The following is a 57,671-nucleotide window of genomic DNA, read 5'->3' as shown; positions in this document are numbered from 1 at the left end:
TGTTGTCTTTGTTTCAAATGAGTCTCAGAATAGGATCGGATTTTTAAGGTACCAGCCTTAAATAGTGATTGGTTGATGCTGTAATTGCTACAACAAATCAAAACGACCGCGAGCGTTGCTATTGCCCATAAGATGGTCTTACTGGCTAATTTTTTATAACTTTCGACAAATTGGTAAGATAGGTAGCCCATGAGTAATGTCGCTCCAACCATTCCCAAAATTACAGTAAGGTTTTTTAGTTCCAATCCAATATAACCAGCGATCACATATATCGGCCAGTGCCATAGATAAATCGAATAAGATGTTTTACCGATAAACTGAGCAACCGGATTATGTAACAATTTCCAATCGTTTTCATTGCAAACGATGATCATATATGTTGCAACAACGGGAATCAACGTAAATATGCCTGGCCAGGTCATTTTTGTACTGATAACGAACAAACATCCAAAATTCACTCCGTATCCGCAAACAGCCAAAGCCTTGCGATATTTGAAGTTGTTGAAACACCTTTCACTAAAATAGGCCAACCCGCCAAACAACATCTCCCAGGCACGACAGTGTAACAAGTAAAATGCAGAAGTCGAGTCTTGTTTGCCTATCAGGAGCATTGTCACTAAACTGAGTAGAGTTAATAAAGCTGTAGGAAGGAAATAACCAGATTTTGTTTTCCTGATTTTGGTAAGAAAAATAAAAAATAAGGGATATACCATGTAAAACTGCCATTCAGCGGACAAAGACCAGGTATGTAACAGTACATTATCATCTGAGGCTTTCGCGAAATAATCCGATGTCTGCCAGTATAGCACATTCGAAACAAAAGCAAGACTTGCCGCTGCGTTTTTTTGGAGAACACGATAATCTGACGGAAAATAAAAAAACGCACATATTGAAGATAAGATGAATATCATTACAATTAGCGGTGGAATTATACGCTTCAGGCGTTTTCCATAAAAATCACGCAGGCTGAAATTATCTTTCGAAATACCACCTACAATGATCTTCGTCATCAGGTAGCCCGAGATGACGAAAAAAATATCTACGCCGGCAAACCCCCCATTAAATCCCTTAACCTTATAATGAAAAAGTAATACTCCAATAATTGCGATTGCACGAAGAATATTAATATCGTACCTGAATTTTTTAGCTGCTTCTGTGACTTGCGACATGGAATATAATTTGAATAGTTATAAAGCGAATTTTCGAAATATTTAAATACCTATAAAGTAAACGGTCATTTCCAAATTAGATACTTCTGAATCTTGAGCATTAGTTTTATTTATTTTTACAGAACGAATCCGGCCAATTGATACCCGATCTTCTGTACTGTATAAAAATTTTACAAGATTGTAATATGGCCCCTGTAACACTATAAGATTTATTTTGAGATGGTTATAAAAACCATTGAGATTGGGTTCAGGAACCCCCGTCAGTCTCACATCATTTTTTTCCGCGAGAATTGATAGGTTAGTAACCAGGTTTGCCTTGAATCTAGCGGTATCAACGCGATACTGATCCAGAATTTTTTCAAGGTTACTGTACTTACGTCCTGTCAAACCCGGCTGGTCAGACAGGTTATCCATACCTTCTACCTGTTCTGTCAGTTGACGGTTGATTTGCCAACTATTCAAGGTTTCTTTGAAAGCCAGTTGATAACTGACCAGTAGCAACACCAGACTACCGGCAATCAATTGATAGGTTTTATTTGTAAAAATTTGGTTCACCTTAATAATTTATGATTATCTGGAATTGGCCTTGTCCGTTTTCCGGGTCTACCTTATAAGTTTCAAGTTCAGCTTTCTTTACCCATTTCAAAGTAGTTATCAAAGCCAGCCACTCATTTACGTTGATCACCCTATCGGCATTTCCGCGGACGACTATCTGATGATCGGCAAAGAAGGTGCTTTTTAGCTCCCTTGTTTTCTTTTGATCTACCGGGTTGATCTCGATAGCGTTCAATACCACACCCGATGGCAACAAGGCACACAGCTGATCGATCATACCGCTTTTTAAACGCGGCCCGTTCCAGCCAACCTCCCGAAGCAGGTTTTCCTGTTCCCTGATCTTGTTTTGCTGTAACTTAACATCGCCGGAGTTTTGTTGCAAAAGCCTTACCTGTTCTTCCAGTTGTTGATTCTCGCTATTGAGCTGACTAAAGATCATAAAATTCGCAAGAAGTAAAACAAAGAATATCGACAGAATTATCATGCCCTGTGCCTTAACCTTTTTGGTTTGCAGGTAACGCTCCCGGGTATCGGCAATGCTATCGATATCTACGCCTATGAGTGACAGTCTATCGTGTAATGCCAACTGAAAAGCCGCGGCATACGGCAATAGCAAGCGTTCGTCAAGCTTTTCCGTTTCGATCTTTAAAGGTGTTGCGGCTTGTTGATCTTCCTCATAACGATAGGCCGTCCAAAGTTCTTTACCTTCAAGCATCACCTGATGCCCATCGAAGATAAGCGGGCCGCCATAATGGTTCAACTGCGGCAACACCTGATCCATAACAAATGCACCCAAACTGACCGACAACAGCTTTAACCCACCTAACCTTAACTGACCGATGACCTGCTCGATATCCTTTTTGCGGCTGAGCGACACAAACACCCGGCTACCTGAGCGGAAATCCTGACGATAATAATCAGCCGCTGCCGCGCCCGGCAGTATAGCCGAAAGATCAGGGGCTGTATCTTCAGAAACTTGCTCGACAACCTTGGTCAGGATACCTTTGCCGCTGATGTTCAACGCTAAAACCGTCCCTTTGGGCAATTCATCCTGTAAGGACTTAACAGACGTTAAGGACGGCCATTTTTTCTCGATCTCCAAGGCACTTCCTTTGATCCTGATCCGGCAAGCGGAAAGTTTCAGGGAACCGTCGGGCTGGATATGCATTTGCAAACCGACGACACTGTCTAAACGATACAATCTGTCCAGCATCGTATTAACGCATTATGGTGGACTTGATGAATAATACCGTCACCACACGAGCGTTGGTTTTTGACCTGCTGCTGAACAACCATTTCAGCACGGGTATGCGTGACAGGAATGGTACTCCTGAACCACTTTCCGATTGTTCTGTACGTTCGATACCGCCCAGCACGATCATATCTTCATTATTCACCCGAAGGCTGGTTTCGTATTTACTCAGTGATCTTGGCGGAGGGGAACCATCACGGGGTATGGACAGGAAATCTGATATATCTACATTGATACCCAAAGTTACCTGGTCATCGCCCGCGACTACCGGTTTTATCTTTATAGAAAGATCGGCCTTTGATTCCTTAAACTCATTAAAAAAAACGGATTGCGTGGATGTAGTTGTAGGGTAAAGATTCTGTGTTACGTTTTTATAATACTGAACGCTACCCACGCTCAAGGTCGCTGTATGGCCATTCAATGCCGAAAGCTTGGGCACCGAACGCACATCCACATTTTCGTTGGCTTCCAAGGCGCTCAGGCGAACGTAGAAATCCGGCGTAACACGCCCCAAGTTAGTGGAAGTAATACGGCCTACGCTTTTCAGAAAGCTGTTTACGGCTTTGGAACCGAAGGTATAATCGAGCCCAGGCAAAACGGTGCCGCCCGTTTTTACGCTGTCAGATACTCCGGCGGTGATACCAGTGGTGATCGTGCGTGTTTTGCGGATGTCTACCATCGTTACCTCGATGAGCACCACGGGGACCAGTACATCCAGTTGTTTGATGAATGCCTCGGCCTCGGCGATTTGGGCAGCCGAACCGGATAACAGCAGGGCGTTTTGTTCCCTGAACTCTTTCAAGCCCAGGCCACGCTTCCAGTCTTCAGGGATCATGGCCATCACGGTATCGATAGACCTATGCTGAAGCTGTATTACTTTAAAGGTACGCAAACCCTCCATCTGCCTGTCGCCGATCAGATAAATATTGTTATCGGTATGAAAAGTATAATTGGTACCGCGGAAAAGGATATTCAGAAAATCATCAAAGGCGACATCCTTTACATGTAAAGTAATGCTGCCTTTAATATCCGAATAAAGGGAATAATTAATATCCATTTCATGCGAAGCCTGACGCACCATATCGGCTATGCTTGCGCCCGTAGCATCAGCAGAGATCAATTTACGACCGTTAACCACCCGGCTGTATAAACCCGCGTTACCTCCGGGATTGGGTGTAACGGGTTTAAAAGCCCTGCGGACACCCGTTTGTTTATCGTTATTGATGAACAGTTCTTCACTTTCATTCAACGATTGAAGCAAATAAAAACCATCGCTGGTTTTGGTCATTTTCAACTCGTTGGTAAAGGCCATTTTTTCAAGAGCCGTTTCAAATACCGCGCTGCTGATAAAGGCGGTAACCCGTTTGGTTTGCAACGAAACCGGAACCACCACATTCTTTCCGGATACCTGCGTAATCCTTTTGGCCACGGCTGGCAGGCTATCACTCTGCAGTTCCATAGAAAGGGTATTATTCAGCTGATTATAGCTCACGTTAATATCTTTTATTTTTGGCCCTGCCAGCAAGGCCGGATCTACATACGGACTAACAGAAATGATGGAACCGAGAACCTTGATATCCAGGTTATATTTTTGAGCGAGAAAGACCAGAATATTGGTAGCCGTTACATCACTGAAGCGATCATATATCGTGAAGTTTAATTTAGGGTCGATGCTCATATTCAGGTTATTTGAGCGGGATAGTCCGGTCAGGTATTCCTGAAGCGATACGCCGGTAACCGACAGATGTACCTTTTGCCGCAAACCTTTAACATTTTCGGATAAAGTGGTCAGGTTTTCCTGCAATTGCGCTATCCGGTCTGTTTGCTGGGCAAACAAGCGCAGTGGCATCAACAGTGAGCAGATCAATAAGATTCGTAAAAGTTTAGGCATTTAAAACAGATCAATAATTAAATAACAGGGGATAAATTTCATCCAGGGAGGTAGCCCCGGTTTTAAATAAGTTAAAGGCGTTCTCTGCCAGGGTTTGCACCCCGCGTTCACGCAACAGTTCTTCAATATACAAATTTCCTTTTTTTATTTCGACCGCCAGTTCCTGATCTACGGGTATCACTTCGTAAACAGCCTTACGGCCTTTGTAACCTGTGTAAAAACAATGGTCGCATCCCGAAGCCACATAATGCATATGCACTTCGCTATAAGGTTTGAACTGCCTTGGATATAGCTGCGGATCAAAGGCGATTTCCTTTTTACAATCCGGACAAAGCAAACGTACCAGGCGTTGTGCCGCCGTTGTATTCAACGTACTGGCCACCAAAAACGGCGGGATGTTCATATCTATCAAACGGGATATAGTACCCCAGGCGGAGTTAGTGTGGATGGTTGACAACACCAGGTGACCGGTCAACGCCGCACGGATGGCCATATTGGCTGTTTCCGTATCACGGATCTCCCCTACCATGATCACATCCGGGTCCTGACGGAGGAATGTCCGCAACGCCGAGGCGAAGGTCAGCCCGATTGACTCCTTTAACTGTACCTGGTTGATGCCCTCAAGTGTATACTCGATCGGGTCTTCTATGGTCAGGATATTACGGGTTTCTTTATTCAGCAGCTTCAGGGTAGCATACAAGGTAGTGGTCTTTCCCGAACCGGTAGGCCCGCTCATCAGGATGATACCGTTTGGCCGGCGTACGCCCTGCAAATAATTATTCAGATCGAACTCCGAAAACCCAAGCGTATTCAGATCGATTGAAGTGGCATCGTTACTCAGCAAACGCAGTACCACCTTTTCGCCATGGAGGGTAGGCAGTACTGATACACGGATATCGAACTGCTGGGTGCCATGCTTAAAGTTGATCCTTCCATCCTGGGGTAATCGCTTCTCGGCAATGTCCAGATTAGCGGTGATCTTGATCTTGTTCACCAAGGCCGGGTAATCATCCCGCTTAAGCAGGTAACGTTCCACCATCATGCCATCTATACGGATACGTACCCGGCATTTCTGCTCATATACTTCGATATGGATATCACTACTTTTCAGCGATTTCGCTTCGCTGATGAGCTTCAGTAAAAAATCATTCTCCTGTTCGGCAGCCAAAAGCGTCTGGCTTCCTCTGTTCAGCTGATTCTCCCGCATGTAGTGCCGCGAAAGCATACGGGCCACCTGACCGGCAGGCAAAGGCTGCAACCTGACAGGCTGATCAAGTATCATTTCCAGTTCATCAACCATTTCTTCGCCTGCGCCGTTATCTTCGCAATACAGCCACAGGGCGCCATCCGCGTATCCTTTGGGGAGTATACGGTAATGCCAGGCCTGCTCCTTGCTGAGCAAATGCACCTGGTCTGCGGTTAGTATCAGTTCTTCCGTTGCCATCATCCTGCTATTAAACTGATCAGCCAGTCATCCTGGGTTAATGAAACACCGGGCAGCCACCAGTCGGCTAATAATAAGGGCATCATGATCAGCGCTTGCAACCCGGCTAAGGGAATACGTACGTTATTCGATGCATCTTTCCGTTGTTGCCAAATGATCCAAACGATGATGGATAGCAACAAACTACCTACATAAAAACCGATGAAGTTAAGGATGGATAAGTAGCAGGCACTGCAAATCAAAAACAATACGTCCCCCCATCCGAGGTAACCTTTTAGGATATTGGTCCACTTACGATTGCGTATTGAAAAATACAGGCTTAATGCGACTATCTGGAGCAATAAAAATAACAGCCCCTTTATGGAATCCCCGGCGATGCTTGCCCACTTCTCGCCGTTGAATACTCTTAAAACCACAAACATCATTGCCAATACCGGGAAACACCATAGATAGATCAGCCTGCTGCGGGCATCCTGCAGAAACACATATCCCAACATCATCAATAAACATATCTGCAATAAGGTGATCATATCCGTTTTAATCAGGGGTAACTTCACGCATATTCTTGTCCTGGTCTATCTCCCATACGTTATAAGTACCATTACCATTAAAATCGACGACGGCAGTAGCGCGCGCGGTGAAAGCATTGTTTGATGCACTGGTAATCTCGATGCGATAGTTGGCTTTGCCGTCCTTACCATCGGTACTCAGTTTTTCCTGCAAAAAACCAATAGCGTTCAGATCGTCCGCATAACGGGAGTGTTCGTAGAAGTAATTTTTTTGCAGCGATTGCACAAAACCCAATTGGGTTTTCGCTTCCATACTCTTGGCTTTGGTAATAAGCGGCAATAAATTCGGCAGGGCTAATAATACGAGAATGCCGATGATAACCAGCACCACCAATACCTCCTGGAGGGTATACGCTGTGACTTTAGTGTTTAGGTGTTTTTTAAAAAATTTCATTACAAAAAGTGTCACTAAAGTAAAAATTTTTTACCTTAGATGCTAAATGTATTTTAACTTTTTTCGCCTGAGCCTTATACTATTACTCATTTCCGGATTGTATTCCTGCAATGAGTTCATTGAGCCATCCATAGAAAAGCGGCAGTTAAATCTGCGTGCCCCGGCCAACAATTACCAGACTAATAATTACACCGTCGGATTCTGGTGGGACGAGGTAGAAGATGCCCTCACCTATCGCCTGCAAATTGTCCGGCCGAGTTTTGATTCCACCGCCGCCTTAGTTGCCGACACCGTGATCAACCGCAATACCTTCAACATGACTTTAGACCCGGGAAATTACCAGTGGCAGGTTCGTGCGGAAAATGGCAGTTCAACCACCGCCTTCACGCCGCCCCGTAACCTGATCATTCTACCGGGTAGCCTGGAGGAACAAACCGTAACATTATTAAGTCCCGGTAATAACACGCTTACCAACGCAAGCGCCATCAATTTACAATGGAACCTGCTTTATGGTGCTTCGACCTATCGCTTACAAATTGATACGGCAAGTTTTTCGGGCAGCGCCTATGTTTATGACCAGGTTATTCCATCCGGTCAGTTTCGTTTTTCTTTTCCAAAGGATCAAACTTATCAATGGCGCGTACGCGGGCAAAATGATGATGGTTCGGAGCTTTCTAAATGGTCGGCCATATATAACCTAAGCAATGACCGTACGCCACCCGGCGCGGTTACCGCGACTTTACCCGATAATAACGCGCAGGTACAAATGCCTGTCACTTTTAGCTGGGCCAGCCGTAATGATGCTGCCAGGTACCGCTTCTATCTATATCGCAATAATGGCAGCACTTTATACAGCAATACTTTTCCGGTTGAACAGACAGCAACCAGCTATACCTTTAACGCGGGTACCGCCGGTGAGCGTGTTTACTGGAAAGTGACCGCGGTAGATGCCGCCGGAAATGAGGGTGCAGCCAGTGAGCTCAGAAACGTGTTATTACAGTAATTGTTATGTTGAAAGGAAAGTCAGCCACTTACCTGTTGATAGCCGCCGTAGCCACCGTCTGGGGATTGATCCTCTATCGCGTGTTCGGGGCAATGGATGATGATCAGCCTGTAGCTCATCGCGTAGAAAATACCCATAAGGCTCCGCTGGATGATTACAGCGTGCAGCGCGATACAGCAAAGCTGTTGCTTAATTATCGTGATCCGTTTGGTAAAAGCACAAGCGCAAAACCAGTAGACAGCGTAACTTTACGTCACAAAGTAAACATTGCAGCCGATGAGCCACAAGTGGTGAAACCTGCTGTAACCTGGCCTTCGCTTACCTATGGCGGATACATACAAAACCCGGAAACCAGACGGTTGATCGCCCTGCTCTACATCAATGGCCGTAACGTCATGCTGGCGGAAGGTGAAAGTGCGGAAGGCGTATTACTCGTCAAAAACCTGCGCGATAGTGTACGTGTACGCTATCAGGGGAAAACCCGGTCTTTTCAACAACAAAACGCCACTCCATGAAAAAGCTTTTATATATTCTCTTATTCCTGTTCTCATCAGTAGCTCAGGCGCAGATTGTGCCTACCGATGCCTTTCAAAAGATCAGGCTGACCCAGGGCGATAAAACTTTGCTGGCCGAAATTAAACCGACAGGCAGCATCCCCAAAGTCAAACCCGGTTTATGGTACCATTGGTACAGTGCCGGACAGATCAATACCACCCAAGGCGGCTTTAGCGGCAAACCGCTTAATGGCGACTACAAAGAATGGTATCTGAACAAAAACCTGAAAGAACAGGGGCAGTTTGAACGGGGCCTGAAAACAGGATTGTGGAAAAGTTGGCGGGATGATGGCACGCTGGCAGCTACCTACACCTGGCGAAACGGTTTGCGGAACGGAAATTTCATCGTATATGATGAAAAGGGATTACCACTAACTTATGGAAATTATCATAACGATCTGCTGGATGGCAAAATTAGCAACCGGGTTACGGCTGATTCGTCCGAAGTGACCCGTTATAAAGCAGGCAAAGTGGTACTGCCTAAACAAGACTCTTCTTCTTTTTTGCGCAGGATAAATATCTTCAAACATAAAAAAAGCAGGAAGGATAGCACGGCAACGAACAAAGTACAATCTTGAGAAAAGTTTCCGCATCGGCATTGTACATGGTGATCGTGATCGCGCTGGTGATCGGGGTTATATGTGCCGCGCTGGTTGCTGTGGCTTCGTTTTACCGCTTACAGCACCAAAAATCATTCCGGTTCGAGCGCCTGCAACATAATCTGCATTCGGGGATGGAACGATTACTGGCCAATACCGATTCTACCTTATCTGAAGGTAAAAGCATTGACCTTTATAATGATGAACAAGACAGTTTACTGATCCAAAAATATCCATGGGGTATGTATGATGTAGGTATTGTTAAGGCTTACAAATTGCAGGATACTATATGCTCCATATTTACCATTGCCCGAACGGTGGACTCCGCGAAATGGTGCGCACTTTATCTTGCCGATGAAGACCGGCCTTTGGGTGTTACCGGCAAAACCCTGATCGAGGGAGATGCCTGGCTTCCGGCAGCAGATGTAAAAAGCACCTATGTTGACGGTAAGCAATACGAAGGCCCAAAGAACATTATCTCCGGCAAAACATCGCGCAGCAAAGCAATTTTACCTGAGTTGGATAAGCAAAAGATACAGCAGATCAGGGATCAATTCGGTCGGTTAAATACACCATATAACGGAACAGAGATCAACGGAATAATGACGGTTCCTTATGATCAAAATGAAAAGCGCATCAACATCTCAAAGAGATTATTGACGCTTACCAAGGGCAACATCGGTGGACATGTGGTGATATGCAGTGATAGTACAGTTATTATTGATAGTACCATGCAGCTGCATAATGTATTGATATTCGCTAAGACTATCGAGGTTAAGAACGGTTTTAAGGGGAGCTGCCAGTTGTTCGCTACCGATAGCATCGCTATCGGCAAGCGTTGTCGCTTCGACTACCCTTCTGCCGCGGGCATAGTCCGGCCGGATCTATATAAAGTGCAGGTACCTGTTCAGATCAGGCTGGGTAACGGAACGGTATTTAACGGTTCGCTGTTCACATACGAAAAACAACCCGATGTATTGAAGCCTGTTATCGAGCTGGGGGATGGTGCACAGGTATCAGGTCAGATATACACCCCCGGCTACGTAAGGCTTTCTGAAAAAGGGAACAAGATATATGGAAGCGTTTTTTGCAACCGCTTTTTGTACCGTACAGCTTTTTCCACCTTTGAGAATTATCTGATCAACGCCACCATCAGCAGTAAAAAACTTTCGCCTTATTACCTTACCGGCAACCTGCTGCCCGTAAGCGACACCAAACAACAGGTATTACAATGGCTGGAAAGAAGATAAAGCTGAATACCCGGGTGTCCGGCTCATCGCTGATGGAAGTATTAGTGGCCATGATCCTGCTGCTGATCGTGTTCGGTATAGCCATGATGATATTCGCGAACATTGCCCGCACTTCGGTCAATACACTGGAACTACAGGCACGGTCATTTGCTGAAAAAGAGTTGGAGCATGTTAAAATCGAGCGATCATTCACGCCCGAACAGACTGAAACAGACTCTATGACCATTAACCGGGAGGTCAGTTTTCTGCCGAAACAGCCGGGAATGGTGGAGGTAAATATTCGGGTTACAGATCGGCAGCAAAAACAACTTGCCGAAATCAAAGAACAGATCAGGGCTGATGAAACACATTAAACTCCTGGCTTATACCATTTTAGAAATGGTGATCGCTATGCTGATCACGGCCATTGTTATTGGTATGGCCTGGAGTGTTTTCTCTATAGTGATGCGCGCGTTCGGTGCATTTGAAAAGAAGCATGAGCATACCGAAGAACTCGTAAGGCTCAATACCCTATTGAATCGGGATTTTCACAAGGCCGATATCATTCTGCGGGACAGCGGTGGTATCCGGTTGCTTACTGACAGCGCGACTGTTCGTTACGAGCTTGATTCGTCATTCGTACTGAGGCATAGCAGAATTATTGATACTTTTAATATTACCTTGACCGAGCCAATCTACACATTGGAAGGTCAGGCCATTAGTGAGAAAACTGATGGAGATGACGAAGACAAAAGAATTGACCATTTCGGGTTAACACTACACGCCGATGGCCGTAGTATTTTATATTTTTACGATAAACCATACAGTTCGCAAGATCTGTTTAACAGAGTAACAGATGCCAACCATTGATATTAAACGCTTTGAAAAGAAAGCAGTAAAAACGGCTGAAAAAAAGAGCGGCAATGAGGGTTTCCGTTCGTTGCTGAACCGGGAGATCAGTTTTGGTGGTTCGGGATTGCCGGACAAGAAAAAAGAATCACTGTACCTCGAGCTGAGCTCGTTGCTGGAAGCCGGTATCGACCTGAAAAGCAGTTTCGATCTGGTTACCGCCGATCAGGAAAAGGAAAAAGACCGCCTGCTGTTTACCACTATTCAGAAGGATGTAGTAGGTGGCGCTACATTTTCTGACGCGCTGTCGCGTTCCGGGCGATTCTCGCTCTATGAGATCTATAGCTTACAGATAGGTGAGGAAACGGGTAAACTGATCGAAGTATTGAAAGATCTGGCCAGTTATTATCAGAACAAGATCAAGCAGCGCCGCAAAGTGATCTCGGCCCTAACCTACCCTTGTATCGTTATGGCTACTTCATTCGGCGCCATATTTTTTATGCTGCGCTTTGTGGTGCCTATGTTTGGCGATATATTTAAACGTTTTGGAGGCCAACTGCCCTGGATAACCCGGCAAACCATCGCGCTATCTAACCTGATGGGCAGTATATTGTTGCCAGGTGTGTTTTTAATACTCGGGCTGGCGGTGATCATTTACAGAGTTCGAAAGGAAACAATCTTCCGCCGTATTTCTACCGGTATTACCTTACGCTTACCTATCGTTGGCCCTATTGTACAGAAGATATACCTGGCACGTTTTTGCAATGCCATGCGCCTGCTTATTGTAGCTCGCCTGCCCTTACTTCGGGCTATAACCCTGAGTCGGCAGATGATTGGCTACTATCCTATAGAGGCCTCATTAACTAAAGTTGAAGCAGATGTATTGAACGGTTTACCTCTCCACACCAGCATGCAGCCTTTCCCCATTTATCCGGATAAAATGATCCAGCTGATCAAGGTTGGTGAGGAAACCAATCAGTTAGAATTGTTCTTCGGTCGGGTGGCTGATCAGTATATTGAAGAAGTTGAATATAAAACTTCAACTCTAAGCAGCACCATGGAACCTTTGATCATCGTTTTTTTAGGATTGGTTGTGGGGCTGATCGTAGTTTCAATGTATTTGCCATTGTTTCAGATGAGTAATGGATTTCAGTAATGTTCACTGCAGCTCTCTTTTTAAAGGTTCTATAACTTTAAATACTCCCGCGTAATATGGGGTTAAGACTGGATTTTATCATAACTTCTATTGTAGATAAACACGCCTGTCAGTAATAGGAACGTAATTACAAACAGCGCAGCTGAGTAGTTTTGAGCAAGGTCGTAATTCATCTGCTCAACGGCATCATAAACAGCTACCGAGGCAACCCGCGTAACGCCAGGAATGTTGCCGCCTATCATCAGCACTACGCCAAACTCGCCAAGCGTATGGGCAAAGGTGAGTACCGTTGCCGTAAGCAGGGCCGGTTTTATATTAGGCAGCAGCACATACCTAAAGGTTTGCCATTCGGATTTACCCAGCGTGTACGATGCCTGCGCCAACGACGGCGGTAACTGCTGCAACGCCGACCTTAACGGCCCGGCCATAAAGGGCAGGCTGTAAATTACCGATGCCAGCACCAGCCCGGGGAACGAGAATACCAGCTGCACATCAAAAACATTATGCAGCCATTTGCCCAATCCCTGTTGCGGACTAAAAGCCAGCAACAAATAAAAACCCAATACCGATGGTGGTAACACAAGCGGCATAGTGATCAGTACCTCGGCAAACATGCGCAATATGGTGCGTTTTTTGGACAGCCACCAGGCCAACGGCAAGCCTATCAGTGACAATACAAACGTGGTTACAACAGCCAGTTTTAGAGATAACAATAATGGCGACATATCCGCTATAATAAAACTTTTTTTAATGTTATTGGAGCCTCTTGGCTAAGCAATAACAACTTACTGAAGACCTATACTAAATGACACAAGAAATTATAAGTATTTCAATCATCTAAACACTTTGGACTTGCCATAATTATTGCCGCTTGTTCTGATGACGGTTGAATTGTCAACAAGATCTGATTTCCTTCTACTTGCGTAGCTGTTATATAGATGATTGCATTCTGTCTAAAGTACAAAAGCTCAGTTGGTGTCAACACAGATCGAAGCCGAACTAAAGTACCTTGTCCTCGTTTTAACAGCCGTCCGTTATCAATGGTAAAAACCTTGTTTTCACCATTAGTAAAACCAATAGAAAGTTTAAAGCTTCCTGAATTAATGGCAGTTGAATCGACATCACTCCAGAATACAATCCTGATAAAATTCCTGTCAACACGTTTTATAAATGATAAAACGGTAGGTCTTTTTAGGCTATCGGTTATGAGTGATGTGGACGCAAGTTTAATAGATTCGCCGGTTTGCTCGTCTTTTTCAGTTAGGCAGTTTTGAGCTTTAGTAGCATTACACAATAGTACTAAAAAGATAAATATTATTAAATTTTTCATTAAATATCCAGTGTATTTTAACGACTTTTAAGAATTTAGTTAACACCAAATCAAATTGGCAGAAGTTTACAAGACTTAGCATAAACCTTAAGAGTACTATTTGTCGAAGCTGTGTTAAATTCAAAACACTTGAGCGCGTACAAATCTACTCCAAGTCTAGCCCATCTGCCAATTATCTCTAACAGTCTGTTGTCTTCGGTGTTAATAATTCCATAGTTGATAGTTTCTTCTGCAACGATTCCAAAATTCATCCTAAGATCCAAATTGTAAACATCGACAAATTGTAGTTGAAATTTACGATGGTGAATTAATACAATAAACTTCAACGAAACATCTTCCTTACTCGAATTTGACTGATCTATCTCAATTTTCATCAAAACTTGATCGTGCCAATCAACATCCTCAAACTTCATATTATATTTATTTAATTAAATCCCGGATCTTTACCGCCAGGTTGATAATGAGTACTTTTACCATTTAAATGATAATGACTTACATTAGGCCCTTTACTCCCAGGCGCAGTAGCGGGATCGATTCTAACTTTTGATTTAAATTTACCATTTTCTGTAATGCCGTAATCAGAATTTCTATATGGATTTTCAACATACTCTGAGGGGATTGAATATTTCTCACCTTTTGGGATAACAACTCCATCGGAAGTTACGTTAAACACGTCAAATTCACCCGCTTTTCCTAACTCTGTAGCCTTTCCAACTTCCAGTAGTTTGTTAACCTCACTAATCTTACCCATCTTACCTAGTTTTCCTAGCTCGCCAACTTCACCTCCGAACAATTGCAGAATTTCGCCTGCGGCTGCACCTAACACATCAGCCTTTACATTTGCATTGCCCTTTTGAAACCTATCATATGCTCTAGTAATATCACTTTTTATTTGACCTCGAATATATGGTCTACGGGTTTTGGGATCTTTTTTAAATGCTTTTAGGAAATTTCGACCTGATTGATAAGGGTGCTTAGCCGCATCACTGAGGGCTACTGCACTTTCCCTAACATTATTGACAAAACTGCCAAAAAAGCTTCCAACTGTTGATCCTACCGTTCCCCAATCCGGCCACATTCCATCTGGATCGATAAATCTTACTGGATTATCAAATGCGTAGGTATAAGGACTCCATCTTCTTCCTTTCTCAGCTAAAGGATCTACACTTGCCCAACGACCAATGACAGGATCATAATATCTTGCGCCATAATCATACAGCCCTGTCTCCTGCAATTCCTTGCCGTTATAACGGTATCGATTATCTGTACTTGGGGTTAGCGAGTTGCCCGGGTTAAATGCCAAACCGAACGGGTAATAATCCTGTATTTGGACTATACTACCGTCCTGCTTGATCATAGCGCGCGTATTACCTAAGTGATCTTTCAGCAAATAATCGTAGCTATAAGCAGCAGTACCATTTACTACGGCGCGCCCTTCTTCGTTTGAAACAAATTCTAAAGAGCCTCCTTTATACTCTATACCATCAACGTACTGCCTTGTTTCCTCTCCTTCTGTTCTAACCTTGGCACCGGTGGCGTCGTAAGTGTAGGTCACATCGCCAGCTGTACGGCTGATTGTGCCTGGTAAATTAAGAATATTATAGGTTATACCCGATATACCAATACGCGTGTCAGTCTTAACGTTTCCATTACCATCGTATGTATAGGCTCCGCCCTGGCTAGCTAGTACAGCATCGTTAACGCTGGATAGCCTATTTCCACTATAGATATATTCAAAATCATTTAAAAAGTTGCTACCTGTACTATTCTTTCTTTTAAGAAATTTAATGTTACCCATATCATCATAGGTAACTTGCTCATTGTACTTACCACTATTCGCATTTCCAACTGCTTCGCTATAACTGGCCAACGTCATCCTGTCAAGTTTATCATAGGTGTAAACATAAACCTGCCTTTTTTGGAATGAACTTGTGCCATCAGGAACTTTGGTTTGCCAGGTCATTCCGCCAATATTGCCATTATAATATTTAACGGAACCTTCGTTATAATTTAATCGCATACCGAAAACACTCATGTTGCTCACCAAACTTGGATCCCCGATTGTTGATAGCCAGCCCCTGTCGTTATACCAATAATCGATAGACTGCTTGAAATTGACGCTATCCGTTGAATGCAGTTTTTTGTTCTTCAGCTGCCCTATCTCATTATAACTTAGCTGAGACAATAGCGTACGCGGATTAGCAGATTGCCCCATGTTACGTAATTGCTGCCATGTCTTTACCTTGCGGCCAGCAGCATCGTAAATGTATCGGGTGGTGTCTGTCAGTCTCGGATTGGTTGAAGTATTTATATAATGCTTCCTGACACGAACCGTAACCTGATCATTGAAATTATAATTAAAACTCGTGAGATCATAATTTAACGAGTCAACTACGGCTCCTTTGTAATGCTGTTTGCGCGTCGTTAAAATTCGCCCTTGATCATCATAGTAATTAACTGTCCATAGGTTATGACTTACGTCATTCAGGATAGCACGCCTGCTTGCAACTAATAATCCTTGGGTCATGCCGCTGGCGGTTGCCGGGGCACCAAGGGTTGGCCGTCCCGGCACCGTTTTAAGATCATCATAATAATTTGTTTGCAAGATGATACCACCTGATGTTGGTGTTGTAACACTGCTATAATCATTTGTATTTACAGCGCCCACATACAATCTTTTCTCAAATATCTCAGTCTGTCCGTTAGCTGTGTTCTGCATCGACTGACGATAATTTTGGCCGGCTACAACCGTGTTGGGCACATCGTATATACCCGTCACAATCACGCGACCATGATTATCATATTTTGTAAAGACAGCTCGCTGCAAAGGGCTTCGCATTCTCATTACTGAATCCTGAGTAGCGATAACCTGATCAAGAATGTTGTATACAATATATTCCCACCCTTTACCGGGGATCTTTTTTTCCACCAGACGCCCTTGGTTATCATATCGGTATTGGTAACAAAAATCATCCAACTCATTTTGACTTATAGCCGGAGTTATATCATGAACTGCCGGTGGTAACACAAAACTCAGGTTGCCCCAATCATCATAAACATAGTAGGTATTTAACGCTGAAGTATCTGTTTCCCAAACCCGCTTTAGGATAACTTTTCCATCCCGGTCCTTGTATTCCTCTTCGGTTCCGGCTTTGCCATCTCCGCTAGTCCAGTTCTCATCTTTAGTAATTGTAAGGTGCAATCTTGCGATCGGGTACCAACCGATATAATTTAATCTTCGTGTGTGATTGTTATTCGGCGAGACAGCGGTGTAGTTTAAAACCTTCCGTGTTTCTCCGGCCACATTACCATAATTTTTCCCATATTCCGTGACGACAGTCCTTCCGCCTGTTGGCGTTCTGCTGCCCGGCTGCCAAACACTTCCAGGGGCACCCTGCTCCAGCACCCTATTCAGCGGCGAGGTTTCTACAATGCTTTGTGAAAACGGATAATCCGTATTCTTGAAATCCGACGCCAAAGCGTAAAAATTTCGCTGAGCACTATTACCGTAGCCGTTACTTCCCTTAAGTGCATCCATCCGATATGATCCTGACGAGCCATATTCGGTTGTATAAGGTAAATATTTTCTGAGTTCCCGACCCACGCTATCATATTCGAAAGGTTGAATAACATCCCGGTTAGCCAATGGATTACCTTTCACCTGTACATTCTGCAAAGGTCTGCCTAAACCGTCAAGGTAAGCTACCGTGGTTTGGACTTTAGCAGGATCAGCGCTTGCATTTCGCAGTGATGGTTCATCCAAAATACCAGCTACCCGTACATCGTTCGTCATAACCCAGTTACGTTGCGAGGTTGGCACGATACCCGGTGACAGCGGTACTCCCTGATCTATTCTCATGGTGATCCTGGCCGTATCACTACCATGAGAGTTGTTGCCGGTAACGATATATGTCGTCTGAGACAGTGTAACCATTGGGGTTCCACTTATCGTTCCATTCATAGTATTAAATGATAATCCGGCAGGCAATGCGGGACTAATAGTATAACTTGCCGGAATGGAAGTTTTACGAATCATGTTATTAAGCTGATCCGCTATGTATAGATTCCCATTTCCATCTATGGATAAACCAAAAGGGTTGTTAAATCGTGCCGCATCCCCTACGCCATCGGCATAGCCGGATATACTACCGGCGATAGTACTGACTGCGCCTCCAGCTGTTACTTTCCTGATCATATGATTTCCCTGATCGGCAACATATACGTTGCCGGAAGCGTCAACAGCAACATTATTGGGACTGCTAAATTGTGCTGAAATACCTGTACCGTCACTCCAGCCTGCGGTACCGGAGCCTGCGAGGTCACTAACATTACCAAGAGCATCAATCTTTCTGATCTTATGGCCCTGACGATCGGCAACAAACATATTTCCAGAAGCACCCCTAGCCAGCCCCATCGGCCGGTTAAAAGAAGCGCTTAGCAATTGTCCCCCCTGCGATCCAGCAGAACCATTTCCGGCAAATGTAGAAACGACTCCTGCCGGTGTAATTTTTCTGATCCGGTTATTATTGTAATCGGCTACATATAAATTCCCTGCCTGATCTAACACTAAACCAATCGGACTGTTAAACTGGACTGCGGCATCCGAACCATTATTATAACCAGCACTTCCGTTGCCTGCAAAAGTGGTTACATAACCAGAAGCTGTAATTTTTCTGATTTTGTGATTACCTTGGTCTGCGACAAAGATGTTCCCCGAAGCATCAACAACCAGTGCGGATGGGTGATTAAAACTCGCGTCGGTACCCTGGCCGTTATCAGCCCCCATTGTTCCGCTTCCCGCGATTGTAGTAACTGTTCCACCTGGCGTGATCTTACGGATTCGGCGGTTATAGGTATCTGCGACATATACATTTCCTGAGGCATCCGTGGCTGTATTTAAAGGTTGAAGAAACCGGGCATTTAACCCGACACCATCGACATTCCCGCTGGTAGTACTTCCGGCAAATGTTGAAGTTGTCGCCAAGCCAACATTAATTGCCCCCCCGGTATTATAAAGATCAAGATTTTGGATACTTAAGCCTGTTGAATACACCTGCAATCCAACGCCGTAGCTAATATTAGGTGCCTGACCGAAAGTATGTAAAGCTAAAAAAACAGGAAAAATCAGCAGTAAATTTTTAAAGCAAGTGATTCGATGTTTCATTTACAATGTTGTTTAGGTTTTCTGCCAATTTACAGTCCGCGATAATTGTATTCAAGATGTTTAACTATATTCCCCTCAATATCACGAATATTTCGAAGTCGTTGAAAACCGTCATATTCATAATAGGTGATTTCTCCTTTTGGGTCTGTCGCAGATGTAATTTGACCGATTGTGTTGTAAGTATAGGTTGTCATCTGATCCTCAAGGGCGTGTATTCTTATGGCATCAACCAGCGCAGTTCCTGAAAATCTGATATAGTTTACACCTTTGACTGTCCGCTCAACATAATTCCAACCATTTTTAGATTTAAGAATAGCTGATGCGCTTAATGTCCCGGCCGGTACTAATACCACTGAGTCAACAGTACCATCATACTGCCGATTAAATCCTTCTAATGTCAGCGTGCCCGTTGACCGGAACCAATATCCAATTTTATAGGTTGTACCCTGATCCATTGTTTGGTTGGTGAGAGGACCGGCGGAAAGATTATAACAATACTTTCCGGATGGCGTATTGCTTACTGTAATACCCGAAAGATTGTAATTTGCATAATACCCCCCTTTATTTAAGGAACTTGCATCTATACCATCAAACCCCAGATACGCTATAGATAAATTGAAATCATTACCATAGTTATTTATAAGTACAGGATACATATCTTGGTAGCCATAAAAGTAAGTCGTTTCCTGACCTGCTTTATTAAGCAATACTTCCAATTGCCTGTTGCCCGAATATCGATAAGATTCTTTTTTCTTGAAAAGAGTATCATCAGCTCTTTGATAAGCGCTAAACAATTTATTGATGCCGTCTCCTTCATATACATAGGAGCTCACTTTAGCCGGCATTAATCCATCATTTCCGGAATAAAGATCATATACAGCATCTTTTACATATTCATTATTACCATGCTTTACGCTATTTACCTGCTCAAGCGGCAAATCAAAAACATTCCACAATTTCAATAAGTAAGCGCCATCTTTAAAACTATTACTTGATCCCGTAAAATCTCGTGGATAGTACGTACGCTGTATAACAGAATCTCCCTGGCTGTTCAAACTTGCCACTCTACTTGGCAAAAGATGGCCATAATTATCATAATAATAGTTGACATTAATGGTGTCTATGACCAGACCATCAGGTGTATAAGTAATCGTTCGTTTCTGCTTGGGACGGACGCAGGTGGAGAGTGTTGACATTTCAACAATTGGCGAGGTGTATTTACCACTGTAGTAATTCGCCGGATCTTCATCTACAAAATTCTGCCAGAATAGCGGATCCAAACTTTTAGGAATCTGACCATTCGCAGTACAGTTCATCTGGTAATGACCAGAAGCCGCCACTTCATTGATACATACAGAATAATCAGTAGTTGTGAATTGGCTGTACAAAGCACCTGAAATGCTTGGAAATAATGAATATGACTTTTGCGGATTTGTTGGAACAGGTGCCTTAAATGGAGCGTAATTGGTAAAATATGTTTCTTCGATTTGCGAAAAACCAGTACTAAATGCTCTATATTTTGTAATACTGGCTGGTTGCGTCCATGTCATTTCGCGCGTAACACCATAATTCAGATAAGATGTTCCAGGCCATGAGCCGGTGCTGCCGCTTTGCCAGATATCGGTATTAGGCGGCATGTACTCATAACCAGTTTTACTGTGATATTTCTTATCATTGACCGTAGCCAGACTATCCCTTACTATATATTCTGCCGTCCAGCCATAGGCGCCATAACTACCACCTCCACGATCCATATCATTTAAGGGATGGCTGAAAAAGACTAGATTCTCAACTTCAAAATTTGACGCACCATATATCGCTTTAGTCGTTAGGAAATTCAGCGGATAGGCCACAATACCCATACCGGATTCACCGTCCGCTTTGGATCGTCCATATTTGTATTCCTTCTTGTTATATGCGTTAGTATTAGCATCCTTAAATATGACCGACTTAACACGTATTCCACCGCCTTCCATATTTTGGTTCGTCACAGCACCGTTGCTATTTATCCGGCGATGAACGAATTTGTGCGGTTCATACTGGTAGACCATTTCTCCCCCGAGTGGTGTTTTGATGCTTTTAAGTGTCCCTTTAATTGCTTCTGAAAAAACGAATGTCCTGTCGGCAAAAGGGATTGTTAGCGGATATGTCCCAACCGCTCCATTAGCGCCGGTCATCCAATGCGCCTCTTCACTAGCCCTGGGGAATAACGAGCTCATCTCATCTGACCCATTTAAATTCGTTATTAAATTACGTTGCACAGCGGTGGCACTCAAACTATAATATGGACTTTCCATCGCCATCACATTCTCTGTATGCCCATTGTAAAAACCCCATCGATCCTGGGCTTTACTTTCCACATTCCAAGCGACAGGCTGGTACCCGTAATAGTCCATTAGCCAGTCATTAATAATGGCGTTATTTTCATCAGTCACAACTAACCTATTCAGATAATGGCTGCTATAACTAGTTTGATAATACTCAAAATTAAAACTTCTTATAACGCTATAACCAGCGGCACTTTTTTGCTCAACAACGATCTTATTCAGAACATCCCGACCACCATAATCATCACCATAAATAAAACTAACGCGACCGGTTTTGTAATTTATGGCTGACAGTCTCGTGTACTGTTGAATTTGGGTCACTGTCTGCGAATAGGAGGATTCTTTTAGATAAAACTGATTAGAAATCGTTGGGGCGTATTGACCATTTTCCACAACGTTTTTGGAAGCAGGCATCGTGATCATCGTAGTGGTCATATCTTTACTAACCGCCTTGGATAACGGTACATTTCTTTGATATTTTTCATACGTATAGTCTACCACTTCATTGGTCCATCTCGACATCATACGGGATAGATCATAGTTGGTGTATGTAGCACCTTCCGGATCCCAGTTCTGATCCACATAAACTAATCCCGTTGGATCTTTATGTCTGAAACTTCTTTTTTTACTATTGGCTGTTGTACCGTTAGTAAAATCATAGACCATGCCATCCCCCGTTTCAACCCGCGTGCTGCCAATTGTTAGCAAAGGATTATAAGGGAAGGTTAGGACATTTCCACCGGTGAGCATAAATTTCCCCCCCCCGTGCGGGGTGCTATAACTATAAACATCCCATGCGCCATCTTTTTTCCCGGCAATCACATCCAGCCCATATTGTTTATGAATTGAATTTCCACTCATGTTAAAGGCGGAAGTTGATGTAAGTGTACTTAACGGGCTTGTAGCCCCCATATAGGCTAGGCCGTTAGTAGAAAAGTCCGGCAAACCATTAACCTGAGTGTTGATCGCGCCCCCTGCATTTAATTCCCATCCCATACCGATGCAACCGGCAGCCTGTCCAACCTTCAAACCAAGGGCATTGTAGCTGATTGATATAGGAATCGAAACATCCCTCACTTTTATGGTATACAGGGGAATGCTCACCCGAAGAGTCCCGGTTTGATAATCGACATTATCAAGCCCAGCTTCAAGTGCCAAACTACCAGCCTGAGGCGTTGATATAACATTACCGGTTGCTCTTTTGTTAAAATTAACCTGACACGATCCGGAAATTGGGAATGCGCACAATAACGCAGTCGTAAGGCAGAAGATGCCTGACAAAAATCGAAGAATCATAAAATGTGATATTGTTGGTTGTGTGGTTTTCTAGGACGTTAATTCTAAACGTTGGAATTTGAAACAGGCGATTGAAAGTTACCTTTTGGAAAATCTGGCGGGAGCTGGGTTACCCTTTGGAGAAAAAGCGCTGATATTTGCATATTGGATAAGGATGTTGTTTAGTTTATGCTAAGATAATATATATTTTAATAAACTAAAACTTATTTAAAAAAATGAGAATGAGCGCCATACAACTTATTCCAATTTCTTAAATAAATAGTTTTTTAGTAGTAAAAATAGTTCAAATGTAATCCTTAAATAGATAAGCACACAAATCACATCATCTTCAAAATATTTAACTCTCATTTGTCAAAAGTTAAACAACAGTGCACATCATTATAAATGCAACTTATCAAGCGATGTAATATGTTTATAATATTACGGAGTAGCTTAATCTTGAGATATCATTTTCAAATCATTTGAAAGCCTAATACTTAAGTCTGAAACAGTTATTAACGCATAATATATATTTGCTAGCAAACTCCCATACCTGATTTATTTAGGTTCAAAGGAGTTAGCATTGATAAAACTAAAGGTAAAGGAAAGCCGGATCAGAAAATTAGCATACCTCCTTCGCTATCACCCCCAAGAGGTTAATAGATTATAGTAGGCTACCCTATGTATGGTCGATTAAACCTATCTTACAGCGAGAGGGAATTTTGAAACGCCCGATGATATGAGCCCCTGAATAGCGCTATATTTAAGTTTTATTTTTCAATGAATGACGGCGAAAAGGTCATTTTCCTCCCGTTTTGAGTTTATCTTGATTAGATGGGACTATATCCCTCGTTGATCAGTTTTGGTGGTTTTATGGAAAGCTGAAGTGCCTGATTCAATTTTTTTATAAAATATTCGCAGGCTTGTGGAACATGCTTTTCATCATTCTGGTGGATAAAAAACCAAATGGAAGTAAGTCCCTGATCAACCCATTGTTTTAGTCGATCAATCCAATCATCCATTCTTTTGTAATCTGTATCCGCTAAGTTGTTACCTACAAAACGAATAAAGGCATCCGTAGTAGTTAATTCCATATGAACACAGTCCCGACGACCCGCGGTGTCGGATATCACAGTACCAATGTCCAGATCATTTAGCAAATGAAATAACTCCTCGCGATGGTAGCTATCGTAATACCAATTTTTGTTGCGGACTTCAACAGCAACTTTGATAGCGGGATCTAAAGATTGAAGATAAGTTTTCAGTTGGGGGAAGCTTTTCGGAGAAAAATTATCACCTAGTTGTAGCAACAGCGGACCGAGGTGTTTGCCAAAACCACTTAAACTTTGATAAAATTGAGCGGTTTGAGGTTCCGAATTCGCTAAACGCCGGAGGTGAGTAATACTTTGAGGGAACTTTGGACAAAACTTAAAACCCGGTGATTCCGCTACCTGTATGGCCCATTTATTTATTTGCTCGGGATTATAAATCGTGTAAAATGAAGGGCCAAACTCTACTGCGTTGAAGTTTTGGCTGTACACACCGAGGAACTGATTATCAGGCAGCGATTTAGGATAAAGTCTGCCTTTCCAGCTTTTCTCTCCCCATTTGGATGCACCAATGTAAATATTTAGTTCACCCGGACGTTCTTTCGATCCGAATGTTCGTTTCGTTCGTTCTGTATCAGGTGGCAATGTAAAATCAATCCTGTCCAATGCTTCATCAACGTGACCAAATTCCATAAAGGCAAAATAAACAGTAATTTGATCAAATCCGCATAATAATTCAAAAGCAAAGTGTACACCATTATAACTTATATTTGGATATGGATGATCAAAATCCTTCTTTTTGCTTTGTAATTGACTATGCTGGTAAATCGGTACTTTGTGAAGTCATCATGCAAGAATCCGCGTACAATATTTTATTTAATGGCCGATGGATGGCATCTATTGAACACACTGAAGACTGGAATTGGATACAGGCATCAGGAGTTATACTGCCGGATGATGTGGTGCAGAAATCGGATTCAGAGTAGAAAGTGAATACAAATAATATATAGCTATATGCCGGAAATACCTGATCTGAATATTTTTAAACAAAACCTCGTTAAGAAAATCGTTGGCAAGAAATTATCAAGGATCAATATCATTATTAATCGCAGGCTTAAGGATACTGAAAAAGATATCCAGAAAGCAATAGAAGGGCAAATATTGATCGCCATTGAAAGATCCGGAAAAGAATTACACTTCGGCTTTGAAAACGGGCATAGCCTGGGTCTTCATTTAATGTTGCACGGCACCATGTATTGGTACGAGGACAACAACGACAACCGGTTTACGATTGCAGAATTGTTGTTTTCCAACGGTACGGGACTAGCCATTACTGATTGGCAAAAGGCCATTATCCTAACGCTCGACCCTAAGCTATCTTCAATTCCTGATGCGATGAAGATGCCCGAAAATTATCTAAATAAAGTACTGGCTAAAAATTCAAGGCCAATTAAAACAGTTTTGACAGACGGCAAAACTGTTACCGGAATTGGTAACGCGTATGTTGATGAAATTCTTTATGACGCTAAAATTTCGCCTTTTTCTAAGGCAAATAAAATACCTGAAGATAAGATTGATGTTCTTACCAAATCTATTCATAACGTGTTAACGAATGCGGAAATCCACATCGCGCGACATTTCCCAGATACGATCACAGAAAAAGAGCGTGATTTTCTACAGGTACACCGGCCTAAACAAAAACAAACCTTGTCAGGTGAAGATATATTGGTAGCTGAGATTAATAAGCGTAAGACGTATTATACAGCAAGTCAATTGCTCTTCGAATAGCTACTAGTAATCGGGCGTTGTTAAAATGATTTCCCGGTCACATTAATTCTTTGACGTCGCTTTACAATTTTTAGCCCTGTTGAAAACGAAATAGGATTAGCTCTGGAACCTACTTTAAACTGTAAGCGAGCCGGATACCGAAGAATTTGATCTTTGTTTAAAAATCCGCTTAAATGGCAGAGCTAACCTAATCATGAACGATAGGGGACTTTGACGAACCTGCGTCTGGAATTTTTTAAAAAAAAGGGAAGCCGATAGATTCGCAGCAGCGGTTGCGGACGGCGATCAACCTGGCTTTGTATTGGGGAAATTAAAATTGGGCTAAATGGTAAGATCACTTGAGTGACAAGTGATTTCTGTGCTGTTGCACAAAATGAAGCGGGCTTGATCTATGAAGTGACTGGTTTAGCTCATATGAGTCGTGTGGTGCTGAACGGAAGGAATCGGGGGAAGAACTACAGCGCCGCAGCGATACTGGAACGTTGCCAGGCATAGTGACGGGCGAGGAAAAAAAACAATATGGGAAAGCGCTATGGCAAGATCAAGGGGCATGCCGTAACCGGCGGGCTAGACAGGGTGACCAGCCTACCGTATTAGTGGTTCAGCAGAAAAAAAAATGAAATACAAACGGCAAAGACGACAGTGCTTTCCTGACCGTGGGATTGATTTTGTACTTTGTTAGTCAGCTGGTAGGGTTGGTCGGTTCAAAAATTACGGGCCTGGGGGCTAGCTTTATCGGATTATGTGGACTGGGTTCCCTAATGTTACTACGCTGCGGGACGATGCTCTTGCGGATCATCAAGGATAAATTGTCTAGTGATACTTTCAATCGGGATAATGAAACATTCGCACAAGAAAAGCACCTCCTTATTTTTCAAACCATTTGATTTTCTGTTGATCATATTTTAATGGATTCTGGTATGCCTGATAATAAAATTATGGCGCATCGGGATACAATTGAGGTGCGCTTTGTTTTTATTGATGAATTCAATCAAAAGAATAACACGTTAAATATATCTGCAACCACTCGAATTGCTCGCTGATTTGTTTATTGCGCATCAGGAATGGCGATTCTTGGTGCGCTCTTTATTTCCGGTAACGAAACCTTTATCTTTCGCTTTCGTTAAAATATTTAACAAGTTTATTGTGCACTTGGATGTTTAATATTTATTGGCGCAATCGGGAGTGGGTTCTGATTGCGTTTTTTTAGTTAATAAGGATCAAACAACAGCACAACTTTTAGGAATATAGCATGTTTCACACTTGAAACAGTTGATTGTAAGCGCATCCGTTTTTGGTTATCTGGGTGTGACTTTTACCAAGCAAAACAAATTCACCTTCAACGTGTTAACAAAGAGATAAAATTTCACAAAGTAAGATGGAGGCGTAGCATTGCGAGAATGTTGCGCCTTTATTATTTTAGCAAGAAATTTTATACGAAAAGTCCGTGACAAGCTGAACATTTCATAAAGTTGTATACCTTCACCACGGGTTCTAATCAACCTGAATGATGTTGGGGCTTGCCAACGGCATGTTAGTTTCGCCAACATGATCCACCTTCATAACTTATAAAACCATCCGGTAAAATGCTGGTTATAGAAACTGTTAAATTTAACAGGGGTATTAAATAATTTTAACTTTGGTGTGCATTTCGTGGCTTTAATATGCACCCTGTTTTTTGCCTATGATAATTGAAGTACTTACCGAACCTGACAAGGTTACCGGGAACATTGAATTGTTTTGTAAAATAAAGGGTATTGATCCCGCTACACTAACTCGGATAGATGATACCAATATTGATATACCTTACGGCTTTTTAGTAATCTTAAACTGGAACAGCTTAAAGAATATAAATATCTGATGAGAATGATTCATCAAGTATAACGGTTCATCTTATTTAACAGAGTTGATAACCTTAAAACTTTTCTGACATCCAATAGACTATAAATACTCCCACCAATCAAAAATAACAATTGCTAATTTTATTAGCAATTGTTATTTTTGATCATGAGTAAAGATTTATTGTTGGCCTTGTCTGCATTGTCAGCATTGGCGGCTGCTTTAATCACCCAAATGATGACAGGCTTATTCGCCCATTTGAATGAACGGCGTAAACGAAGGAATGATCTGCAGGATGCATACCGTGTTAAGAAACTGGATATTGGCGAGAACTACTTTTTTATCAATGGAGAAATGATGGATCTTGTCCGTAAAACAATCAGCTATTGGTGCAACCTGCGAAACGAGCATGACCAAGCTACGCTGAGCCTGATGAAGAAAGAAATGAACCGAATGGAAAACTACCAAGCGAAGCTCTTCGCTGATAACTGGCGGTACAATTTGGTGGAAATATATTTCCAGATACCTTTTAAGTCAGAACAAATCAGACGTGCGAACAGCCGCTCCAGACAGCTTTTTATCGAGGTGACAGATATTGCCAATAAGATCAGGACTACAGAACCCGGACAGAGTGTGGTACTTCACCATGCTTACAACGCGGCTATTTTGGATTTGTGCGCACACTATGAAGAACTATACATCCAAATAGAGAACAATATGACAGCGGTGAAAAAACAGCTACTGGCGGAGTTTGGTTCCGTACTTCCCGGCTAACCGATGTTACGGCAAATATTCGCTTTATCAAAGACGGGCCTTACTTTCTCCTTACCCCATATCTTATTGCCCGCCCGCTTGGGGTGTTTAAGAAAATGAGCATTGCGATTATTGAAATAGCGGTCAATCGCGGCAGTACATTGCTCCACGGTCGCATAATCGCTATTATGGATCACGGACTTAGCCATACCGCTGAACACCGATTCGATCACATTCAGGTGTGGTGTTCTTGCCGGCAAAGGCACGATCACTATTTCAGGAGTTCTTAGCTTAAGGCGGTAGTCCGGATCATTAACTTCTTTCAGATAGTCAGACAATTGCTGCGATTCATGCCAGCTTGCTGCGTCCCATGACATATATAAACGATCCTGCTCCTGATATTGCAGGGTAAGCACTTCTATAAGTTTGATGATCTCGTCTGTGTTTTTTTTGGTTGAATAAAACCAACTCAGTTGATTGGTAGAAAGCTCCAACGCGCAGGTGCATATAAAAAAACCTTTCCCCTTATCTATTTTATAATAAACGGGCAGCTCGCCTTTGCGTACATATTGCCGGCCTCCCTGCGGGCGTATAGATTTAGGACCGTATTCATCAATAGAAAAGAACTTTTCGTTTTTTCCAAGACCGGAAAGCACTTCCTGCAGCCGATCAAACTTTTCACGGAACAGCGGATCGTTACTGACGATCACTTCCCGGGATCGCTTGAACTTGATGCCTCGTTTTTTCAGGCAACTACCTACCAGAGAGAAACTGACAGCTTTACCTGTGAATTTACTGTAGGCATAGGCCAAATCTGTTAAAGTCCAGGAAACTTTATCTATCCCGTACAGTTTCGGGCTTTGGCGCACCATGTGCACAATGTCATCCCTCCGCTTTTCGATTGCCAGCCTTCGTTCTTCGCGCACAGGTTTTTTGTTACCGGGTCGGTTAACTGCTTCCAGCCCACCACGCTGGTAAGCCCTAATCCATCTTAGCATGGTTGCATAAGTCGTTTCGATGCGACTGGCAAGATCTCCAAGTGAATGATAGTGATACACACTCATCAGCACCACGGCGACCTGCCATAACCTCCGGTCATTACCTTTTCTCCACTTCTGTAAAATCTGCAATTCCTTTACGGTGAATTTTTCCTTGAGCTTAACACTGCTTATTTTATCCACGTTAGCGGCGAACCAGCGCTTTAAAACATAATAGAACCGGGGCTTACTGTATTCATCCGGATAGATCTCGTGGTACTTTCTGTACATCTGCTCAGCCACGATAAGCGGGCCTGGCTGCGCCAACACCAATCCGGGTATGATCCTTTCAAAATTCCGGAACCAGACGGTTGTCTCAAATATTTTTTCTTTATCGATAAAGAAATCGAAGTCGTGGAGTTTATCCGGCCGGAGCTTTTCCAGTACACGGAACTCATTAAAGTAGAAACGTACAGTCCCTGCCCGGAGTTGAAGCTTCTCCGCTATGTTCGGCACATTGAGTTCTCCTTTGATGTAATGATGCCGTATGATGTCCTTTTTATTTCGGGATATATACATGACAGTCAGACAATTATATTACATCACAAATTTACATTATTAAAACCTAAGGGATCAAATCAATCGTGTAATATCCATCCATTTTCTACTTATTGGACGTATGTAAGAGCATCTAGCCAACGATCTGTTAATTAAGCGGATAAAAGAGTTGCGGAGCACCCTGTTGGACTTTCATCGAACTACTTTATTATTAATCGGTCGGAGTTTCCAGGGTACTTATATATCCTTAATTAAATGAAAACATTAATAATAGAACTGTCGCAAATGTCTTTTCAAACACACCCCGCTTCTCCAAAAAATCCTTCAGGCGCACTCCTTTCCTTTGCACATCGTTTAAAAAATAATGTTTATGCGGAACGAGCTATATAAATATTAAAATGGAGAAATTACAAGATTCAACTCTTTAAACAACACTATAAACTTGTGACAAAGTTGCATTTAGTTATATATAATTCGCTCATTTTGGCCACTTAAAATTACAGGTTTGATACTCCTGATTGACAACCACAGGAAATATTTAGCCTTTCCTGTGGTTGTCTTTTTAAGGCTAAAACGGCTCGTAAACGAAATCTTCCAGGTATGCTTCGATCGATTCCGTATCATAGAGTATATCTTTCTTACCAGGCTGGCTATACCGAATCCGGCCTTCATCCCTCAGCTTCTGTAGGGTTGTCTTGCTTTTAATGCGTAATAACCGCATGGCTTCCGGTCCGGAGATCCATTTATCAGATTTACTCTCCTTCTTGGGGACGGTTCTTTCCAGAACAATAGCCAAAAGTTTATAGAACGCCTCACTTTCGATGCAGATCACTTCTATATTATTCATCAATTTTCCTCCTCATATTTCAAAAATATCTTACTTCGCTCGTTTCGTTTAAATGAGGGCCGGTAATCGATGTACCCAAAATCACAAAGATCCCGGATACATCGATGGAAAGTTGTACTGGACACCTTCGCCAATGGCAGAAGTTCATGTGAATAGACACTTATCCATTCCGGATATCCCAATTGCTGCCAGTAACCTACAAGCACAGCGAACAAACCAATATGACTGAGCCCGATGCGCGGATCTTTTTTAATCGCATCGAAGAACAACGCTATCGGTTTGCCCGCATTCATGGCTTAGATACGCGCCCCCTGTCTGCGGCGGTTGCCTTCTGATTGCTGATTAGTTACCTGCTCTTGTTTTGCAGCATTACTTTGATGTTGCTTGTTATCTGTTTGCTGTCCGGCGGATTGTCCGCTTGCCTGCACCTTTTGCTCTACCCCCTTGGCTACTGCCTGGCGCTGCACCTCCTGCGGCGAGAGATCACTTTGCTGGCTTTGCTCGAAAGCTTGACGGTTAACTTTCTTTATGTCAAGCTTAACGCCGTTCTCATCAAAGAAATCCAGGCGAAGCATAGCCGCGTTAGACACCAGGCTGGCTTTTACTTCCTGACCGTCTTTGATCAGCGTTACATCGACCTTATTGCCTTTTTCAAGTTGACGAGCTACACGGTCCTGCTGATACTTTTCTTCAATTCCGGCAATCGGATAACGCTCCAGTTCCTTGCCGTGATCATTCCATTTGATGATCTTGGAATTAAAATTTCCGTTATGGTCCGCGTTCCTGAAATCAAGCGCCCGCCAGGAACGGTAGATCTCCCCACCCGGTGAAGGCACCATTTTACGGCCTGTGGGACTGTCCGACTCCACCATTACAGGTTGCGGACGCAAAACGGCACGTCCGTCCAGCATGTTATAGCGCTCCTGCAGCGTATAGTTGTACTTTTGTCCAACAAAAAAAGTTTGGGTCAGATCCTCCCTTCCTTCCTTTTTCAGCGTTGCGTCGAAGCGATTAAAGAATGTCAGATCTTTTTGCGCGTCGTCCCCTTTCGAAAAGTGAAGCGTCGAGTGCAATTCATCCTTACCAAATTTCCGGATATGCTGCAAAGTAAAATCCGTAAGGTTCTGATCCATTTTCGCATGTAAATCTTTGGCGATCTCTGCGCCGAAGCCTAAGCTGAACAACTGATCCCGGTTGTATTCAAAACTTTTCTGATTCATAAGTCCTATATTTTTAATGGTTAATAATTCTTTGATAAAATACGTGGGGTCGCATGAAGTGGGTAACAGCCGCGCATCGCAGGGTTTCAGTTGATCATCATGCAACAGGATTTGACCATCCTGTGGATCAACTTTCGCATAGAACGTTTGCTCGACCGTTCGCGGACGATCCAGGTGGTTGGGAGAAGAAACCCGTACAAAACCATGGAAATCGCAATGAAGCTTAAAAAGCGCGATACCACAATAATCTTCCTGCACTCCCTCCATAGTTAACTTTAATGAGCGCCCGCGATACTCCCCGGCCAAAAGCAGGTCAGCCGGAAATTTGTCAGCCGATAGTTCTTCACCCGCGCTGATCAAAGGAGTCTAAATCTATTGTGATAATATTATAGTCGTTCGTCCTACAGCTAAAATTCATTGATACTATAAAAAATGAAATACTCAATAACCTCAATTTGCTTTTCATGACTTATTCGTTAATTGGCTGTATATTACATGCTATTAAGTTTCTTATTATTATATAATCGTAATATTCTTTTTATTTGACCTATCGAAGGGGACCATTGGGATGTTTACTGTTGTTTATGTGATTTCAGCCACAGGAAATAAACAGTATGGTTAGATAAATAAACTTTTCAGTTCCATTATCAAAAGCTCTCACCTTCAATCTCATTTGCGTATTTGTCTGAATTATGAAATCTAGTCAACGCTACACCACAGAAAGGACAGAATTTTAAATTCAATTTTGGTAAAGAAATATCAAATTTAGAATATCCAAAAGTGCTATAAAATCCCAAATTAATGGGTCCAGTATATTGCACCATTGGTAGATACTTCACTATTCTAATATTTGGTGCACTTGTCGAAGGTAGTTTTGCATATACCTCAAATTCTAAACAACAATATTTCATTTTAATTTCCTCCTACTTTTACCATAGCTTTTAATACTTGCTGCTTAATAGCTGGATTAGTGATCATATATTCTAATCCCTTTTGACCTGTTTTTGCATTAACATCATTCATTGTCTTTATTAGACCTTCTTTTATCATGTACTCGAAGTTTTGGGACGGTATTGCAAAACCTTTTGCACCAACATTGCCTTTAGCAGCGAACGAAGCTGCATATTCAGCTTCTTCAGCTAAAAATAGTGCGCCAGAATTACTTTCAGAACCAGTTAGACCTCTGTATATTATTTTTAACACATCACTCTCTTTACTTACAAATAACTCTGCGATTTGTGAAGCAGTATATCCTTTGCCTGTTAGCTCCCCAATTGCAACAACGGCTTCTTCTGCAATAAGTTTCCTTGAGAATTGGCCGACTATCGTTCGACCTAAAAACCCGAATATTGGACCAAGTATTTTACCTCCAATATATAGACTCAAATGTATAATCCGGTTTTATGCCATCATACCATAATTTATATTTCCCATTTCCAATATAACTGTAAAATTGACTGCCAAGTTTTACTCTATGGAATGGGAGATCATCTGTTGAATTGCCCGACCCTCTTTGGTACACCGTTGTCGCCGTCTCACTTATATATTCAGCTATATCTGGCTTACTTGCAGGCGAACCATCCTCATTCTTGTAAGTTCCCGTTATTGGATCGTATGTAATCATTCCATTCGGATCAATCATCCGAATGGGATTATTCATGCCGTAAGTAAATGGTGAAAACATTCTACTAACTTCCGCCAGTGGATCAATTCCGTTCCACCTCCCAATAACCGGATCATAGAACCGCGCGCTGTAATCGTACTGCCCAGTCTCTTGCATTTCATTCCCATTGTACTTATAACAATTATCGGGGCTTGGTGAGTATGCGTTACCCGGATTATATGACTGGCCAAACGCGTAGTAGTCCTGGACCTGTACGATACTACCATCCTGTTTTATCGCGGCCCTGGTATTGCCCAAGTGATCTTTCAGGTAATAATCATAGCTATACGCCGCCGCACCGTTCGGGACCGCCCTGCCTTCTTCATTGCTGATAAACGCCACTGCCGTTCCGCTGTATTCTATACCGTCAATGTACTCCCTTGTTTCCGTACCTGTCTTCCTCAGCTTGCTGCCTGCGGCATCATAAATGTAATTAATGTTGCCCGCTGTCCTGGTCACTGAGCTCGGCAAGTTAAGCATGTTATAAGTAATACCTGTTATGCCATTCCGAGTATCGGTCTTTACATTGCCGTTACCGTCATAAGTATAACTTCCTGGTTGGTTAAGCGTTCCTGCATCTGTTACGCTCCACAGCGTGTTACCCACGCCTCCTGTTTTGAATTTGTCTATGAAACAGGAATTTGCCGCCAAAAAGCACGGCAAAGTCCAATTCATTTTTAGAGATATCGATACCAACGAAATAGGTATAGTTTTTTACTTTTTCAGCAATCATGACCGACAGAGAGTTTACTAAAGCGAAAAAAAATATTTATTACTTCATTTTTAAAGAATTAGATAACTTAAAGTTAGTTGCTTTTAACTTGATAGAAGCAAAGCAGTGCGACTAAATTTTTCAAAAATCTATTACAGCTTCTAACGCTTCATCCGCTTTCTTATGCGAGAAATTCGATTGGTATTGCATCGTTGTGGTAATACTCTCATGCCTATACATCTTCTGCAGCACTTTGGGATGAATTTCTTTTTCTTCGGCACGCTGGGCAAACGCATGGCGTGCCTTATGAGGTGAGGCATTTTTTTTGATCGCCAATAAGGCCATTATTTCACCCATGTGTTCGCCGACCATGCGCGTCACCGAATTAATTCGCCTACGTAATTCAAAGCGTTCATCGGGGTTTCCCAGCTTTTTAAGATAGGGGAATACAAGGTCATGCGCTTGCTCTGCATTAAGGTAGTGCCCAAGAATTTCTGCCACCGCCGTAGGAACAGGCAATGAACCTGGCTCACCGTTTTTAGACATGGTGTAATAAAAGCGTCCATTCTGAAAATCCGACCATTTTAATAGCAGCGCATCGGTGATACGCATTCCGGCAAAGTAGAAGCATGTCAACCATAGGTTGCGGCTATGGTGTAGATGGCGTTGCTGCTCGGTGAATTGATATTGTCTAAGCAGGTTGATTTCGTCGGCGTTCAGACCGATCTTCTCTGTCTTGCCAAATTTGATCACAATCTTGTCTTTGCCACCAAAAGGATAAGTATCGTTGCCTACCAACCCTGCAGTCTTTGCCCTATTATACATGGTGCGGATTACCAACAAGTGGTTAGTCACTGTACGGTCGCTCAAAGGCTTTTGTTCTTTCTTACTTCTGTTAAAACTCATGCGCAGGAACAGCGTATAGCGGCGCAAAAACTCCACGGTGATTTCAGGAAAGGTAACTTCATTGCCAGCAAACTCATAAAAGCGTTTAAGGCGGCTTCTGTCTGACTTAAACACATCGTAATTACCCAAGCACTTTTGCTCTGATAAATAATTATCGGCAACATCTTTAAACAACGGGAGCTTTGGCGCTGGTACTGATTCCTTAACAGGCTTATGCATGATCGCCCCAATAATATCTTCAGCGTTGTAGCTCTTTTTGTCGGTTTCGAATTCAAGGATTTTACCGTTAATCTCTGATAGCCTTTTGGTAAGAAAGTTCGTCAACCGCATATGATGCGGATGGCTCTTTTTCACTTGCTGCTTCTTTGCATCCCAAAGATCGCGGGATGCAAGGGCATTCCCTTCGAACAGGTAAGAGGGATTGCCGTTCTGAGATACTTTAATGCCGATTGGAAAATTGCCGTGTTTGTCTTTACGGCTCCATGTAACAATTTTTGCGGTTGCCATGTGGAAACATTTTTAGGGTTAAAAATTTTTGTTTCCACGCCTCTCTCAAAGGTCGCATTTTGTTAACGGTTTTGTCAACGGTTCGGCTGGAGCAACCTGTGGTTTGGTGGTATTATATGAAAGCTTTGAACATAAAAAAAGGGCTTTTCCGCCCATTTCAAACCATTTCGCTACAAACACCACGGGATTATGAATCCTACGCTCTAACCATCTGAGCTACCCCGCCGGATTGTTTTTATTGTGTGCCTTTGTAAAAAGGTTTGCAAATATAGTAGAAAATAGTTTTCTTTAGAAAAATTGTTCACTTTTTACAGCCGGCGCTTATATGCTGCTGTGCTACAACCCTGATTATGCCCGATAAGAAGAAATTCAACCTGGAATATGAGATAAAATCATCTCCAAGGATACTATACACTTTTCTGAGCGAACCTAACGGCCTTTCGCAATGGTTTGCCGATGATGTTAACGTGCGCGATCAGGTTTACACCTTTACTTGGGACGATGAGCAGCATCGCGCTAAATTGGTTAACGCCAAAGAGTACAAATTAGTGCGCTTTAAGTGGCTTGATGATGAGCCTTACTACTTCGAGCTCGAAATTGTGCAGGATGAACTCACCAATGATGTTGCCCTGGCCATTACCGATTTCGCTACCGAGGATCAGATAGCCGAACGCCGTTTGATATGGGATAATCAGATAGATTACCTCATCAGCGTATTGGGCGCATAACTTGCTGCTATAGTTATACTACTTAACATTTTATAACGTTTACTTTGCACAACAGGCACAGGTACGCCCGCCTGCGGAATTTTATTTCCTTATTTTTGCAGCGTGAAAAAGATCCACCTCTTACTACTTAAATCGTTCATCAGGCCGTTTCTGGTAACATTCTTTATTGTAATGTTCGTGCTGCTGATGCTTTTTTTGTTTAAGTATATTGATGACCTGGTGGGCAAAGGCTTTGAGTGGTACATTATTGCCGAGCTGATGATGTATGCCTCGGCTACCAACGTGGCCATGGCGCTGCCGCTATCGGTACTGCTATCCTCAATCATGACGTATGGTGCCCTTGGCGAAAATTATGAGCTGGTGGCCATCAAATCGGCAGGCATATCGCTGCGCCGCGCCATGTACCCCATGACCATCGTGGTTGCTATATTGGCTGTAAGCGCGTTCATCTTTTCGGATTATATGCTGCCGGTGGCTAACCTAAAATACTACTCGCTGTTGTATGACGTTCGTCAGCAAAAATCGGCCAAGTTATTGCAGGAGGGTGTTTTTACCAACAATTTTCCGGGGGCTACGGTAAGGGTACTTCGTAAGGGTAAAGATCAGCAAACCCTGTACGATATCATGATCTACCGTAAGGATGATAAAACCAATAATATGGATGTGATGCTGGCCAAAGAGGGCAGCATGTACCGTACCATTGGTGATAAATTTTTGATACTAAGGTTAAAAAATGGCATAAGCTATACCGAGCAACGCTCAGATAAAGGATATTACCCAAGGCAGAAACTGATACGCAGGCGCTTTAAGGAAACCGAGCAAAAGTTCGATCTATCGAGCATGACCATGAAGCGCACCAATCAGGATGAATTTCGTTCGGCCTTTGTGATGATGAACCTGAAACAGCTGCGCCATTACCGCGATTCGACTGAGAAGCAGATGGACAGCACGGTAAATCTTACCTACCAAATGGTATCGCCCTATGTAAAGTTTTTTACGCTGCCCAAAAAGTCCGACTCGGTAAAAAACTATGTTACGCCTAAGAATAACGACATTATGTACGGGCTTGATATTAACGAGAAGATCAGCACCGTATCAGCCGCTATAAGCGAGGTTCGCTCTATTCAGGACATGATCAAGCAGCGCAGCGAGGGCAGTAAGGAAACCATGAAAAGCATCCGTCGTTCGGTGGTTGAATATCAAAAAAAATTCACCTTATCGGTTGCCTGTCTGGTACTGTTCCTTATCGGCGCGCCGCTGGGGGCTATTATTCGTAAAGGCGGGTTGGGTATGCCGGTAGTAATATCGGTAGTATTCTTTTTGCTGTACCACATTATCTCCACCATTGGCGAAAAGGGTGTTAAGGATGGCGCCATCCCGCCGTTCATCGGTATGTGGATAGCTATCTTTGTGCTCGCACCCATAGGCATGTTCCTGTCGTACAAAGCTGCGACTGATTCGGCCTTGTTTGATATGGAAGTGTACAAGCGCTTTTTCAACCGTATTTTTAAGCGTAAGGCGGCATAATTTAACGCCGATATATTTTACACAATACCGACCCTATTAACCCACCCTTAACGTAACTTTGTTACTATTATACTGATCTGTTAAAAGATGCTTAATACCATACCTGAAGCCATTGAAGCACTTAAAAATGGCGAGATAATTATAGTTGTTGATGATGAGGATCGTGAAAACGAGGGCGACTTTTTAACCGCCGCCCGCAATGCCACGCCCGAAGCCATTAACTTTATGGCACGTTACGGCCGTGGCCTGATATGTGCCCCCGTAACTGCCGAGCGCGCGCAGGAGCTGGAGCTCGACCTGATGGTTACCCGCAACACCACCTCGCACGAAACTAATTTTACGGTATCGGTTGATCTGTTAGGGCATGGTTGCACCACAGGTATCTCTGCTTCTGATCGTTCTAAGACCTGCCTGGCATTGATCGATCCGGCTATTAAGGCTGCCGACCTGGGCAGACCAGGCCATATATTCCCATTGATAGCTAAGGATGGTGGCGTACTGCGCCGTGCCGGCCATACCGAAGCTACTATTGACCTGGCCGTTATGGCAGGCTTTGAACCCGCGGGCGTTATCTGCGAGATAATGAACGAGGACGGCGAAATGGCCCGTGTGCCTGAGCTGATGAAGATAGCCGAAGAATTCAAACTCAAAATAATATCGATAAAAGATCTGATAGCCTATCGCCTGAGTACCGAAACATTGGTAACTAAGGAAATATCAGTAAAGATGCCTACCCAATGGGGCGATTTTGATATGATAGCTTACACACAGGTAGATACCGGCGAAAACCACATGGCTTTAATTAAAGGCACCTGGGAGCCCGATGAGCCTATCCTGGTGCGCGTGCATAGCTCATGCGTAACCGGTGATATATTCGGCTCGTGCCGCTGCGATTGCGGGCCACAGCTGCATAAGGCTATGGAGATGATAGAGCGCGAAGGCAAAGGCGTTATCATTTACATGAATCAGGAAGGTCGTGGTATTGGCTTGGTGAACAAGTTAAAGGCATATCATTTGCAGGAGAACGGCCTTGATACCGTTGAGGCTAACCTCGAGCTTGGCTTTAAGATGGATCACCGCGATTATGGTATCGGCGCGCAAATTATCCGCAGCCTGGGTATCACCAAAATGCGATTGATGAGCAACAACCCTAAAAAACGTGCGGGCTTAATTGGTTACGGTTTAGAGGTGGTTGAGAATGTGCCTATCGAAATACCGGCCAACGTACATAACGAGCATTACCTGCGTACCAAAAGGGACAAGATGGATCACGCCATTATGCGCGATCACTGATCTTCATCATCATCCTTTAGTTTGTAATTTATTGTTGGCAATGTGGTTGCCGGGGTATTTACCGGTGTCGGGGTGGTTGGCGCCGATGTGCGCCTGCCCTGCCTGAATATGTTGCGTAAAAACTCGCCCACACTATCAAAATCGCGCTGGTAAACCAAACCAATACCGTTTACATACTGCACATCCAGCGGATTAAAAGTGCTTAAGGCCGTACCACTCAATACCCTGTACGAGTAACGGGCGGTCAGGTTACCATCCTTACGGATGCGGTACAGTGCCTCAAAATCCTTAGTTAAATTACTAAAGTTTGCATTGAACAGGTTGGTATTGTTATAGAACAGGTTATTGCTGCCCGTGTTGGTGAACAAACTGCCGTTAAGTATCAGCCTGTCGCTAAACAGCCTGATCGAAGCGCTCGCTTCGTTGAACGAACGTATGTTGATATCAATATTCTTGATGTTTGATTGCGATATAAAGCTGTTCAGCTGGTTAAACGCGAACTCACTCACCGCGTCGCCTGCGGTGCTTAATACCTGCTCGTTAAGGTTACCACCACCGGTACCTGCCGTAAAGTTACGGCGAACGATAATGCTTAGCGCCTGCTGGCTACGGTTAGTATTGTCAGACAAGTAAGTCGCCACATCCTCCTTTATACTTGGCTCGGTAGGGAAGGTAAAGTCAAAATCAATGGTTGGCAGCAACAGCGATTTGGTTAGCAGCAACTGCGCCTGCACCAACACCTGCTGGTTACCCCTTGGCGATGTAAAGCCCGCCGCCGTATACAATGGCGCAATGTTGGTACGCACCTCGTAAATAGCATTCAGGTTTATCTCGGCGTTGGCCGGGTCGCCCGTCCAGCGGATGGTACCGCCCTGGTTAACCTGGAAATTCTTGCTGATAAAGTTTTTGGCCGTAAACTCAAACTTACCTGACGATATCAGGAAGTCACCAAACATCTCAAAATCGCCCAAACTGTTTATGTTCAGTTTAAGGTTACGGGTAATACCGTTGCCCTCCAGCTTACCATAGTCTGTAACTATCTTAACCGTGGTACCCTCATCTGCCGTAAGGTCAAAGTTCAGGGTAACACCGTTAAACTTCTTGGATATATCCTCAGCCTCTTTCTGGGTAGTATCGGTATGGCTTACAAAGCGGATAAAATCATAATCGCTCGCTGTTGATGAAGCATTCAACGGAATATTAAATATCGTCCCCGCTTGCGTGGCCGCCCTGATATCTATCTTCATGTTATCAATAGGCCCCGTAAAACTAAAATCGCCACTGCCAAAGGCCGTACCGTAATACAGATGATTATCCTTAAAAGTAGTGTTAAGCGCCAGCAGGTTGTTAGCCTCTACCTTAATATCAAGCGTTGGGTTTGATATATTGTTCAGGTCGACAGTACCATTTACTACGCCCTGCCCTTTGCGGTTATCCTTCAACACCATTTTGTCTATCTTCACCACGCTGTTCTCCACGTCCAGCCTGTCGCTCAGGGTGTACGGGGTTTTCAGGTAGTTTACCGTCATGCCGGTATTATTAAGGGTGATGAAACCGTTAAGCTGCGGCTTTTGCAACGAGCCGGTCAGCTTTATACTGGTAGACAGAGTGCCTTTTACATCTGACACCAAATTGCTGATGAACGGTGTAAATATAATAGCCTCGGTTTGGTTCATGTTGATATCAAAGTCCAACGCGTTCTCATCATCCTTTAATAACGAGTAGGCGCCTTCAATATCCATAGTTTCCAGGCCGCGGTTTAATATGTTCAGTCTTACAATGGCTTTTTTACGCTCATTATCCAGATTGGAGATGATCTTTACATTACCCACCTGCGTGTTGTTCATCACCAGGGTATCAATACCCAGATCGGCATCCATACCCGGCGCTTTCAGTATCGAACTTAATATCACTTCACCATTAAGTGCTCCGCTCAGAGCTATGCCCGATGGTTTGGTCAGCGGGTTCAGCGTACTCATGCGGAACTGCTTGAAAACCACATCCAGCTTATCATCCGTTTTGTCGGATATAAAGCCATCAATGGTCACCATTTGTTCGCCGTTGCTCAACTCAAAGTTTGATATCTGCGTTTTGCCATCCAGCAGCCTGATGCGTACCTGCTCCTCCAGTTTCCATTGCTCGTGGTCAAGTATAACATCTGATGGTAGCAGCTTCAGCTTGGCCGTGGTATCGCGCCCAAACTCTACCAAACCGTAAAGATCGAGCTGGTTGGTGGCATTCTTGTCAGACATTTTGATGTTGAAGTTCAAACTATCACGGTTCAAAAAATTGGTGATGTTTACATCCTTTACATACAAGCTATCCGTAAGGTCAACCTTACTTAATGATACGTTGGCGTTCAGGTATTGCGGAGCCGTGTTCTCGTCAATGATCAGGTCGTGCAGAATGATCTTGTTGTACTGTATGGTTTTAATGTAACCCGTAAGCGTTGCCGTTTCATCAGCCGAATTGAATTTGCCTATCAGCGTACCCTGATCAGGTATCTTTAACCCTGGCACAAAAACAGCCAGCAGCGGGTCAATATCCTTCAGCTTAAAGTTAAAATCAAAATCCTGCGGCTTAAATGGCTTGATATCCGTTTTTAAGGATGGGATATATTTTTTAACGATGGTTTTAAAATAATCGGGCAGGGTTGAAAGGCTGTAGTTACCGGTAATGCTGCCATTCGCCGCATCCGACTGAAATTCCAGCAACCTTTGCCGGCCGCTGCCGCTTGCTGCCAAATAAAGCGAATCAATCAGGTAATTATTCCGCGGGTTAACCAAACGTGTTTTAGATAGAAAGATATTGCCGCTGATGTTATCCAGGTTATTGCCTGAAAAATCGGCATCAAGCGTGGTGCTCACCGTAATGGTGTCCTTCATCAGGTTAAGCTTGTTGAGGCGGGCATTCTCAATGCCGGCCTTAAAATCATAAACCGGCAGTTTAGGTTTCAGGTCGATGCTACCATCAAGCCAAAGCTTTAAGTTACGATCATTTATCTTCACCAAACCATCAATAAACTTGCGCTTAAAGGTACCATCAACCACTACGTTGTTATAGGTATAACCCTTAAACTGAAAGCTTTTTAGCTTGGCATTGGCTGCAATGTTCAGGTTCTTTAAATCATCACCGCTACCCTTTACCTGCGCCGTGAACGAGGTACGGCCAATGGTATTATCATCTATCAGCGTACCCAGCGCGAATTGGTTAGTGGTTAGTTTACCGCTGTATGATGGTATGCCGTTCTTGCCTATCTTAAGGTTTATATCCGTATCAAAACGGCCAAGTTTGGTTTTGAAAGTTCCGTAGGCTACAAAATCATTTTGCAAACCGCTAAAATTGCCGCTAAAGTTTACGTTGCCAAACTTGTTCACAATAGCCGGTATCATTTGCTTATTGCTGCCGGTAAAGCGCTTCACTAAAAAGTCAAGATCCTTTTTGTTGGTGGCTATCTGCTCAATATCCATATCCATAAAGGTGTTCTCCCAATCGGGTAAACCCTTCATCCTGAAATTGCCTTTTATGTACGTGCTCTGCCCGGCGGTGATCAGCAGGTTTGATGCCCGCAAGTTATCAACCTTACCCCTGATACGCCCGTTTATACCCAGCTCAAATTGCGTTTTGGCCAAGCTGCTGGTAAAATAAGCCACATCCTTTGATGACAGGTGCGCGTTCTTAAAATCGGCATCCATGCGTACGGTACGCTCAAAATCGCTAAAATCATCAAAGGAGTTAAAGCTCATTTTAAAATGATCGCGCAGCGATGAATTAGGCGTTTGCAGCGTAAGCTGTTGCAGCATTATCTGGTTGGTATCAACCGTGGTTTGCGCCGTTAGGTTTTTGAGGTAGAAACCGCTTTTCTCCTTAAAAGTAAGCTTGTATACTGATGCCTTGAACAGGTGGTTCTTTAAATCGAGGTTGCGCACCACGGTACTGAACCCTTGTACATCAACATCATCAAAATTAACGCCCTTTACCAATGTATCGCGCAGCTGATTTTTGTACCTGAAACGCAGGTTATTGATACCGATGCGCTGGAAATTCAACGTCCACGGTTTGCTTGATTTAGTGGTATCGCCCGAGCTGAAATAGTCGAGAATAAATTGCAGGTTGGTTGTACTGTCGCGCTGCTTTTTAAGGTAGAACGAACCGTTATCCAACTGTACCGACGAAAAATCGATGTAACGTTTCTTTATACTACTGAATACCGAAAAGCCGTTAATATCAACCGTGAGCTTTGGTGTGCTCAGCAGGGTATCTTTTTGCTTATCGAGCACGTATAATCCTTCAAGCACTACCGATGAGAACGGTTTAATATAAAGGCTTTTTATATCAATTTTTGTTTTTAATTCTTCGGAAAGATAGGCCGTAGCTTTTTTGGCCGCCCAGGTTTGCACAGGTTTGTACTGAAAAGCCAACATTAGTATGCTAATCATCAATACAATGAGCAATACTATGCTTAGCGTTATTTTGAGTACTTTTTTAATAACTTTGCGTTTTAAAAGATAATTGTGCCTGTAATTTTAGCCATTGAATCATCGTGCGACGAAACCTCGGCAGCAGTATGCGCCGACGGTAACATCCTAAGCAATATTATTGCCAATCAAACCATACACGAAGCTTATGGCGGCGTTGTACCCGAACTCGCTTCGCGTGTACATCAGCAAAATATTGTCCCCGCTGTTCAACAGGCATTATTAAACGCAAAAGTAAACAAAAATGATATTGATGCGGTGGCTTTTACACGCGGCCCCGGACTTTTGGGTTCACTTTTGGTAGGTGTATCGTTCGCTAAGGCCTTCGCGCTGGCCAAAAACATCCCGCTTATTGAGGTTAACCACATGCAGGCGCATGTTCTGGCCCATTTTATTGGCGATAATAAACCGGCCTTCCCTTTTTTGTGTCTTACCGTTTCGGGCGGGCATACGCAAATTGTGCTGGTGAAGGATTATTTTGATATGGAAATAGTAGGCCAAACCCTTGACGATGCGGCCGGTGAAGCTATGGATAAGACCAGCAAGATACTGGGCCTGCCCTACCCGGGTGGTCCGCTGATTGACAAACATGCCCGCAGCGGCAACCCCGATGCCTACAAATTCCCGGAGCCGCAGATACCCGGTTTTGACTTTAGCTTTAGCGGATTAAAGACCTCTATCCTGTACTTTATCAGGGATAATGTTGCTGCCAATCCCAATTTTATTGAGGAGAACATTAACGATATATGCGCATCGGTTGAGAAACGAATTGCTACAATTTTGTTGAACAAACTGCGCAAGGCTGCCGACCAATACGGCATTACCGATATTGCTTTGGCGGGTGGTGTATCGGCCAATACCGGTTTACGCCAGGGCTTGCTGCAATTAGGCGAAAAACTGGGCTGGCGTACCTTTATCCCAAAAATGGAATATTGTACAGACAATGCCGCCATGATAGCCATTGCCGGTTACCACAAATACCTGAAAGGCGAATTTATTGGGCAGGATGTGGCTCCGCTGGCACGTATGCCGTTCTAAGTACTGACATTCCGCTGAACCTATTTGGCAACTAATATTTAACTTTGTGCACCGGCACATCCGGCATTAATCGATAATTTATGAGCATCCCTTCCCTTATATTCTGGCTGATATTTGTTATACCATTGGTGGCCTTATTAATATGGGTAATGCGCCAGGATAAACGCCGCGGCATGGCCGGCCTGATGATATTGCTTGTTATAGTAGCCGTTGGCGTGATCTATATGTATTTAAAAACCGGCGGGCAGTAAGTATATCAACACAGTGAAAATGAAATTACAAGACATCTTCAACTTTAAGGATATTAAAATTTTTACTGTAACGGATGACTCAGACGACGATCAGTTTAACTGGATTATTAATCCCACAGATTTTGATCTGATACCCGAGGATGAAGGCTACTATTTTGTAAAAGCTTTTATTGTAACCGAAGCCAACACGACAGATTGCTTTTTAGGGATACTTACCCCTGAACGTTTTGCAGAACAAGTAGTAATATCAACCAATGGACAAGTGACCATTGAAAGCATATATGACATTGATGGTTCCGTAATTCCGGTTGTAGCGGCAGAATGCTTTGGGAATTATGAATTATACTACGCTAAAGAAAACCCACAAATCGGGATCGACATCTTAAAATCCGGTTTAACACATGCGGTAAACAAAAGCGTTATTGCCGAAGATCTTGGATATATTTTAAGAGATGAAGGACGCACAAGTGAAGCTATAGAAGCATTTAAGATAAGCGAAGAAAATACCCCTTCGTCAGAATACATCTACAATGAACTTGCTGAACTTTACAGAGAAATTGGAGATACCAATAACCAAATAAAGTATGAGCAACTGTTTAATGCCGGTAATAGTTAAATCAAAGACATTTACAATTTTGCCTTAAGCTTTTCATAAAGCTGCTTCCAATCATTTACCACTTCGTTAACTCCGGCTTGCTTAGCGATAATGTTTAATACTTGCACGGTTGATAGCCCTTGCTCCCGCATGTATTTTATGGAGGTAGCGCCTGCTGATTTTGACAGCTTGGTGCCATCGCTACCCAACAATAACCGGTGATGGTAAAAGGCGGCACCACCAAAAGGCAAACCTAACACCCGCGATAAATACAATTGTGCCAGTGTTGATGCCCACAGATCCTGCCCGCGCACTATCAAGTCGACACCAAAATGCACATCATCTATTACTGATGATAACTGGTAAGCCGGGTAACCATCTTTTTTGCGTACTACAAAGTCGGTCATTTCTGCGGGTAGATCTTCGGTGATATAACCGTTAAGGTTTTTTACGCTGATGCTTGCCGGTTCGGTTTTTAAGCGCCAGCTTACTTCGGGGGCATCCAACGGAATATTTTTATGCCGACAAGTGCCCGGATATGCCGCATGGCCTTTCAGTTGCGACCGGCTGCAATTACAGGCGAATATCTGTCCGCTTTGCCTTAACCGCTCTAATGCGGCATTGTATCTGTCCAATCTAAATATTTGCGACCATTGCCCTTTATACTCCTGCAAATCGCGCGGCCCCTGCTGCCAGGGGATATCTAAAAATTGGAGGGTATCGAAAACATCCTGCACATAAAGGTCATCAGCACGGTCACGATCCATATCATCAATACGCAACAGTGTTTGGGCACCTGTTTCATTAGCCAAACCGGCGGTAATAATAAACGATAACGCGTTGCCCACATGCAGGTAACCGCTGGGCGTGGGCGCTATACGTGTACGTTTATAAACCTGTGGTGCATCCATAAAAAAGCCATTCATCATACCCTTAAAAAACGGCAGGATGAATGGCTAATATAGTAATTTAAGCAATTCGCTATTTCAGGCTGGCCAGTCGCCCGTATATCTCTATCATGGCTCCCTGGTCAATAAGCGCTTTTTCTTTCTTTTTGCCTATCAGGTTACCCTCGCGCTCGGTTTTCCATATCGCGTTGGCATCATCAATGATGAATTGCAGGCGGCTTTTATCTTTTTCTACTTGGTACAGTTCCACATAGCCACGTATCAGCACGGCGTTGAACCAGTAGTTACCCGGCAAGCGGCCATTACAGTAAAAATGCGCCTTTGAAGCATCAGCAATACGCTTGGCTTCGGTAAGGTACTTTTTATCCTTAGTGATGGTGTACAACAGCACATTGGCCTGCAACATGGTACCCGAGTTGTAGGTATACGTTGCCTTATCAACATTTAATGATGGTATCTTGATGTTATCATAAAACACACCCGATGGCGCCTGCAAGTTCTTGTTGGTCCAGTTGTAGATCAGCAACGCCGTGTCCAGGTACTTTTTCTCTTTGGTGATCTTGTACAGTTGCAGGGCGATCAACACTGCGGGGCCATTAGAGCAGGTATTCTTGGTAGTGCGTTCATCCTCTTTCCAATATAAACCGCCACCGGCCTTATCGTCATAAGCGGTAAGCTGAAAGCGGTGTATCAGTTTGCCCAACTCCAGGTACTTTTTGTTATGGGTACGATTGTAGGCATCCAGTCCGGCAATACCTATCCATTGGTTATCATCGTAAAAGCGTGAGTCCTTTTCATCATGCACCACCATAGCCTGGTAACCCGGCGCGGGCGCTGTAGGGCGATAATACTTTTGGATGGCTGCTAATACGCTGTCGATGCGGTTCTTTTTTGGTTCCAGTTTGTCCATCTCGTCGGCACCCTGCACTAAGGCACACAGCGGCCACAGGTACGAGTGGCGCTTTTTTGATTCGGGTTTGGTATCCTCGTAATACAAACCGGCGGCAGCATCATATAAATGCTGCTGCACACCGCTGTATAATGTATCAATACGTGCCTTGTACTCCGCTTTGGTTTGCGCGCCCGCCTTAAAGGCAAAAGCGGCAGAAAGGCATATAGCTAACGTTGTTTTTATTTTCATAGGTTGATGTTAAGGAGTGTTTAATTAGGCCTGCAACAGCTGTGGCTTGGTTTGATAGGTTTCCCACAATAACTCGCCAAACAGGGTATTTGCCCAGGCAAACCATGCACGACTGAACTTTTTAGGGTTATCCTTATGGAAGGTTTCGTGCATAAAGCCGGTATCGCCATGCGTTTTTTTCAACACCTGTATACATTCCTTAATTTCAGCATCATCGCTGCTGGTAAGGGCGCGCATAATAATAGCCATTGGCCATATCATGTCCTTGCCTACGTGCGGGCCGCCAATACCCTCGGCCGCAGTACCCTTATAAAAGAAAGGATTATCCAACGACAGGATCATTTTACGGGTATTTACATAAATAGGATCGGTATTTGGCAATGCGCCCAGGTATGGTAACGAAAGCAGGCTTGGTACGTTAGCATCATCCATCAGGTTATAGCTGCCGTAACCATTCACCTCAAAGGCGTAAACCTTACCATATTTAGGCACCTCGATAACGGCATGCTCTTTCAAAGCAGCGTCAACCTCGGTAGCAAGGGCCGTTAATTGCGATGCAAGCGCATCATCTTTTAACAAGGTCTTCACCATCTCAGCAGCTTGTTTAAGGCTGGTAACCGCGAAGAAGTTTGACGGGATCAGGAACGAATAAACCGTGGCATCATCACTCGGCCTGAAAGCTGAACATATCAAACCAACAGGTTTAACCGGGTAACCGTAACCACTCATTGGCAAGGTATCAGTAGCGAATTGGGTGGTACGCTGAAAATGGTACGGCCCGTCACCCTCTTTGCGTTGCTGCTCAATAAACGTTTTCAGGATGGTTTCGATAGATTGTTTCCAGGTGGCATCAAACGGCTTGGTATCACCGGTAAGTTTCCAGTACTGGTACGCCAAACGGATAGGGTAGCATAATGAATCTATCTCCCATTTACGCTCGTGCAGGCCGGGTTTCATATCGGTATGGTCTGTTTTCCACTCACCTACCTTTGCCGCGTCATCATAAAACGCGTTGGCGTAAGGGTCGCGCAGTATGTTTGATGCCTGGCGATTGATCACACCGGCAATCAGATCCCGCAAAGCCTTATCTTTTTTTATCAGGTGAAAGTACGGCCAAACCTGCGCACTGCTGTCACGCAGCCACATGGCATCAATATCGCCGGTTATAACGTAAGTATCCGGGCGACCGTCTTTTTGTTTATAGGTAACCGTAGTATCTAATGTATTAGGAAAGCAGTTCTCAAAAAGCCAGCCCAGCTCTTTATCCTTTACCTTTTGTTTAAACTCTTTAATGGCGGCCTCAACAGCCTTGCTTGTAAAGTTACGTTTAGCGGCAGCTACACGCACTACCGGGTAATCGGCCGCAAATGAGCCCGCTACCGATAGTTTGCTGGCCAGTACACCTGCACCTAACATAGCGGTGCTGGCAATGAATTTTCTTCTTTCCATAGTTTAATTTATTCCAATATCGGGCTTATGGCCCGGTTAGTTGTATTTTGTATTGTTTAGTTTCAGCTAACATAAACGTTTTAGCAAGCTGTTAAATATTTCTCCGTTAACATTTTTCGGGGCTATGAAACCGCCGGCTTGAAGAAAATACAGTTGCAGAAACAGGTTGTTAATTGGCTGATATAATTGTGCCGGGCTAAAACTAATGAAAATACATAGTTAAATGCAAACAAAAAAGCCCCTTTGCAGGGGCTTTTTTATACAATATTGAGTGGTTATTTCTCATTATCTGACAATGAATACGGTGCATCTGCCGCGCCTGTACCCCTTGTTTTATTTGGCTGTGCCGACATGTTAAAGTTAATAACACCGCCTTTTTGCATAGCCGAGTGGCTTAACCAGTTATGCGTGTATGGCTTGCCATCAACAGTAACGCTGTTAACATAGCGGGTTGCCTTGCTGTTGTTAGCCGCGTTGATGGTAACGGTTTTACCGTTCTCCAGCTTCAAGGTAACTTTTTTGAACAATGGCGAACCGATAACATACTGATCAACCGCAGGGCATACCGGGTAGAAACCCATTGCCGAGAATACATACCATGCTGATGTTTGGCCGTTATCCTCGTCCCCGCAGTAACCATCAGGAGTTGGTTTGTATAGTTTGTCCATTACCTCACGTACGTGGTACTGGCTTTTCCAAGGTTCGGCAGCGTAGTTGTACAGATAGGTCATGTGTTGTATAGGCTGGTTACCGTGAGCGTACTGGCCCATGTTAACAATTTGCATCTCACGTATCTCGTGAATAACGCCACCGTAGTAGCTATCATCAAATACCGGAGGCATGATGAATACCGAATCAAGCTTGTTAGCGAATTGTTTGTTACCGCCATACAGATTGATCAAACCTTTAATATCGTGGAAAACGCTCCAGGTATAGTGCCAGCTGTTACCTTCGGTAAAGGCATCACCCCATTTAAGCGGGCTGAATGGCGAAGCAAAAGTACCATCCTGGTTTTTACCGCGCATAAAGCCTGTTGATTTATCGAACAGGTTACGGTAGTTACGGCTGCGCTTTTTGTAGATAGCGATCTCTGATTCCGGCTTACCTAATGTTTTACCCAGGTTGTAAATGGCAAAGTCATCATAAGCATACTCCAGGGTACGGGCAGCATTCTCGTTTATCTTAACATCGTAAGGTACATAACCTAAGTCGTTATAATATTTAACACCACGACGGCCGATAGATGAATTCTTGGCATCCTCGTTATTAGCGCCATGTATCACGGCTTCCCAAAGGGTGTTGATATCGTAACCACGGCCACCTTTAATATAAGCATCAGCTACTACCGAGGCTGAGTTGTTACCGATCATGATATCGGCATAACCCGGGCTTGACCACTCAGGCAACCAGCCACCTTCTTTGTAATCGCTGATCAGGCCTTGTTGCATCTCCTTGTTGATAGATGGATATACCAGGTTCAGGAATGGATACAACGCCCTGAAGGTATCCCAGAAACCGGTACCCGCGAATTTGTAACCAGGCTCAGTTTTGCCGGTGTAAGGGCTGTAGTGTACAATTTTGTTGTTAGCATCTATCTCGTACAGTTTGTTCGGGAAGAACAACATGCGGTATAAGCATGAGTAAAAAGTACGTTGCTGCTCGTCGGTACCACCTTCAACCGTTAAACGGCCAAGGGTTTTGTTCCAGATGGTGTGTGCTTTTTCTTTAGTTTGATCAAAGCTGTCGCCTGCAAGCTCGCGCTTAAGGTTGAGGTCAGCTTGCTCAATACTTACAAATGATGAAGCTACGCGCAGGTTTACTTTTTCGCCTTTTACGGTTTTGAAACCAATAACGGCTAAAGCATGCTTATCGTCAACCTCAAGGCCGCTGTTCTCAACGCTATCTTTATAAGTTTTAGCAACCGTGATCGGCTTATCTACATAAATAACAAAAAAGTTTTTGAAGTTTTTAAGCGGGCCACGGGCAAATTTGGTTGAGTAACCAACTATCTTTTTTTGCTCAGGATATACTTTGATGTATGAACCACGATCCAGCGCGTCAATAACAATGAACGACTCATCACTCTTAGGGTAAGTGAAACGGAATTGCGCCGCGCGTTCGGTTGGGGTTATCTCGGTGGTAACATCATGGTCGGCCAGGTAAACGCTGTAGTAGTATGGTTTGGTAACCTCTGCTTTATGCGAGAACCAGCTGGCCCTTGCATCCTGGTTTACCTTGCCTGTGCCTACTACCGGCATTATGGCGAACTGACCGTAGTCATTCATCCACGGTGATGGCTGGTGAGTTTGTTTAAAGCCGCGTATCTTGTGCGCATCGTAGGTGTACATCCACCCGTCGCCCATTTTACCGGTTTGTGCCGACCAAAAGTTCATGCCCCAGGGCACTGCTACTGCCGGATAGGTATTACCGTTCGACAGATCGTACTGCGAATCGGTACCCATCAGCGGGTTCACCAGGGCGGCCAGATCAGCTTGCTGTCCGTACGACCTGAAGAAGATGGTCAATAAAAAAGTAATAGTTAATAATTTTTTCATTGGGTTCGTTTGATATGGGTTTTTCCAAAGCCCCTAATATATGGCTTTTTGATTTTGCTAAAAGGTATTATCAAATTTTTTACTATTGATAATAAACAGGATAGCGTTTCAAAATTCATCAGCATTTAAACAAAACCGCATTAATAAACGCCAAAGCTTATTTTTAACTAATTTTTTAACATGCAGAACACAAGCGGTTTGCATGGCAATTTTATCTTTATTTTATTGATGTTGTAACACATGCCTCGGCAGTACTGTCTTATCGACAGCTATTGCTGTAACAATACTGTTAAAAAGTGTTAAAATAAGTTAATAGCCTTCATCGGCATTTTTATTACCTAAAAATTTAGTTATCATTGCTTCAACCTATACTCTTTATATGAAATACACGTTTACGGCACTTGTTATGTTACTGATAAGCAGCCTGTCGGTGTTAGCACAAACACCACCCACCACCAATTACACGGCAAAGGGTATTGTTGCCGATACAGCATCCAACGTAAAGCTCGAAAACGCGTCAGTAAGCATACTGCAAGCCAAAGATTCTATATTGGTTGCGTACACTCGTGCCGAAAAAAATGGCTCGTTCAATTTCCCAAAGCTGGCGGCAGGCAATTATATACTATTGGTAGCCTACCCTGATTATGCCGATTATGTGGAGCAATTTAAACTGGAAGGCGCAAAAACCGAGTACAATTTTAACACGGTTAAGCTCAGCCTCAAATCGCGTTTGTTGCAGGAGGTAATGGTAAAAGGTACCGCCGCGCAGATCAAGATAAAGGGCGATACCACCGAGTATGATGCCAAAACCTACAATATACAACCCAACGCCAAGGTGGAGGACCTGTTAAAGCAATTACAGGGTATACAGGTTGATAAGGATGGAAAGATAACCGCCCAGGGCGAAACCGTAAGCAAGGTATTGGTTGATGGCGAGGAGTTTTTTGGTGACGACCCTACCCTGGTAACCAAAAACCTGCGTGCCGATATGGTTGACAAAGTGCAGCTATACGACAAAAAGAGTGATCAGGCTACCTTTACCGGTATTGATGACGGGCAAAAAACCAAAACGCTGAACATCAAACTAAAGGAGGATAAGAAAAGCGGATCGTTCGGTAAGGCTTCAGCAGCAGCCGGTACGCGCGATTTTTATCAGGGCGAATTGATGTTCAACACCTTTAAGAATAAACAAAAATTTTCGGCCTATGGCACCCTGAGCAATACCGGCAAAACCGGTTTGGGCTGGGGCGATAATGATAAATACGGCGGCGGATCAGACAATGTTACCTATGGCGATGATGGTAGTGTATCCATTTTCTTTAGCGGTGGCGGCGATGATCTGGATTCGTTTGACGGCCGTTACAGCGGGCAGGGTTTGCCAACAGCCCGCACCGGTGGTGTGCATTACGATAATAAGTGGAACGAGGACAAGGAGTCAATAAACGGTAATTACAAGATAGGTTCGATAGAGGTTGCGGGTACAAGCAATTCAAACAATATCAACAACATATCATCAACCCTTAGCCAAAGCACCATATCTGATCAAACTTTTGATAATTACCTGTTCAGGCAAAAACTGGATGGTAGCTATAACCTGAAGATTGATACTACATCAAACCTAAAATTAACTTTTGGCGGTACCTTAAAAGAAAGCGATACCCGCCAAAGATATAACTCGGTTGGTCGCCGTAATGATACCTTGCAGAATGATAACGTACGCGAGCTAACCACTGATGGCAACCAAAAGCTGTTTAACGCATCTATCTTCTACAATAAAAAGTTAAAGAAAAAGGGCCGTACCTTCTCGGTAAACATTGCCCCATCGGTAACCCGCAATAATGCCGACGGTTTCCTGCAATCAACCATCAGGTATTATGACAGGACAGGACAGCTTGACAGCACCACCAACATTGATCAGTACAAGGTGAACGATCTGCAAAGTGTGTTATTGAATTCAAACATTACCTACACCGAGCCCTTCACTAAAGATTTTTCGGTTGTACTGAACTACGGCGTAAACATTAACAATGCCACTGCCGACAGGCGCACCTTTGAACGTACGCTTGCCAACGGCGCTTACAACCGTCAGGTTGACTCGCTAAGTAGTGACTTTAAACTGAACCAGCTATCAAACCAGGCCGGTGCTATGTTCAACTATAAAAAGGGTAAAACCACGCTTAACTTTGGTACCCGCGCGGCTATTGTAAACTTTCAGCAGGTTAATCGCATAAACAACATGCGGTTCGACAGAAACTTTACCAACTGGTTTCCGCAGGCTACCTGGCAGTATCGTTTCTCGCAGCAAAAATCGCTAAGATTATCATACAATGGTAGCACCACACAGCCTACTATTGATCAGGTACAACCTATCCGCATCAATAACGACCCATTGAACATTACCCTGGGTAACCCTGATCTTGACCCATCATTTACGCACCGCTTTAACTTCAACGCCAACTCGTACAAAGTACTGGCTGATGAATGGATGAGTGTTTATGGTTCATACTCGTTAACTACCAACCCTATAGTTACTAATGTTTTTACTGATACCTTAACCGGTAGAAGCACTATACAATCGTTCAACCTGTCAAACCGTAAAACAAATACCTTTTATGGTGGCCTTTATTACAATCGTAAAATATTTTGGGGCTTTAACCTGGGTATAAACGGTAATATTAATGGTAACACCTATTACAATATGGTTAATAACGAGGAGAACAAAACCAAGGCATATTCTTACTCGGCAGGTTTATCATTATCGCAATACAAGGTTAAAAAGTATGATTTCAGGGCTGAGTTCCGTCCGTCGTACAACACCAACGAATCATCATTACAACCTAACCTGAATAACAACGGTAGAGGATATAATATATCGGGTGGCTTTAATGTGTATCTGCCATTCAAGTTACAGATAGGATCAGACATCGAACATGAATACCAGGCAGCAACACAAGCGTTTGCCGATCCGTTCCGCCGTACGCTGTGGAATGCCTCAATCGCCAAAACATTCATGAAACAGGACAATCTGAAAATATTATTATCAGCTAATGACCTGTTGAACCAAAACACTGGCTTTACCCGTAGCGCTAACAGTAACGTGATCTATCAAAACACGTATACTACTATACGCAGGTACTTTATGTTCTCAATTAGTTATGATTTTAACCACATGGGCGGCGGCGTTACCAAAAACTAATATCACAATGAAAAAAGTATTCAAAAACCTAACAGCATTGTTTGTACTCGCGCTATTAAGCGTGGGTAATATATACGCGCAAAACAAGCACTTTACTACATCGGGCACTGTTGAGTTCGAAAAATCAGCCAATATGTATGCCCTATTGCGTAAGGAGATCAACAAGGATAATGAAACATACATGGCCAACGTGTATGACGCTTACAAGAGAAATAACCCGCAGTTTAAAAAGCTAAAAAGCACTTTAACCTTTGGCGATAATAAAACCTTGTTCACCCCCATACCCGAGGAAAACAACCCGCAATACTGGGGTAACCGCGCTATTGTTGGCCAAAACAATACCGTGTTTACTGATTTGAGCGCGAGCAAAACCATATCGCAAAAAAAGGTATTTGAAGAAACCTTTTTAGTGAAAGACAGCACCCGCCAGATAAAATGGAAAATAACCAACGAAACCCGCAACATAGCCGGTTTTGAATGCCGCCGTGCCAATGCCGTTATAATGGATTCGATATACGTGGTTGCCTTTTATACCGATGAGATAGCCGTTTCGGGTGGTCCGGAATCATTCAGTGGTTTGCCGGGTATGATATTAGGTGTAGCCTTACCGCACGACAACATCACCTGGTTCGCTACCAAGGTTACTGATACCAGCATACCGGCAGCATCATTAAACGCCCCCGCTAAAGGTAAATCGGTAGACCGTAAAACATTTGTAAATACCGTTAAAGGTGCCATGAAAGATTGGGGCGAATACGCGCAAGGGGTATTAAAAGCTGTAATGCTTTAAGTATTTTTATTTATACTCAATCTTAATAAGTTATTTTTCGCATTTTTGTCGTTCAATTGTATTGTAATGGCAGCTAAGAAGAACTTAAAATACTGGATCGGAAAACTTCACCTTTGGCTCGGCCTTGCGTCGGGCCTTTTGGTTTGTTTTTTGGGTATTACCGGCTGTATACTCGCTTTTGAGCGTGAGATAGAGAATGTAACCCAGCCTTACCGCTTCGCCGCCGTACAAAACAAACCTGTACTCCCCCCCTCAAAGCTACGGGAGATAGCCAATAAGCAATACCCGGGCAAAGAGCCGCACAGCATTAATTACGAGCCGGGCAAAGCTGCTATGGCCGTTTATTATGGTTACGAGCCATCATACTACCTCATTGTTTTCATGAACCCGTATACCGGCGAGGTGCTTAAAGTGAAAGATATGAACCAGGATTTTTTCCGGATAGTGATCGACGGGCACTTTTACTTATGGCTGCCGCCAAATATTGGTCAGCCTATAGTGGCTACAGGTACCTTGATGTTCTTGTTCCTGCTGATATCGGGCATTGTACTTTGGTGGCCTAAAAATAAGGCCGCAACCAAGCAACGTTTCAGCATAAGGTGGAATGCCAAATGGCGCCGTGTCAATTATGATCTTCACAACGTACTGGGCTTTTACATGACCTGGGTGATCATTTTTATTGCCATTACAGGTTTGGTATGGGGCTTTCAATGGTTTGCCAAATCGGTGTATTGGGTTACATCAGGCGGTAAATCGCAGGTTCAGTTTACCGAGTCGGTATCTGATACTACCAAAATACATTTAAAAGACAAGAACGCCCCGGCCGTTGATGTACTTTGGGCACGCACCAATGATACCCTGAAAAACTTTAAGGGCAGCATGGATGTGCATTTTCCTGAAAACAATAAAGCAGCCATTGAAGTAGCGGTAAACCCTGATCCATCCACCTATTGGCAGGCTGACTATCGTTTTTACGATCAGTATACGCTTAAGGAGATTCCGGTTAAACATGTGTATGGCCGGTTGTCAAAAGCCAGCATGGCCGATAAAATAGCCCGTATGAATTATGATATACATGTAGGCGCGATTGCAGGACTTGCAGGTAAGATAGCCGCATTTTTTGGCAGCCTGATATGTGCCAGCATGCCGATAACGGGTTTCATTATTTGGTGGGGCAGGCGCAAGAAAGCTACCAAACCCAAATCGGCAAAACGTGCCCGGCCAATGCAAGTGGCATAATTTAGTCGCCACCGCAACCGCTACATCCCGAACTTGAGCAACCGCTGCTACAACCACTATCGCCCGCATGATGTGAGCTATCGGAGTTATTGTGGCTAAAGTCCCAAACCCCGGTACCCTCGCCACCGCAACCGGATGAGCAGCCGCTACCGTTATCGCCTTTCTTATTTTTATCGTCGGCTACGGTTAAAATATGTAGCGAAGGCACAAAGCACTACCAGCAAGAGTATAACTGGTATAATGGTCAGTTCTGAGGCTTGTACAAATATCACAACGGATATCATCGACAACGTCGCCACAATGCTTTGCATTGATGCACGCGGTTTCCTGATCAGCCAATACCTACTTAAATTGACACGTTGGTAATTAATCTCGGTAAAGCGTTGCTTGCTGGTATGCCATATATCAGCCGGTGGTTCTGTACCGAAATATTGTTTATACAGATAATTTGATGACTGGTAATACTTTTTAAACTTATTGGCTTCATTACTTCCTCCTTTTGTAGGATTATGGTGTATCTGCTTATCGAGTGTATTTTGACACAGATCTATCCAATACGAGCGTGTATAAGTTAAATGCAGATGCCAGGCTTGGTCAACCGGGTCAGAAGGTGTAACACCATCGGTAGATACGCAGCAAAGAAAAATGAACTTCCGGTATTCGGTTATAACACGATGCGTGTATTGTACTGACCAACCATTCTCTCGTGCCAGGCGATCAGAGAATTTAAAAGATACACCGGCATCATCAAATTGAAATTGACGGATGTTATCCCAAAGTGCAGTTCCGGCTGCATTCATATTGCTAAGGTTTAAACGGAGGCAATATAGTGAGTTTTGGGATAATAGAGGTTGGTGGTTAGAGATTGGTAGTCAGTAACCGGAGATTGGAGATTAGTGTTTAG

The 57,671-nt window shown here is 43.5% G+C and carries 47 protein-coding genes (1 of these 47 running past the window's edge); 21 read left to right on the top strand and 26 right to left on the bottom strand.

Features of this window, described 5'->3' with window-relative positions:
* The 7 genes in view from IM792_RS16190 to IM792_RS16160 are tightly spaced (at most 42 nt apart) and all read right to left on the bottom strand, a layout consistent with a single transcriptional unit that may run on beyond the window.
* Nucleotides 1-1,169, bottom strand: partial view of an acyltransferase family protein gene (locus tag IM792_RS16190; protein WP_194102943.1) — the 5' portion only. It extends 709 nt beyond the left edge of the window; 1,169 of the gene's 1,878 nt are visible here — the first part of the coding sequence; its start codon is at nt 1,167-1,169; the stop codon falls past the left edge of the window.
* A gap of 42 nt (nt 1,170-1,211) precedes the next feature.
* On the bottom strand, nt 1,212-1,724 hold the full coding sequence (locus IM792_RS16185; RefSeq protein WP_194102942.1) for a hypothetical protein: 513 nt from the start codon (nt 1,722-1,724) through the stop codon (nt 1,212-1,214).
* 1 nt (nt 1,725) lies between these two features.
* Nucleotides 1,726-2,937, bottom strand: coding sequence for a hypothetical protein (locus IM792_RS16180; RefSeq protein ID WP_194102941.1), 1,212 nt, complete (start codon nt 2,935-2,937; stop codon nt 1,726-1,728).
* Nucleotides 2,938-2,941: 4 nt separating this feature from the next.
* Entirely contained in the window at nt 2,942-4,867 is a 1,926-nt protein-coding gene (locus IM792_RS16175; RefSeq protein WP_194102940.1) for a secretin and TonB N-terminal domain-containing protein, read from the bottom strand.
* A gap of 10 nt (nt 4,868-4,877) precedes the next feature.
* The gene (locus IM792_RS16170; RefSeq protein WP_194102939.1) at nt 4,878-6,314 is read right to left on the bottom strand and encodes a GspE/PulE family protein; all 1,437 of its coding nucleotides are present in this window, start codon (nt 6,312-6,314) and stop codon (nt 4,878-4,880) included.
* Nucleotides 6,311-6,841: a hypothetical protein gene (locus IM792_RS16165; RefSeq protein ID WP_194102938.1), complete on the bottom strand. Its 531-nt coding sequence runs from the start codon at nt 6,839-6,841 to the stop codon at nt 6,311-6,313. The genes IM792_RS16170 and IM792_RS16165 overlap by 4 nt, the downstream gene beginning before the upstream one ends.
* A 7-nt stretch (nt 6,842-6,848) precedes the next feature.
* Nucleotides 6,849-7,274 (bottom strand): type IV pilin protein, encoded by a 426-nt coding sequence (locus IM792_RS16160; protein ID WP_194102937.1) that lies wholly within the window; start codon nt 7,272-7,274, stop codon nt 6,849-6,851.
* 46 nt (nt 7,275-7,320) lie between these two features.
* Here IM792_RS16160 and IM792_RS16155 point away from each other — a divergent pair, with 46 nt between their 5' ends.
* The 7 genes from IM792_RS16155 to IM792_RS16125 are packed head-to-tail and all read left to right on the top strand — an operon-like array spanning nt 7,321 to nt 12,664.
* Entirely contained in the window at nt 7,321-8,277 is a 957-nt protein-coding gene (locus IM792_RS16155; protein ID WP_194102936.1) for a hypothetical protein, read from the top strand.
* A gap of 5 nt (nt 8,278-8,282) precedes the next feature.
* On the top strand, nt 8,283-8,792 hold the full coding sequence (locus IM792_RS16150) for a hypothetical protein (RefSeq protein ID WP_194102935.1): 510 nt from the start codon (nt 8,283-8,285) through the stop codon (nt 8,790-8,792).
* Nucleotides 8,789-9,409, top strand: coding sequence for a hypothetical protein (locus IM792_RS16145; RefSeq protein WP_194102934.1), 621 nt, complete (start codon nt 8,789-8,791; stop codon nt 9,407-9,409). Before IM792_RS16150 ends, IM792_RS16145 begins: the two co-directional genes overlap by 4 nt.
* Nucleotides 9,406-10,680, top strand: coding sequence for a hypothetical protein (locus IM792_RS16140; protein WP_194102933.1), 1,275 nt, complete (start codon nt 9,406-9,408; stop codon nt 10,678-10,680). The genes IM792_RS16145 and IM792_RS16140 overlap by 4 nt, the downstream gene beginning before the upstream one ends.
* Entirely contained in the window at nt 10,662-11,033 is a 372-nt protein-coding gene (locus tag IM792_RS16135) for a hypothetical protein (protein ID WP_194102932.1), read from the top strand. The genes IM792_RS16140 and IM792_RS16135 overlap by 19 nt, the downstream gene beginning before the upstream one ends.
* Nucleotides 11,020-11,529 (top strand): hypothetical protein, encoded by a 510-nt coding sequence (locus IM792_RS16130; RefSeq protein ID WP_194102931.1) that lies wholly within the window; start codon nt 11,020-11,022, stop codon nt 11,527-11,529. The genes IM792_RS16135 and IM792_RS16130 overlap by 14 nt, the downstream gene beginning before the upstream one ends.
* Nucleotides 11,516-12,664: a type II secretion system F family protein gene (locus IM792_RS16125; RefSeq protein WP_194102930.1), complete on the top strand. Its 1,149-nt coding sequence runs from the start codon at nt 11,516-11,518 to the stop codon at nt 12,662-12,664. Before IM792_RS16130 ends, IM792_RS16125 begins: the two co-directional genes overlap by 14 nt.
* Nucleotides 12,665-12,726: 62 nt before the next feature.
* Here IM792_RS16125 and modB read toward each other — a convergent pair whose 3' ends face one another.
* The 6 genes from modB to IM792_RS16095 form a co-directional block, all read right to left on the bottom strand.
* Nucleotides 12,727-13,389 (bottom strand): molybdate ABC transporter permease subunit, encoded by a 663-nt coding sequence (gene modB, locus IM792_RS16120; RefSeq protein WP_194102929.1) that lies wholly within the window; start codon nt 13,387-13,389, stop codon nt 12,727-12,729.
* 104 nt (nt 13,390-13,493) lie between these two features.
* Nucleotides 13,494-13,994, bottom strand: coding sequence for a hypothetical protein (locus IM792_RS16115; RefSeq protein WP_194102928.1), 501 nt, complete (start codon nt 13,992-13,994; stop codon nt 13,494-13,496).
* A 50-nt stretch (nt 13,995-14,044) separates the two neighbouring features.
* Nucleotides 14,045-14,407 (bottom strand): hypothetical protein, encoded by a 363-nt coding sequence (locus IM792_RS16110; protein ID WP_194102927.1) that lies wholly within the window; start codon nt 14,405-14,407, stop codon nt 14,045-14,047.
* 11 nt (nt 14,408-14,418) lie between these two features.
* On the bottom strand, nt 14,419-19,158 hold the full coding sequence (locus IM792_RS16105) for a DUF6443 domain-containing protein (RefSeq protein WP_194102926.1): 4,740 nt from the start codon (nt 19,156-19,158) through the stop codon (nt 14,419-14,421).
* 29 nt (nt 19,159-19,187) lie between these two features.
* A complete protein-coding gene (locus IM792_RS16100) occupies nt 19,188-22,781 on the bottom strand; it encodes an RHS repeat domain-containing protein (RefSeq protein ID WP_194102925.1) in 3,594 nt (1,197 codons plus the stop codon).
* 809 nt (nt 22,782-23,590) lie between these two features.
* Nucleotides 23,591-24,502: a DUF72 domain-containing protein gene (locus IM792_RS16095; RefSeq protein WP_194102924.1), complete on the bottom strand. Its 912-nt coding sequence runs from the start codon at nt 24,500-24,502 to the stop codon at nt 23,591-23,593.
* 83 nt (nt 24,503-24,585) lie between these two features.
* Here IM792_RS16095 and IM792_RS16090 point away from each other — a divergent pair, with 83 nt between their 5' ends.
* The 4 genes from IM792_RS16090 (at nt 24,586) to IM792_RS16075 (ending at nt 28,210) form a co-directional block, all read left to right on the top strand.
* Nucleotides 24,586-24,795 carry a hypothetical protein gene (locus IM792_RS16090; RefSeq protein WP_194102923.1) on the top strand — a complete coding sequence of 70 codons (210 nt, stop codon included), beginning with the start codon at nt 24,586-24,588 and terminating at the stop codon, nt 24,793-24,795.
* Between the two features lie 28 nt (nt 24,796-24,823).
* A complete protein-coding gene (locus tag IM792_RS16085; RefSeq protein WP_194102922.1) occupies nt 24,824-25,597 on the top strand; it encodes a DNA-formamidopyrimidine glycosylase family protein in 774 nt (257 codons plus the stop codon).
* 1,684 nt (nt 25,598-27,281) lie between these two features.
* Entirely contained in the window at nt 27,282-27,458 is a 177-nt protein-coding gene (locus tag IM792_RS16080) for a hypothetical protein (protein ID WP_194102921.1), read from the top strand.
* Between the two features lie 146 nt (nt 27,459-27,604).
* Nucleotides 27,605-28,210: a hypothetical protein gene (locus tag IM792_RS16075; RefSeq protein WP_194102920.1), complete on the top strand. Its 606-nt coding sequence runs from the start codon at nt 27,605-27,607 to the stop codon at nt 28,208-28,210.
* Here the strand turns inward: IM792_RS16075 and IM792_RS16070 are convergent.
* Nucleotides 28,207-29,682 (bottom strand): IS630 family transposase, encoded by a 1,476-nt coding sequence (locus tag IM792_RS16070; RefSeq protein ID WP_194102919.1) that lies wholly within the window; start codon nt 29,680-29,682, stop codon nt 28,207-28,209. The genes IM792_RS16075 and IM792_RS16070 overlap by 4 nt on opposite strands.
* A gap of 297 nt (nt 29,683-29,979) precedes the next feature.
* Here IM792_RS16070 and IM792_RS21430 point away from each other — a divergent pair, with 297 nt between their 5' ends.
* Nucleotides 29,980-30,114, top strand: a complete 135-nt coding sequence (locus tag IM792_RS21430; RefSeq protein WP_255521512.1) for a hypothetical protein — start codon at nt 29,980-29,982, stop codon at nt 30,112-30,114.
* Between the two features lie 178 nt (nt 30,115-30,292).
* Here IM792_RS21430 and IM792_RS16065 read toward each other — a convergent pair whose 3' ends face one another.
* From IM792_RS16065 to IM792_RS16045, 5 genes are all read right to left on the bottom strand, one after another.
* A complete protein-coding gene (locus tag IM792_RS16065) occupies nt 30,293-30,571 on the bottom strand; it encodes a helix-turn-helix domain-containing protein (RefSeq protein WP_228085171.1) in 279 nt (92 codons plus the stop codon).
* Between the two features lie 296 nt (nt 30,572-30,867).
* Nucleotides 30,868-32,151 (bottom strand): hypothetical protein, encoded by a 1,284-nt coding sequence (locus tag IM792_RS16060; RefSeq protein WP_194102918.1) that lies wholly within the window; start codon nt 32,149-32,151, stop codon nt 30,868-30,870.
* 552 nt (nt 32,152-32,703) lie between these two features.
* Complete coding sequence (locus IM792_RS16055; RefSeq protein ID WP_194102917.1) at nt 32,704-33,177, bottom strand: hypothetical protein; 474 nt, start codon at nt 33,175-33,177, stop codon at nt 32,704-32,706.
* A complete protein-coding gene (locus tag IM792_RS16050) occupies nt 33,155-34,129 on the bottom strand; it encodes an RHS repeat-associated core domain-containing protein (RefSeq protein ID WP_194102916.1) in 975 nt (324 codons plus the stop codon). The genes IM792_RS16055 and IM792_RS16050 overlap by 23 nt, the downstream gene beginning before the upstream one ends.
* Before the next feature lie 178 nt (nt 34,130-34,307).
* Complete coding sequence (locus IM792_RS16045) at nt 34,308-35,579, bottom strand: site-specific integrase (RefSeq protein WP_194102915.1); 1,272 nt, start codon at nt 35,577-35,579, stop codon at nt 34,308-34,310.
* Nucleotides 35,580-35,929: 350 nt separating this feature from the next.
* Between IM792_RS16045 and IM792_RS16040 the strand changes: the two genes are divergently transcribed.
* The 3 genes from IM792_RS16040 to IM792_RS16030 all read left to right on the top strand — a co-directional run bounded on the left by IM792_RS16040 (nt 35,930) and on the right by IM792_RS16030 (nt 39,127).
* The gene (locus tag IM792_RS16040) at nt 35,930-36,307 is read left to right on the top strand and encodes an START-like domain-containing protein (protein WP_194102914.1); all 378 of its coding nucleotides are present in this window, start codon (nt 35,930-35,932) and stop codon (nt 36,305-36,307) included.
* Nucleotides 36,308-36,409: 102 nt separating this feature from the next.
* Nucleotides 36,410-37,834, top strand: a complete 1,425-nt coding sequence (locus IM792_RS16035) for an LptF/LptG family permease (RefSeq protein ID WP_194102913.1) — start codon at nt 36,410-36,412, stop codon at nt 37,832-37,834.
* Between the two features lie 87 nt (nt 37,835-37,921).
* Nucleotides 37,922-39,127, top strand: a complete 1,206-nt coding sequence (locus IM792_RS16030; protein ID WP_194102912.1) for a bifunctional 3,4-dihydroxy-2-butanone-4-phosphate synthase/GTP cyclohydrolase II — start codon at nt 37,922-37,924, stop codon at nt 39,125-39,127.
* On the opposite strand, the gene IM792_RS16025 is transcribed toward IM792_RS16030, so the two are convergent.
* Nucleotides 39,121-43,566, bottom strand: a complete 4,446-nt coding sequence (locus IM792_RS16025; protein ID WP_194102911.1) for a translocation/assembly module TamB domain-containing protein — start codon at nt 43,564-43,566, stop codon at nt 39,121-39,123. The two genes, IM792_RS16030 and IM792_RS16025, sit on opposite strands and share 7 nt — an antisense overlap.
* 75 nt (nt 43,567-43,641) lie before the next feature.
* Between IM792_RS16025 and tsaD the strand changes: the two genes are divergently transcribed.
* From tsaD to IM792_RS16010, 3 genes are all read left to right on the top strand, one after another.
* Nucleotides 43,642-44,643: a tRNA (adenosine(37)-N6)-threonylcarbamoyltransferase complex transferase subunit TsaD gene (tsaD, locus tag IM792_RS16020; RefSeq protein ID WP_194102910.1), complete on the top strand. Its 1,002-nt coding sequence runs from the start codon at nt 43,642-43,644 to the stop codon at nt 44,641-44,643.
* An 80-nt stretch (nt 44,644-44,723) separates the two neighbouring features.
* The gene (locus IM792_RS16015) at nt 44,724-44,894 is read left to right on the top strand and encodes a hypothetical protein (RefSeq protein ID WP_194102909.1); all 171 of its coding nucleotides are present in this window, start codon (nt 44,724-44,726) and stop codon (nt 44,892-44,894) included.
* Between the two features lie 19 nt (nt 44,895-44,913).
* Entirely contained in the window at nt 44,914-45,510 is a 597-nt protein-coding gene (locus IM792_RS16010) for a hypothetical protein (RefSeq protein WP_194102908.1), read from the top strand.
* Between the two features lie 11 nt (nt 45,511-45,521).
* Here the strand turns inward: IM792_RS16010 and IM792_RS16005 are convergent, their stop codons facing one another.
* From IM792_RS16005 to IM792_RS15990, 4 genes are all read right to left on the bottom strand, one after another.
* Entirely contained in the window at nt 45,522-46,418 is an 897-nt protein-coding gene (locus IM792_RS16005) for a glutamate--tRNA ligase family protein (RefSeq protein ID WP_194102907.1), read from the bottom strand.
* A gap of 52 nt (nt 46,419-46,470) precedes the next feature.
* Nucleotides 46,471-47,538 (bottom strand): glycoside hydrolase family 76 protein, encoded by a 1,068-nt coding sequence (locus IM792_RS16000; protein WP_194102906.1) that lies wholly within the window; start codon nt 47,536-47,538, stop codon nt 46,471-46,473.
* A 24-nt stretch (nt 47,539-47,562) separates the two neighbouring features.
* Nucleotides 47,563-48,987 carry a glycoside hydrolase family 125 protein gene (locus IM792_RS15995; protein ID WP_194102905.1) on the bottom strand — a complete coding sequence of 475 codons (1,425 nt, stop codon included), beginning with the start codon at nt 48,985-48,987 and terminating at the stop codon, nt 47,563-47,565.
* A gap of 275 nt (nt 48,988-49,262) precedes the next feature.
* The gene (locus tag IM792_RS15990; protein WP_194102904.1) at nt 49,263-51,542 is read right to left on the bottom strand and encodes a GH92 family glycosyl hydrolase; all 2,280 of its coding nucleotides are present in this window, start codon (nt 51,540-51,542) and stop codon (nt 49,263-49,265) included.
* A gap of 379 nt (nt 51,543-51,921) precedes the next feature.
* On the opposite strand from IM792_RS15990, the gene IM792_RS15985 reads away from it, so the two are divergent.
* The 3 genes from IM792_RS15985 to IM792_RS15975 all read left to right on the top strand — a co-directional run bounded on the left by IM792_RS15985 (nt 51,922) and on the right by IM792_RS15975 (nt 56,767).
* On the top strand, nt 51,922-54,738 hold the full coding sequence (locus tag IM792_RS15985; protein ID WP_194102903.1) for an outer membrane beta-barrel family protein: 2,817 nt from the start codon (nt 51,922-51,924) through the stop codon (nt 54,736-54,738).
* Between the two features lie 7 nt (nt 54,739-54,745).
* A complete protein-coding gene (locus tag IM792_RS15980) occupies nt 54,746-55,528 on the top strand; it encodes a GLPGLI family protein (protein ID WP_194102902.1) in 783 nt (260 codons plus the stop codon).
* A 66-nt stretch (nt 55,529-55,594) separates the two neighbouring features.
* Nucleotides 55,595-56,767: a PepSY-associated TM helix domain-containing protein gene (locus IM792_RS15975; protein WP_194102901.1), complete on the top strand. Its 1,173-nt coding sequence runs from the start codon at nt 55,595-55,597 to the stop codon at nt 56,765-56,767.
* A 1-nt stretch (nt 56,768) separates the two neighbouring features.
* Here IM792_RS15975 and IM792_RS15970 read toward each other — a convergent pair whose 3' ends face one another.
* Both IM792_RS15970 and IM792_RS15965 read right to left on the bottom strand, forming a co-directional pair.
* A complete protein-coding gene (locus IM792_RS15970) occupies nt 56,769-56,975 on the bottom strand; it encodes a hypothetical protein (RefSeq protein WP_194102900.1) in 207 nt (68 codons plus the stop codon).
* A complete protein-coding gene (locus tag IM792_RS15965; RefSeq protein WP_194102899.1) occupies nt 56,938-57,567 on the bottom strand; it encodes a hypothetical protein in 630 nt (209 codons plus the stop codon). The genes IM792_RS15970 and IM792_RS15965 overlap by 38 nt, the downstream gene beginning before the upstream one ends.
* Nucleotides 57,568-57,671: the final 104 nt, after the last annotated feature.

It is taken from the genome of Mucilaginibacter sp. JRF (genome assembly GCF_015223065.1).
Lineage (GTDB): Bacteria > Bacteroidota > Bacteroidia > Sphingobacteriales > Sphingobacteriaceae > Mucilaginibacter.
This window is presented reverse-complemented; position numbering and strand designations above follow the sequence as displayed.

What these genes read in the sequence shown, in the direction of transcription:
- IM792_RS16015 (WP_194102909.1), top strand. Translation starts at nt 44,724, where the DNA reads ATGAGCATCCCTTCCCTTATATTCTGGCTGATATTTGTTATACCATTG.
- IM792_RS16175 (WP_194102940.1), bottom strand. Translation starts at nt 4,867, where the DNA reads ATGCCTAAACTTTTACGAATCTTATTGATCTGCTCACTGTTGATGCCA.
- IM792_RS16050 (WP_194102916.1), bottom strand. Translation starts at nt 34,129, where the DNA reads ATGAATTGGACTTTGCCGTGCTTTTTGGCGGCAAATTCCTGTTTCATA.
- IM792_RS16075 (WP_194102920.1), top strand. Translation starts at nt 27,605, where the DNA reads ATGAGTAAAGATTTATTGTTGGCCTTGTCTGCATTGTCAGCATTGGCG.
- IM792_RS16090 (WP_194102923.1), top strand. Translation starts at nt 24,586, where the DNA reads ATGGATGATCAAAATCCTTCTTTTTGCTTTGTAATTGACTATGCTGGT.
- IM792_RS16085 (WP_194102922.1), top strand. Translation starts at nt 24,824, where the DNA reads ATGCCGGAAATACCTGATCTGAATATTTTTAAACAAAACCTCGTTAAG.
- IM792_RS16145 (WP_194102934.1), top strand. Translation starts at nt 8,789, where the DNA reads ATGAAAAAGCTTTTATATATTCTCTTATTCCTGTTCTCATCAGTAGCT.
- IM792_RS16065 (WP_228085171.1), bottom strand. Translation starts at nt 30,571, where the DNA reads ATGAATAATATAGAAGTGATCTGCATCGAAAGTGAGGCGTTCTATAAA.
- IM792_RS15965 (WP_194102899.1), bottom strand. Translation starts at nt 57,567, where the DNA reads ATGAATGCAGCCGGAACTGCACTTTGGGATAACATCCGTCAATTTCAA.
- IM792_RS16155 (WP_194102936.1), top strand. Translation starts at nt 7,321, where the DNA reads ATGTATTTTAACTTTTTTCGCCTGAGCCTTATACTATTACTCATTTCC.
- IM792_RS16110 (WP_194102927.1), bottom strand. Translation starts at nt 14,407, where the DNA reads ATGAAGTTTGAGGATGTTGATTGGCACGATCAAGTTTTGATGAAAATT.
- IM792_RS16000 (WP_194102906.1), bottom strand. Translation starts at nt 47,538, where the DNA reads ATGAAAATAAAAACAACGTTAGCTATATGCCTTTCTGCCGCTTTTGCC.
- IM792_RS16100 (WP_194102925.1), bottom strand. Translation starts at nt 22,781, where the DNA reads ATGATTCTTCGATTTTTGTCAGGCATCTTCTGCCTTACGACTGCGTTA.
- IM792_RS16005 (WP_194102907.1), bottom strand. Translation starts at nt 46,418, where the DNA reads ATGATGAATGGCTTTTTTATGGATGCACCACAGGTTTATAAACGTACA.
- IM792_RS16150 (WP_194102935.1), top strand. Translation starts at nt 8,283, where the DNA reads ATGTTGAAAGGAAAGTCAGCCACTTACCTGTTGATAGCCGCCGTAGCC.
- IM792_RS16160 (WP_194102937.1), bottom strand. Translation starts at nt 7,274, where the DNA reads ATGAAATTTTTTAAAAAACACCTAAACACTAAAGTCACAGCGTATACC.
- IM792_RS16115 (WP_194102928.1), bottom strand. Translation starts at nt 13,994, where the DNA reads ATGAAAAATTTAATAATATTTATCTTTTTAGTACTATTGTGTAATGCT.
- IM792_RS16125 (WP_194102930.1), top strand. Translation starts at nt 11,516, where the DNA reads ATGCCAACCATTGATATTAAACGCTTTGAAAAGAAAGCAGTAAAAACG.
- IM792_RS15990 (WP_194102904.1), bottom strand. Translation starts at nt 51,542, where the DNA reads ATGAAAAAATTATTAACTATTACTTTTTTATTGACCATCTTCTTCAGG.
- IM792_RS16040 (WP_194102914.1), top strand. Translation starts at nt 35,930, where the DNA reads ATGCCCGATAAGAAGAAATTCAACCTGGAATATGAGATAAAATCATCT.
- IM792_RS16045 (WP_194102915.1), bottom strand. Translation starts at nt 35,579, where the DNA reads ATGGCAACCGCAAAAATTGTTACATGGAGCCGTAAAGACAAACACGGC.
- IM792_RS15980 (WP_194102902.1), top strand. Translation starts at nt 54,746, where the DNA reads ATGAAAAAAGTATTCAAAAACCTAACAGCATTGTTTGTACTCGCGCTA.
- IM792_RS15975 (WP_194102901.1), top strand. Translation starts at nt 55,595, where the DNA reads ATGGCAGCTAAGAAGAACTTAAAATACTGGATCGGAAAACTTCACCTT.
- IM792_RS16095 (WP_194102924.1), bottom strand. Translation starts at nt 24,502, where the DNA reads ATGGAATTTGGTCACGTTGATGAAGCATTGGACAGGATTGATTTTACA.
- IM792_RS21430 (WP_255521512.1), top strand. Translation starts at nt 29,980, where the DNA reads ATGAAAACATTAATAATAGAACTGTCGCAAATGTCTTTTCAAACACAC.
- IM792_RS16105 (WP_194102926.1), bottom strand. Translation starts at nt 19,158, where the DNA reads ATGAAACATCGAATCACTTGCTTTAAAAATTTACTGCTGATTTTTCCT.
- IM792_RS15995 (WP_194102905.1), bottom strand. Translation starts at nt 48,987, where the DNA reads ATGGAAAGAAGAAAATTCATTGCCAGCACCGCTATGTTAGGTGCAGGT.
- IM792_RS16180 (WP_194102941.1), bottom strand. Translation starts at nt 2,937, where the DNA reads ATGCTGGACAGATTGTATCGTTTAGACAGTGTCGTCGGTTTGCAAATG.
- IM792_RS16080 (WP_194102921.1), top strand. Translation starts at nt 27,282, where the DNA reads ATGATAATTGAAGTACTTACCGAACCTGACAAGGTTACCGGGAACATT.
- IM792_RS16135 (WP_194102932.1), top strand. Translation starts at nt 10,662, where the DNA reads ATGGCTGGAAAGAAGATAAAGCTGAATACCCGGGTGTCCGGCTCATCG.
- IM792_RS15985 (WP_194102903.1), top strand. Translation starts at nt 51,922, where the DNA reads ATGAAATACACGTTTACGGCACTTGTTATGTTACTGATAAGCAGCCTG.
- IM792_RS16130 (WP_194102931.1), top strand. Translation starts at nt 11,020, where the DNA reads ATGAAACACATTAAACTCCTGGCTTATACCATTTTAGAAATGGTGATC.
- IM792_RS16170 (WP_194102939.1), bottom strand. Translation starts at nt 6,314, where the DNA reads ATGATGGCAACGGAAGAACTGATACTAACCGCAGACCAGGTGCATTTG.
- IM792_RS16030 (WP_194102912.1), top strand. Translation starts at nt 37,922, where the DNA reads ATGCTTAATACCATACCTGAAGCCATTGAAGCACTTAAAAATGGCGAG.
- IM792_RS16010 (WP_194102908.1), top strand. Translation starts at nt 44,914, where the DNA reads ATGAAATTACAAGACATCTTCAACTTTAAGGATATTAAAATTTTTACT.
- IM792_RS16165 (WP_194102938.1), bottom strand. Translation starts at nt 6,841, where the DNA reads ATGATCACCTTATTGCAGATATGTTTATTGATGATGTTGGGATATGTG.
- modB (WP_194102929.1), bottom strand. Translation starts at nt 13,389, where the DNA reads ATGTCGCCATTATTGTTATCTCTAAAACTGGCTGTTGTAACCACGTTT.
- IM792_RS16025 (WP_194102911.1), bottom strand. Translation starts at nt 43,566, where the DNA reads ATGATTAGCATACTAATGTTGGCTTTTCAGTACAAACCTGTGCAAACC.